Here is a 55,210-nt window from a genome sequence, read left to right as displayed (position 1 = left end):
TCGCGGCGGGCTTCTACAAAAACAGCTACAGCCGCGAATCGTTCTACGCCACAGCCACCTACATCCCGCTGCACATCACCCTGCCAGCAGGCTTCAGCGTGGCCGCTGGCGGGCTTGTGGGCGCCATCAGCGGCTACACCCGCGCCGAAGCGCCCGACCGCCCGCTGATGGCCGCCGCGCTGCTGGAAATCCGCAGCGAGCAGGGCTATGGCGTGAACCTCATAGGCGTGCCAAACGCAGCGCAGTCGGCTGGGTTCATCGGCCTGCAACTCGTGGTGCCGCTTGCCTGACCCCATGCCCCGGCTGCGCCGGGGCATGCCTTCAAACGGTTTGGAGCCGTGCGCATGGGGTCGGTGTGGCGAAGGTGCTGCAGCCCGCTGTGACGCCTGCCGTGGCCTTGCTGCTGCGGTCGGAGGTCTCCATCGCAACCATGGTGATGCCTGCGGCCCGCGCTGCTGCGGCTGCGCCCTGAGCCCCTGCGGGTCTCAGCCCTTTGGGGCCGCATCGCTATCACAACAGCATCGGCGTCAGGCGCCGCCGACAACACCACGACCAAGGCCAAGGCAATGCCCAGCTTGCGCTCGGCATCCCAGGCGACGCCAGGCTGCGCCCGGCTAAGGCACAAGGCCAGCCAGTGCCCGGCAAGCCGGGCAGGGATACGGCGCAATGAACCCGCGCCGCCAGGGCTCTGCATCGCAGACTTGCGCGGGCCGGTTTGCCGTGGTCGATCCCCTGCGTTGACGAGCCCGGCCTGAAGCCGCCCGCGACTTTCTGCGCCTTTCGTGGGCGCTGCGCTTTGCAAGCGTCACGCCAGCCCCTGCGGGGCGCTGCGCGGCCTACGGCCTGTCATGCCCCTTGCAACCCCTCATCGCCTGCGGCGACCGGCTTGAAAGCTCGGCCAATGAGGGCGGCTCCATCCGGGCAGAACATCAACGAAGGAGATCAATCGTGACCACGGCAAACCTCTACACCCCCGCGCAAGCCAGCCATTCCGAGCCCCTTCACGCCGAGGGGCTCACCACCCAGGCAGGTGGCAAGGCCAAACCAACCCAAAACCTGCCGTTTTTCGTCATCAATCAGGCCCTCGAATTCATGCAAAAACAGGCTGCAGCGAAGGGGGTGACCGTGACCAAGACCGAGATTCTGTTCACCATCACCCAAGACCCGAAAGGCAACGCAGCCAAGCGTTTTGAAGCGCTTTGCGACCTCGGCTTCAAGACCGTTTTGAACTGATTTCAACCACCACCCGGAGCAAACCATGAGCACCGAAACCACGCACGCCACCAGCCCCGCCGCCCTGGCCGACCTGTTCGGCAAGCCGATCTACTCCTACACCCGCGCCCAGGCCATCGAGGACGGCATGCTGATCGATGTCAGCACCACCGCGCGAGAGGCTGGCATCGTGTGGCCTGTGGCCCTCACCAGCGCCACATGGAGCGACGCCTGCGCCTGGACGGATGCCGACGACAAGCGCAAGGGTGGCGGGGCGTGCTGGCAGTCCGAATCCGGCAGGCTTTGGGATGTCGTGTGGATGGCATCGCGCGCGATCCGTGCAGGACTGCGCCACGGGCACGATGGCCGCGACCCGATCCTGTTTCAAGTCCTGCGCATTCCCCGCGAAGGCCGGGGCGTGCGGCCACGCCTGACGACATTGAAGCTGCAGGTCGGCCCCGGCGACGCAGGCGAGCCGGTCATCACCGTGATGCTGCCGGGTGAGGACTGACCCCCAAAAGCCAAGCGATTTCGCTTGGCGCTGAATGCAATAAGCGCAGCTCGGGGCGCTTTGTGGCCCGGGATTTGAACCAGGAGTTTTGACATGAACAAGATCGACAACACCATGAGCAACGCCGCCGTGTTTTGGAACAAAAAGGCGCGGTGTCTCGTGCTGTATGAGAACCCCGGATGCGCTGTTGCGGCCCAATTCTCCTCTGGCTGGGCGCGCCGGGTCGATGGGTTTCGACTCCAGCGCGGAGCTTTGAGTCTGGAAGACCTGCTGGATGATGTCTGGCACTTCGAAACCCATGGCGGCGATGGCCCGAACCTCGAAAACATTCAATCCGTCCTGGTCTTTGAAACGACCAGCCACATGAGCCCGAAGCTCGAATTCACCCGGAGCGAAATCAAAAAGGCCGCGGCCTGAAAGCCTCGCGGCCGCACCAGCCCGGCCGCCGCGCCGGGCATCACCACCCAGCAGGAGCAAGCCATGACCTACAAAACCATTACCCCCGCCCAATTTCTCGCCGAGGCCCGCGCGTGGGACATCAAGCGCCGCGCCATGCGCCGGGCCGCGTTTTTCGCCTCGATCTTCAACACGTTCATGGCCGCGTTCGCCCTGGCATTCATCGCCCTGACCTGCACGACCATCGCCGCCCCATTTGTGCTCGCCGCCGCCGCCTTTCTCGGCATCCATCTGCGCTGAGCCTCGCGCGTTTCGCATGCCGCTGAATCACCATGCCGGCGCGTGCCGGCACACCGCAATGCAACCATCAGGAGCATCACCATGCAACACATCAAACCCCTCACCATCACTGCCCTGGCCGCTGCGCTGGCCCTGGGCGGCTGCGCCGGCGTGCCCCCGGGCATGGGCGGACAGTATCAATCTTCGGCCTACAACTACAGCGCCAGCCAGGCCCAACAAGTCCAGCAGGTGCAGCTCGGCACCGTGCTCGCCGTCCAGCAAGTCACGATTCACGCCGGCCAGGCGGAAACCGGCGGCGGCGAGGCCCTTGGCGCGGTCGCAGGCGGGTTCGTGGGCAGCCGCATCGGGCAAGGCACCGGCTCTGCGGTCGGAGCCGTCGTAGGCGCCCTTGCAGGCGCTGCAGGTGGCGACCTGGCCGCGAGCAAGGCCTACGCCCAGCCAGGCCTGCAAATCACCGTGCGGCTGGATAACGGCCAGACGATCGCCGTCACGCAAGCCGCCGATGTGCCCATCCGAGTCGGCCAGCGTGTTGAACTGTTGGGAAGCCAATACGGCTGGGGCCAGCCCGCCCGTGTCGTGCCCATCGGCTGATCGCGGATCGCGGATCGCGTTTCGCATGCCGCTGAATCCATGTGCCGGCCCGTGCAGGCACAACCCCAACCATCAAAGGAGCATCACCATGCAAACCAAACCCATCCTCACCATCACCACCCTGGCCGTCGCCATGGCCCTGGCCGCCGCCTTCGGCGGCTATTACCTGGGCCGCACCAAAGCGCAGGAACAGGTGTCTGACCAGGCGTACAAGCTCGCCGCGGAAGCCGATCCTTTTTGGCAATTTGGTGGCCGCCCAGCCTCGACTGATGACTCTCAAACTCTGAAACTCAGGGCTGGCGTCGGGGACATTCGCGCGGCGCTCATCCTCTCGGATCGCGACCTGATTCAGGCCGCAAAGGCATCAAAAGCGGGCCACCATGGTCATGAGGCCAACCTTTTGCTTGAGGCTTTTCAAACCCAGGCCGAGGCTTACTCAAGCGTGTATCAGGGCATCCTTCACCTTTCCTTTCAACACCCCAAGCCCTGGCCAATCTTCTGACCCATCCGCCCCAATCAATCAGCCCGCCGCGCGCGGGCTTTTTTTATTCCCTGGCCGCCCGAGCCTATGAAAAATTTCATAGGAAAAATTTCATAGGAAAAATTTCATAGGAAAAATTTCATAGGATTTTCCAAGGGTTGACCCTGACAAAGTGTCATCCTCTGGCCGCAGGCCAGGCAGGGCGAAGCCCGGGGGCGGGTTACCTGGGCCGCACGGCGGCCCCTGCCGGCCCGGTTTTCCTGGCTTTCCAGCCACTTCATCGACTGCGCCGACAGGCCATCCTTCAGCAGTTCATCGCGCCAGGCGGCGACGTCAACTGATCGAACGGAGCCAAGGAAGATGGCCTTGCAAAGGCCATCTTCACCGGTAAGCGCGGCGCGGTGGCGGCCGCCGACCCCCCTCCAATCAAGAGAGGCCGGCATCGTCAAGTAAGCCTTACGGCCGCGGCGGCATCCTGGATGAGTTTGTTGATGGCGATGGTCTCCTGCCTGTAGCCGCGGGCGGCCATAATCTCACGCAGCGCCGTCACGGCTTCTGGCGTGAGCCGCAACATGAGCCGCTTTCCGCCGGAATCGGCGAGCGCCTGGAGCGAGCGCCGCGATCGGTCGCCGGACGTAGGGGCATGCCCCTCGCTGTAGACACGGGGGCGGCCACGGGGGCGCTTGTGCTTCACGGTGGACACATCGGGTGCGGGTTCCGGCGCCGCAAGATTGTCGCCGCTGGCTTCGCCATCGGCATCGGCCTTCTTCGCGGGCGCGGCTTGTAGGCGCCGCTGCGGGGCGGCAACTGCCGCCTTCTCGGACATCTTCGTCGCGGCCGGAGCTTGCCCGGACCCGCGCGACGCCAGGACGGCCGAGACGACATCCCCCTGGATGCTGCCGCTGCCGGCAACGACAAGCCCCACCCCTCCGTCCTCGCCGAGCACGGCCGCGATCGTCGCCATTTTGCGGTCCAGGGTGTCGATCATCATTTCGTCGAGGTTGGTGTCGAAATCATCCATCCTGGCGATGAGGTGCAGGACCTGGCAGTTGGCGCGCTGCCCGACCCGATGGATGCGGTCCTCCGCCTGGAGCAGTGCGGCGGGCACCCAGTCCAGTTCGACGAAGACCACCGTGCTTGCACGGGTCAGCGTGATCGATTCGCCGGCGGCGTTAATGCCGCCGATCAGCACGTCTAGATTCCCGTCCTGAAACGCGCCAACTAGGCGCGCCCGCTCGGCTTGCGCGGTTCGTCCGTCGAGCACCGCGGTCTTCAGGCCATTGCGATCCAACCGTTGCAGAAGGGCGTCGCTGGCCGCGTGATGGGCGCAGAACACCACGCAGCACCCTTGGTTCTCCACCACGTCCAGAACCAGGTCCTCGACCTCGCCGCCCGCGACCTTCGCTCGGCCAAGCGCGGTGCGGGCCATTTCTAACCCGCCCTGCATCGCCTTGCGCGCCTCGGATTGAGAGTCTCCGCGACCAAGAGCTTTCTCGTAGCACTCAAACGCGTGATTCAGGGCGCGCCGGTAGTCTTCCATCGCATCCTGGTCCAGGCTTGCCAAGTCGATGCGCTGCCGGGTTTTGTCGGGCAGTTCGGGCAGGACTTCGGCCTTGGTCCGCCGGATCATGAAGTGCGCGAGCGCGTCTTTCACGTCATTGATCGTGTAGTGCTTCTCCAAGCTCTCCCGCACCGTGCGGTCGATGATGCTGAGCAGCACCTTCGCTTCGTGCTCGTTGTTACGCAGCGGCGTTCCGGTGAGCATCAACAGTCCAGGCGCCGCGTCCGCGATCCGCTGCGCGGCGGCGGTGCGCTTCGCGTCCCGGTTCTTGACGCGGTGCGCCTCGTCCAGGATGACCAGCGGTGCGCCGTCGGCCGTGACGATCTGCGCGATCAGATCGCCGCGCAGTCGCCGCATCATCTTCTCCCAGGCCGCGGCGCGCTTGGGCGGGAGGCCCACCGGCATCTGCGGCGCGTACGCGCCGATGCGCAGCTTGATCGGGTACTCTTTGTCCTTGGATCTTTTGCTTTTGGTGGCGGCGGTCCCGAGCCCGAGCGCTTCCTTTGCGCGATCGGGGAGCGCCTGCGCGAACGCCTCCGCTTCGGCCCGGTCCCGTAGCGTCCAAGTTTCCGTCCGGGCCACGAGTTGGTCGTAGGTGAGGATGTGCCACCTCGCGTCAGGGTCGAGGGAGTCGACCTGATCGCGCACATGCTGGATCGTCCCGCCCGACCCCCACCCCCGGATTTCCCGGTCCCACACGTAGCGGGCGTTCGCCGGACACACGACAAACACCCGGCGCGCGTGAGTGCCCTCCGCCGCCGCGATGGCCTGGGCGGTCTTGCCCACGCCCATCTCGTCCCCGACCAGCGCACGCATGCCACGCTCGGCGCAAAAGCGCGCCCCCGTTCTTTGATATGCATGCAATAAATGCCCGTTGGGCGCCGGCGCCGTCCACCCCGGCACCGTGTCCGGGTCGAAGGGGACCGCTGTCGCGACTTTTCCTTCAGGGTCGTCGCCCTGCCACACGATCCCGGCCTTCGACAGCCTATCCCGCCACGTTCCCCACGTCTTGCGGGTCGCGTGCACCACGCCGTCCCATGGAACCGGCGTCAGAGTGCCGTTGGGGTATGTGCCGATCCACTTTTTCTCCTGTGGCGGCGCCACCCACAGGTGGCGCGGGTCATCGAGGTTCAGCCGGATCGCCACCGCCCACCCATGGACTTCGACCGGGGCCGGCGCCGCACCAGAGACCGTTGCGGCCGCCGCGCCGCCGTCCGCCGCGCCCTGATTCAAGATCATCGCCTCGCGGCGACGCTCCAAGGCCCCCGCCTGTCCGATCATAACCAGGCGGGGGCCACGCGAGAGATGAAATACCCTCACCCCATTGCTGCACACCAGCGCGGAGACTGCGGCCATCGGCACGGGCAAGGAGATTTCGCATGCCGCCAACCCGTGGCCGAGAGGCTGCAGCGCGCTGACCGTTACACCGTCCAGAACCAACGCCTTCCAATCCACATCGCGGACTTCCCAGTCGGGATGTTTTGCGCGTGCATACTCGAAAAATTCATTGGCCTTGTCTGGTGCTGCAAACGTCCAGGCGCGGGCGCCGACACCCGCGGCAGGATTCCAATAGGCGCCAAGCTTTTTCGCCCGCCGGACCAAGGCATCGTCCGACCCGAGGGCCCATCGGAGCCCCGTCAGGAGCCCTGCATCGTCCCGAATCAAGGTGAAGGTGAGGGCGGACTTGTGTTGGTTGGCCGTAGCTGAGGCCGGAAAGTAGCGGTTGTCTGCGATCTCGATCGCAGTGCTGCTGGTGGCGGGCGCGGTTTTGGGCGGCATGGCAGGCACCTTTATTGTGTATGCTCTCAGTTTATCATATTTTTCGCGTATGTCCACGCCAATCAATATTTCGCCCATTCGTCGGAGTCAGGTCTTGAGTCTTGATTAACTGTAATCGTTCGATTACAATCGCATCATGTTGATGGTCAAGCCGCTTCCACAATTCACCGCTTGGCTCGATGGCTTGACCGATGCCACGGTGCGCGGCGTCGTGGTGGCGCGCATCAAGCGGTTGGAACTCGGGCTGCTGGGCGATGTGGAACCGGTCGGCGAGGGTGTCCACGAGCTGCGCATCCACGTTGGCGCGGGCTGGCGGGTGTACTTCACCCAGCGCGGCGGCCAGGTTATCGTCTTGCTGGCTGGGGGCTCCAAACGCACGCAGCAGAGCGACATCAAGCGTGCCAAGAAGTTGGCCGCGCAATTGGAGGATTGATCATGCCAGAACGCATCAAAGTCGCCGACCTGCCGACATTCGACGCGGCGCCGTATCTCGACAGCGAGGAAGCTGTCGCCGCCTTCCTGACCGATATTCTTGACGCCAACGACCCGGCGCTGCTCGCGGCCGCGCTGGGGGACATCGCCCGTGCTCGCGGCATGAGCGATATCGCCAAGGAAACGGGCATCGCACGCGAGGCGCTGTACAAAGCGCTGCGCCCCGGCGCGCATCCGCGTTTCGATACCATCAACCGCGTATGCGCGGCCCTAGGGGTGCGCCTGGTGGCGCAGCCCGTACATGTTGGTGGCTGATAATTGGCCAAAGATGACGAGCCCGGTTTGGAGCCGCCCGCGACTTTCGTCACGCCAGCCCCCGCGGGGCGCGCTACGCGCGGGCTTCGCCCTGTCATGCCAGCCGCTCCAACTTTCGCGCGCCGGACTTGCGCGCAAAAAATCGCTGGAATGATAACGTCACTTATCATTCCTTGAATGTCGCGCAACGCGCAGCATCACCTCAACTTTGCCACCGCGCCCAAGTACCCGCCATGGTGCCGCAGCGCATAGTCGTTGCGGGTGAAACCGCCGAGCTGGACGGCCAGCACCGTAAGCACATCGCCAATCACTGAAATCACGGTCGTTGATGTCGTGGGAGCCAGGCCCAACGGGCAGACTTCGGCGGGGTCTCCCGTCCACAGCACCAGGTCTGAGCACGCGGCAAGTTCCGAGCCGCGCTTGCCCGTGATCGTGACGATCCGCACTTCCGGGTGCAGTCGCCGCGCCAGATGCACCAATTCGACGACCTCCCTTGTCTTGCCCGAGTTCGAGATGAGCAGCAGGCAATCATGGACACCAAGCACCCCCAGATCGCCATGCTGGGCCTCAAGCGGGTGCAGGAAGATCGAGGGCACACCAACCGAGCACAGCGTCGTCGCGATCTTCGCGCCGATGCCGCCAGCCTTGCCAACGCCGGAGACGACCACCTTGCCCCCGGCACGGGCCGAGGCGAGGAAGCACTGAACTGAATCCCCAAAGGGGTTGTCTGCAGGGATGGAGCGGATGGCGCGGGCTTCAGCTTCCAAGATGTCTTTGATGTTCACCATCACGCCCGCATCTTCACCACATCCGCCCCGGCCTTGAGTTTGTCCAGGTAGACCTGTTCAAGCCCCCCAGGCCTGCATCAGGTCCGTAAGCGCATCGTGCACTAGGCGAAATTTGACGCCATGGTACTTGGCGGACGACCATGGTCTAAGGCTCTTTGTCTAGCGCGTCATGGTGTTTGATGGCGCGGAAATAAGCTGTTCCACTTTCAAACGTGAAGCTCGCTTTATAGGCATCATCAGCCGTTACGTGGACCGTCCAAATTGGAACCCGCTGCTTAGCATTCAATCGCGATTCGCCGCTCTTGCTGGTCAGTTGGTGCAGGTGCAATTTCGCAGGCGGCGCATCAAGGTCAAGAAGGAACAAGCTCCGCAGCGTCTGGATGATCTCTCGCCTACGCTGTAGGTCACGCACTCGATCTAGAGTTCGAAGGAATACAGAATTGCTGGCATCAATGCCGATAATCAGACGCGGCATCTCAGGATGTGGATGCGATCCGAGCCAAGAGCGCGTCAAGCTCTTCAGGGGAGTTGGCGGCCATGTCTTGCACCTTCAGAGCATGGTCTGCATCATGCTCCAAAATGTCTTCCTGAATCGCGCACAGCGTGTCGTAAAGCTCGGCGCAAATCTGAACCAGATCTAGTGCTGCACGCTCGGAATTACGCAGGCGTTGGTGAATTCGACTAGAAGTTGCTATGCGCAGAGCGCTGGCGCGCATCCTTAATGCAGAAGCCTTCAGCTTCTCGAACTGGTCCACGAGCGCAAGATCAGGGTCAAACACCCATGCCTCGTCGGAAGCGCGGCCCAGGATAGCGCGGTATTCGAGAACGTCAAGATGGATGCGAGCGGTTTCGCGACTGGCTTTCGCTAGATGCCTAACGAGCAGGGGCGGCACCAAAAACAAAAGGAACAATCGCCGGGGGGAAAGGATGCGCGAGGTGCGGCGACTGAAGTCACCGATCACTGCGTTCGCTGTCGCGTTATAGCTCATCATGGTGCGTTGGAGTGTATTCTCATGCAATAGATTTTGCCCATTTTTCGTCCTTATCCGTCGCATTTAGGGTTTTTCCGTGACGCAAGGTCTGAAGTTCACCCCAGCTTCGCAGCCAGCTTCTCGGCCTCGACGTGGGTGTACCGCTTGAGCATGGCAAGCGACTTGTGCCCTGTCATGCTGGCCACCTCCATGACGCCCAGGCCCTTCTCGAACAAGCGTGAGGTGGCCTCGTGGCGCAAGTCATGGAATCGCAGATCGGCCAGGAAGGCGGGATCGGGTTTGGTGTTGGAGGCGGCGCAGTCGGCAAGGTAGAGCTTGAGAGCCCGCGCCTTGCAGCTTGTCCACACACTTTCCATGCTCGGTGGTGTTTTCCAGGTGAACACCTTGCCATCGATGCGGCGGGGCAGGGCCTGCAGGGCCGCAATGGCTTCGCTGGACAGGGCCACAACGCGGAACGGATCGCCATTCTTGGTTTCCCGCCCACCGATGCCGCGGATGCGACAGGTACGCCTGGAGAAGTCAACATCAGCCCAGCGCAACGCCAGGATTTCACTGGCGCGGGCCGCAGTCTCCACGGCGAAGATGAGCACTTGCCGCAGGCCCACGGCATAGCGCGTGCGCTTGGCATCGGCAGCACGCAGCAGGTACTCGTACTCTGCCTCCATCAGGCGCCGCTCCCGGCTTGGTGGCAGCTTGGGTTTGTTGATGGCGTGAACAGGGTTGCCGGCAGGCAGGGCAATCGACAGTTCCTTTTCCGCGAAGGAATAGATCGCCGACAGCATGTTGAGGTGATGAATGACGCTCTGACTGCCCAGGCCGGACCTGAGCAGGTCATCCCGCCATGCCGCCACATCGACGCCGCGCACGGCGCCGACGAAGTGCGCGCCGAACCGAGCCTCAACGCCGCGCACGTATTGAGAGGCACTGTTCGACTTCAACCGTGGAACCACCGCCGTTCTGTAGCTGCGGACAACATCGGCAATCGTGATCTTTCCGGCATCGTCGCGCAAGACAGCGAGATTGCCCCGTTGGACTTCACGCTCGATCTCCCGCGCCCAGGCTTCGGCGTCGGCTTTGAGGTCAAAGGTGCGCGAGATTGACGGCATGCCTCGACGCCGAACCTGCGCCCGCCATCCCGTTTTCCGTTGTTCGATTGCCGCCATTGCATTCCCCCTGGATTCCCCTTAATTGAGCAATAAATACTAGCAGAGCAAGCATTCATGCGGGTCACAGCCTAGTTGTAATTGCGCGTCATCAGCGGAATGGTGAACTGGCCGACGGTGAGCACATTGGCCACACCCGAGCCGGAGATGGTGCCCATCAGCCCGGATGAAATCACCGCCACCTTGGCCGGGCCGCCGCGCGCGCGGCCCACCAGGCCCAGCGCCAGGGCGTTGAACAGCCGGATCATGCCGGCATGCTCCAGGAACGCGCCGAACAGAATGAACAGGAAGATGTAGGTCGCAGAGACCAGGGTCGGAATGCCGTAGATGCCCTCGGTGCCAAGATAGAGCTGGCCGATGATCTGATCGAGCCCATAGCCGCGATGGCTGACCACATCCGGCAGGTATTGGCCGAACAAGCCGTAGAGCAGAAACAGGCCGCAGACCAGCGGCAGCGCCAGGCCCAGGCTGCGCCGCGCGGCTTCGAACAACAGCGCCACGGTGGCCGCGCCCACCAGCAAGTCCAGCGTGGTGGGATCGCCCGAGCGCTGAATGAGCTCGGCCTCGAAGGCCCAGTGGTACAGGCCGAGGGTGAAGGCGAGGGCTCCGAGCACCCAATCGAACCCGGGAATTTGCTGCATCCAGCGCTTGCGCTTCCAGGCCGGGACGACCCAGAAAATCATCAGCAGCAAAAAGCCCACATGCAAGGAGCGCATGACCAGGCTGGAGAGGGGCGAGAACGCCGCCACCACCAGTTGGTAGGCCGAGAAGGCGAGGGCTGCGGTCATCACCACACGCTGCGCCAGCCCATGCAGCTTGCGCTGGTGTCCGGCGTCGGAAGGCTCGGGGACGGCGTGGTGGCCGTGCCCGAGATGCGGGTGGGCGTCTGCCTGGGGATGGTTCATCACGCTGCGCGCCTTACTTCGACACGCCCACTTCGCGGTAATACTTCTCCGCGCCTGGATGCAGCGGGACCGGCGAGCCCTTGGCGGCCATTTGCAGGTTGATGGCTTTGGCGGCTGCGTGGGCCGCGACCAGCTCCGGCAGATGGGTGAACATGGCCTTGGTCATCTGATAGACCATCTCGTCGCTCAGGCCTTCGCGTGTGACCAGGAAGTTGCGGATGGCGGCGGTGGGCACTTCGGTGGCCTGGCCCTCGTAGGTGTTGGCCGGAATCATGCCCGCCTGATAGGCCGCATCGCCCACCTTGGCCACGACCTCGGCCAGGATGGCGACGACGACGATTTTTTGCGTCGCCGCCAGATCGCGCAGCGACGACACGCCCAAACCCGCCGACTGGAAGGTGGCGTCGAGCTGGCGGTTTTTCATCAGCTCCACCGACTCGCCGAAGGGCAGGTATTCCACCTTGGCGAAATCCGCATAGCTCAGGCCAGCCGCCTTGAGAATGGCTCGGGCGTTGAGTTCGGTGCCGCTTTTCGGCGCGCCCACGGCAATGCGCTTGCCTTTCAGGTCCGCCAGGGTCTTGATGCCCGAATCGGCGCTGGCCACGATTTGCACATAGTTGGGATAGATGGCGGCCATGGTGCGCAATTTTTTCAATGGCGCCTTGAAGCCGGCTTCGGCGTCACCCTTCCACGCGTCCGACAGCGAGTCGCCGAGCGAAAAACCGACCTCGGCGCGACCGGCTTCGAGAAGGTTGAGGTTCTCCACCGAGCCCTTGGTGGCCTGCACCGCGGTCTTGGCGCTGGGGATGGCCTTGGTGTAGACCTGCGATAGCGCAACACCCAGGGGGTAGTACACCCCGCTGGTGCCGCCGGTGGCGATGGTGATGAACTCGGCCGCGTGAACCTGAACTGCCGTTGCAGCAGCCAGCGCAAAGCCCGCGATGAGCGATGCCGCGGTGCGGGCCAATGAAGGGGTTTTGAGCATGTCGAGTCTCCGTTGCTTGCATAAGTTACAAACGGAAATGATGCTACGAGAACCGACTGCAGGCGCATCCGGGAAAACACGAATGCGTGCCGGGGAATCGTCGCCTGCGTGGCCGAACGGGGACGAACGCTGTCAAACCAGGGTACGGCGCCGCGCCAGCGGTGGGTTGGTGGCGAGGTATTCGCGAATGCCTTCGAAAATGGAGCGGGCGACTTGCTTGCGGTAAGCCGGCGTTTGCAGGCGCGCTTCTTCTTCGGGGTTGCTGATGAAGGCGGTTTCCACCAGCATCGACGGCACGGTTGGCGACTTGAGCACGACGAAACTCGCTTGCTGCACCTGGCGCGAATGCAGGTGCACGAGGCTGCCCATTTTCTTCAGCGTCGGGCCGGCCATCTTCATGCTGGCGTTGATCTGCGCCGTGGTCGACATGTCGAGCAGCACCTTGGCCACCTGGTAGTCGCGCGAGTTGATGTCGATGCCGCCGATGGCGTCGGAAGCGTTCTCGCGCTGCGCCATCATGCGTGCCTCCACGCTCGATGCGCCGCCGTCCGACAGGCAGTAGACCGAGGCCCCGCGCGCCTCCGGGGTGAACCAGCCGTCGGCGTGGATGGAGGTGAACAGGTCGGCGTTGGCGCGCTGCGCCTTTTCCACGCGCATCCACAGCGGCACGAAGAAGTCGCTGTCGCGGGTCATCATCACTCGCATATTGGGCGTGTTCATCGCCAGGTCGCGCAAGTGGCGGCCGATGAGCAGCACCACGTCCTTTTCATGCACGCCGGACGGCCCGGTGGCGCCGGGATCCTCGCCGCCATGGCCGGGGTCGATCGCCAGCAGCACGCTGCGCTCGGGGCGCCGGTCGCGCCGCATCGGCTGCTCCGAGGTTCGGGTTCGCGAGTTGTTGTCGGCGACCAGGGCATCGGGCTGGCGCATGCCGGATTCGTTGCGCCTGCCAGCGTTGCCGCGCGCCAAGGTTTCGGGCTGGCGTGCGGGGCCGGTGCCGTCGAGTTCGGCGCGATGCTGGCTGATCCAGTCGCCCAGGCTGTCGGGCTTGGCTTGCGCGACGCGGGCTGACCGCGAGGCGGATGGCGACGTCAGCGCAGCGCCCGCAGCGTCTGCCGGCGCGGGACTGCCGTCCAGCGCCGCCTCGCGGTCCATGAAGGCCAGCAGGCGGTCGCCCTGGGCCGGGTAAAGGTCGAACACCATGCGGTTTTCGTAAGCGGCCACCGGCAGCAGGTTGAACACCTGGGGCTTCACCGCCTGCTTCAGGTCGAACACCATGCGCACCACGCCAGGCGCGTATTGCGCCACCCGCACGTCCTTGATGAAGGGGTCGTCAGGCTTGATCTTGCCGACCAGCTCTTTGAGCTGGGGGCTCAGTTCCAGGCCTTTCACGTCCACCACCAGGCGCGGCGGTTTGGGCACCAGGAAATGGGTTGCGGTCAGCGGCTGGTCCGATTCCAGCGTCACCCGGGTGTAGTCCGCTGCAGGCCACACGCGCACCGAAAGGATGGTGGCGCCACGCGCCAGCATGGGCGTGGTGAGCAGCAGCGCGAGGGTGGAGGTCTGAATGAGGAACTGGCGGCGATCGGCACTCATGGCGGGCACTCCCTGGCGAGGCGCACCAGACCGTGTCCTGGTGCGTGGTCAGGCGCCCGCTTGCGCAGACGCCAGCTGTTGAAGCAAGGCAGCCCCCAATGCGCTGCCACTCTGCAAGACAATCGCCCGGCCTTCAGCGGCCGGTTTGAACGCAAGATCCACGTCGGCCTGCGGGAGCAGGGCCGGCGCGTGCTCGGGCCACTCGACCAGACACAGGCTTTGCCCGTCGAGCATCTCGCGCAAGCCGGCATCATCCCATTCGTCAGGCGATGAAAACCGATAGAGATCAATATGATAGGCGTACGTTTGCAGAGTTCCCTTTAGTTCTAGGGATTTTCGGTCGATTGCATAGGATTCGACCAGGGCGTAACTGGGACTTTTGATCCGACCTGTGACCTTCAAGCCACGCAAAATGGCGCGAACCAGCGTGGTTTTGCCCGCGCCGAGGTCTCCGCGCAGGGTGATCAGCGCGCCGGGGAGATCGTGTTGCAGCAGGGCGCGCGCCAAGGCGGTCCCCAGCGCCACGGTGGCGGCCTCATCGGCGCAGTGCAGGCGCAGTGACATCGGCATGGAGCCGGCAGGTGATCGGGGTGCAGACGCGGGGGAGATGCGCTCGGGCATTTAGCATCGCGGCATGGACGACCGCAGGGAGCAGATGGAAGTGAATCCAGCACCCGATGAAGCGGCGCTGGCGGCCTTGGCCGTGGACATCCGGACGGAGGCGAAGCGACTGGGATTCTCGCAAATCGCCATCAGCGACGTGCATCTCGGCGCAGCCGAAGCCGAGTTGCAGCGTTGGCTGGACGCCGGTTTCCACGGCGAAATGGGCTATATGGCGCGCCACGGCAGCAAGCGTGCGCGCCCCGCCGAACTGGTGCCCGGCACGCTGCGCGTCATCACTGCGCGCATGGACTACCTGCCCGCCCATTTATCCACCTCGTTGGCGACCGAACCGCCCACCGCGTCGCCCCCTGAAACACCCACCGCCGCGGCCGACTGGCGCGACGCCGAGTGGGCGCGCATTGCCGACCCGCAAGCCGCCGTGGTCTCGGTCTACGCCCGCGGCCGCGACTATCACAAGGTGCTGCGCGCGCGGTTGCAGAAGCTGGCGGATTTCATCGCCGCCCGCACCGACCCCGGCGTGGTGCGCGTGTTCACCGACTCCGCTCCGGTGCTGGAGGTGGCGCTGGCGGCACGCGCCGGCCTGGGCTGGCGCGGCAAACACACGCTCTTGCTCAACCGCGAGGCCGGGTCGACGTTCTTCCTGGGCGAGTTGTTCATCGGCCTGCCGCTGCCGGTGGACGCGCCGCAGCAGGAGCATTGCGGCAGTTGCAGCCGCTGCATCGACATCTGCCCCACCCGCGCCATCGTCGCGCCCTACACGCTGGACGCGCGGCGCTGCATTTCCTACCTCACCATCGAGCTGGCCGGCCCCATTCCCGAGGACTTGCGGCCCTTGATGGGCAACCGCGTCTACGGTTGCGACGACTGCCAACTCATCTGCCCCTGGAACAAATACGCACAGACCTCGCCGCTGCCCGACTTCGCCCCTCGCCACGGACTCGACAGCGCCAGCCTGCTGCAGCTATGGGCCTGGAGCGAGGCCGACATTCTGCAGCGCACCGAAGGCAGCGCCATGCGTCGCATCGGCTTCGAGCGCTTGCGCCGCAATGTGGCCGTGGCGTTGGGCAATGCGCGCCGCAGCCTGCCTGCCGCGCATGCCTTGCAGCGGGACATCGAAACCGCGCTGCGTGCTGCCTTGCCCGCCGCAACACCTCTGGTGGCCGAGCACATCGTCTGGGCCCTGGCGCAGCAGGCGGGATCGTCCCGGGTCGAAGCTTCAGCCAAAGTGCATCAGGCTGAGGAACACGGGCAGTGACACGGCGCCGAGCAGGGTGGACAGGCTGACCAGCCCCGCCACATAAGGTCCGTCGCCGCCCATGCGTGCCGCCAGCACATAGGCGCTGGACGCGGTGGGCATGGCGGCGAACATCACCACCACCATGGCTTCCAGCGGCGTCAGCCGCAACCACAGCGCCAGGCCCCAGGCGATGAGCGGAATGAGCGCATGGCGCACGGCCATCAGCCACACCGTGAGGCGCCATTCGCGGTGAATGCCGCGCAACTGCAAGCCCGCGCCCACCGTCATCAAACCCATCGCAATGGAAGCGTTGCCGATGCGGTCGAGCACCGGCAGCACCAGCTCCGGCGGCCTCAGCCCCAGGCTGTGCGCCACCAGCCCAGCCGCCGTGGCGACGATCAAGGGATTGCGCAGCAGCTCGCGCAACAAGCCCCGCTGCGCGTGCCGGGCCAGCGCCCACACCGCCGCCGCATTGCACAGCGGCACGCCGAAGGCGATGAGCACCGCCACCAGCGACACCGCCTGCGCGCCGCCCAGCCGGTCGGCCACGGCCAGCGCGATGTAGGAGTTGAAGCGGAAGGCGCATTGCACGCCGCTGGCGGTGCAGCGCTTGTCGGCCCGCAGCCAGAACGCCGCGTAAGCCAGGGCAATGCCGCAGAGCAGCGCGCCGATGCCGGCCAGCAGCACCGACGAAGCACCAGCCAGGGTGTAATACCCGCGGCTGCTGGTGGAGAACAGCAGCACCGGAAACAGCACGTAATAGACAAGTCGCTCGACCCCGCCCCAGACATCGCGTTTGAGCGAAGTCCATTGCGACAAGGCAAAGCCCAGCGCGATGAGCGCGAAGTCCGGGAACAGCAACATGGCGTTGTGCGACATGAGGCGCAGCATACCGAGCAGGTTTCTCATTCACCTTACGCACAGCACTGCTGGCCCCTCCGCATGGGTAGGGAGGGGTGGGGAGGGGTGGGGACTGTCACGGATTGGGGCGACATCCATAGCCCTGACGCGACTAGCATCGAACCATGTCTGCCTCGAACCTCGTGCCGCAACGCTTCGCCCAGCCAGCACTTCAGCCCAGTTGGGACGCCGTGCTCGACCTGCCTTTTGGCAAGCTCGGCCTGCGCTGCAGCGAGACGGAAGTGCGCGCCCTCGAATACCTGCCCGCGGCCACGCCGCCCCGAGCCGCGCGGACCCCGCTGGCGCGCGAGGTGCAGGCGCAGTTGCAAGCCTATTGCCGCGATCCGGGCCATCGCTTCGACTTGCCTTTGGCGGCCGCCGGAACCGCCTTCCAGCGCCGCGTCTGGGCCTTGCTGCGCGAGATTCCACGCGGCGCCACGCGCACCTATGGCGAGGCTGCGCGCCAACTCGGCAGCGCGGCGCGGGCCGTGGGCCAGGCTTGCGGCGCCAACCCCTATGCGCCGGTCATTCCCTGCCACCGCATCGTCGCCGCTGCTGGCTTGGGGGGCTTCGCCCATTCGACCGATGCCGCAGGCGAGTTGCTGCGCATCAAGCGCTGGTTGCTGCTGCACGAGAGGGAGTCAGCCACCGAAGGGGCGCAAGCCGCGCTTGGGTTGTCTCAGTCACAGCCTGCGGAGGCTGTCGCGACGGGCGGCGTGGCGCAAAGTCTGCATCCTGGAGCGGGCAATGCCTGAAGCCGAAGCCGCCGCAGCCAGAAGCGCAGGCGCAGCGCGGCCGGCGGGTCAGGTGCCCAGCCAAGCGGCCGGCGCCGCCACACCCACGACCACCATGCGCCGACGCGGCCGCCAGACCGCGCACCCGGACTGGCCGCAGGCGCCCGCCGCATGTGTCGACGGTATTCAGCGCTTTTGCGACGCCCTCTGGCTGGAACAGGGCCTGTCCGCCAACACCCTGGCGGCCTACCGCAGCGACCTCACCCTGTTCGCCCGCTGGCTGGCGCATGCCGGCAGCCCGGGCTTGCCCGCCGCCACCGAGGCCGACGTGCTGGCCTATCTCGCCGCGCGCTTCGCCGGCAGCAAGGCCACGGCGTCCAACCGCCGCCTGGCCGCCTTGCGACGCTACTTTCACTGGGCTCTGCGCGAGCGCCTGCGCGCCGACGACCCCACGCTCAAGCTCGAACGCGCGCGCGAACAGGCACGGCGCCCCAAGACCTTGAGCGAAGCCCAGGTCGAGGCCTTGTTGCTGGGGCCGGATGTGGACACGCCGCTGGGCCTGCGCGACCGCACCATGCTGGAGTTGCTCTACGCCAGCGGTCTGCGCGTGAGCGAACTGGTCGCGCTCAAGGCCGTGCACCTGAGCCTGGCCGATGCCGTGGTGCGCGTGGTGGCCGGCAAGGGCGGCAAGGACAGGCTGGTGCCGTTCGGCGAACAAGCCGCATCCTGGCTGGAACGCTATGCGCGCGAGGCCCGGCCCGCCTTGCTGGGCGAGGGCGACAGCGATTTTCTGTTCATCACCCGCCGCAGTGGCCGCGCCGGCAAGCGCGCCGCCAGCGGCATGACGCGGCAGATGTTCTGGACCCTGCTCAAGCGCCACGCGCTGCGCGCCGGCATCGACGCGCCGCTCTCGCCCCACACTCTGCGCCACGCCTTCGCCACCCATCTGCTCAACCACGGCGCCGATCTGCGCGTGGTGCAATTGCTGCTCGGCCACGCCGACATTTCCACCACGCAGATCTACACCCATGTCGCGCGCGAGCGGCTGAAGCAACTGCACGCGCATCACCATCCCCGGGGCTAATGCATGGCGCAAAACGACTTCGGGTCGGCCTTCATCCTGCTGCTGCTGATCCTCGACCCCTTCGGCAACCTGCCGTTTTTCATCGCCATCATGCGGCAGTTGCCGAAGCAGCGCCGCTTGCCGGTGGCGCTGCGCGAAATCGGCATCGCCTACCTCGTGCTGCTGGGTTTCATGTGGGGCGGGCAGGGTTTTTTGCGCATCATGGGCCTGAGCCAGCCGGCGCTGGAGGTGGCCGGCGGGGTGATCCTGCTGCTGGTGGCCATCAAGATGATTTTTTCCACCACGTCCGAAATCTTCGGTGGAACCGACGGCAAGGAACCGATGGTTTTCCCGCTGGCCGTGCCCTTGCTGGCCGGCCCTTCGGCGCTGGCCACGGTGCTGCTGCTGACCTCGCGCCAGCCGGGGCAAATGTGGACCTGGGTGGCCGCGCTCAGCGGCGCCATCGTCATCACCGGCGGCCTGCTGCTCATGGCCGAGACCTTGCTGAAATGGGTGGGCGACTCGGTCATGCGCGCCGGCGAAAAACTCATGGGCCTGATCCTCACCGCCATCGCCGTCAATATGCTGCTGGGCGGGCTGCGGACCTATTTTCTGCGCTGAAGGAGCAACCCGGGATGCGCGCGGTGGCGGCCGCATCACCCTTCGAGGTGGCTACGATGGCAAGCGGCGACTCGACTTCGATCCGCCTGAAGCGACCTGAGGCACATTGCCGCCGAAAAACCACGATACAGAGAGCCAAGCATCATGGAAAGTCTGCCCATTACCCAGAATGACCGCGAAAACCTGGCCCAGTTCCTGGGCAACCTGGTCGATACCAGCATCCTGCTGCGTCGCGAAATCCACGATTTTCTGGACTACTGTGATCTGATGGCGCCGAAGAAGTGACCTTGCCCGCGAAAAACGTATCCCTTGCTGAGTGATTCAATCCAAGCAAGGAGAATATAGAAATGACGAAGACGATAAGGCGGGCGCGGTACACGCTGGAGTTCAAGCAGGAGGCGGTGCGCCTGGTCGAAGGCGGCCAGAGCATCGCGGCGGCGGCGCGCACGCTGGGCGTGGTGGACCAGACGCTGTTCAACTGGGTCAAGGCCCACCGGCAGGGCAAGCTTACCGGTGCCGACAGCAAGGTCGTGAGCGCCGAGCAGATGGAGATCAGCCGGCTGCGGGCCGAGCTGGCGCGCGTGAAGATGGAGCGCGACATCCTGGGAAAAGCGACGGCGTACTTCGCCAAGGCAGCGAAGTGAAGTACGCCTTCATCCAACGTCACCGCCGTGTGTGGCCGATCTCGGTGCAGTGCCGGGTGCTTGGTGTCAGCGTGGCCGGCTACCACGAGCACTTCGCTCGCCGTGCCAACGCTGCCCAGCGTCGCCACCTGAGCGACGATGCGCTGCTGGTGCACATCTTGGCCATTCATGCCGAGACGCGCGGCGGCTACGGCTGGCCACGCACGTGGAAGGAACTGCTGGCCAGGGGCATCCGGGTGGGCAAGCAGCGGGTTCAGAAACTCATGCAACGGCATGGCATACGCGCCAAGGGCAAGCGCCGCTTCAAGGTCACGACAGACAGCAACCATGACCTGCCGATCGCACCCAACCTGCTCGACCGACAATTCAACGTGGCCGAGCCCGACAAGGTCTGGGCGGGCGACATCACGTACATCGCCACCGACGAAGGGTGGCTGTTCCTGGCCGTGGTCATCGACTTGTTCAGTCGTCAAGTCATCGGCTGGAGCCTGCGCCAGGACATGACGCGCGACATCGTCATCGACGCCTTGCGCATGGCGTGGTTCAAGCGCCATCCGAGCAAGCAGGCCGGGCTGATCTTCCATAGCGACCGCGGCAGCCAATACGCTGCCAAGGACTACCGTGATGCGCTGACCGAATACGGCATCACCGCGTCGATGAGCCGTCGCGGCAACTGTTGGGACAACGCCTGCAGCGAGACGCTGTTCGGCTCGTTGAAGGTAGAGCGGCTACACGGGCAACGCTTCAAGACCCGGCGCCAGGCCATGGACGAAGTCGTCGCCTGGATGCTCTGGTACAACCGCACCCGACTGCACTCGACGCTGGCCTATGTCAGCCCGATGCGGTTCGAAGAAAACTGGCTCGCCAACCAACCCCGGCACGCCAGTGCATGAGTCGGCTATGGGATACGGATTCCAGGGGCAAGGTCAGTCTCGGTGGCTTCGGCTGTCTCGGTGGCTTGGGGTGCATCCAGGCTCAGGCCGAAGGCCAGGACCACGTGGTGGTCGTAGCGGCTGGGCAGCCACATCGCCAGCCCCAGCGCTGTGCCCAGCACCCAGATCAGCGCAAGACACCCGTCTGCCGGCCGGTGGGCCAGGATCCAGCCCACACTCCACGCCAGACCCCAAGCCAGTCCCGGCAGCAGCGCCACCGTTGCCCAGGCCCAGCGCCGGGCGCGCTGCCAGTGCCGCAGGGTCTCGCCTCCCAGGGCTTGGGGCTGCAGCCGCGCCAGCGTGGCGTCCAGGGGTAGCGCCTGCAGGTCCTGGCCGCTGACCCGGAAGATGGACTTGAGCCAGGCATCGCCTCGGCCGAGGTGCAGGATGCCGCGGCCGTAGAGCGCGGCCAGGGCGAAGGCCAGCAGCAGGAATGTCTGGCTCATTGCCGCTGAACGGCAAGCCAGGGCGGCACTGCCCAGGGCGGCGGCCAGGATCAGCCAGGGGGCGAACAGGGTGGCAAGCCCCAGCGCGGCGGCCAGACGCAGGCCGGCCATGCGACGTGCGCCCTGGGGGGATTGGCCACGGCGTGCGAAGCGGCGTTGCAGCCCCAGGCGGATGCGGTGGCCGGCCGGCGAATCGGTCCAGAACAGCACGAGCAGGATGTCGCGCAGGGCGGCCAGGCGGCTGCATCGCGGCGATGGGGGTGGGGAGGGGGCTGGGGATGAGGCTTGGGGGGTGGGGTGAGGGGTGGGGCGGGTTGGCATCGTGGGCTCTCCGGGATGGGGATGCCAACCATCTCAGCACAGGACAGAGCGGATGCAAGTCGACGCACGCCGACGTCAGCGGGGGCGGGAAACGGAGTGAGCTTGCCCCCGGAAACCGGATCCCTTGCTGAATGGTTGAGTACAGGCAAGGAGAACGGAAGTGATGAAGGCAACGAGGGCGCGCTACACGCTGGAGTTCAAGCTGGAGGCAGTGCGGTTGGTCAAGGGCGGACAAAGCCTGTCAGCGACGGCAAAGATTCTTGGCATTGCCGAGCAGACGCTGCACAACTGGGTCAAAGCCGATCGTGACGGTCGACTCATCGGAGCTGGCAGCAAGCCCGTGAGCCCGGAGCAGATGGAGATTGCGCGGCTGCGTGCGGAGCTGGCGCGGGTGAAGATGGAGCGCGACATCCTGGGAAAAGCGACGGCGTACTTCGCGAAGGAGCGGGGGTGAAGTACGCCGGGATCGAACGACACCGCCACTGCTGGTCGGTGTCGCTGGCCTGCGAGGTTCTGTGTGTGAGCCCCAGCGGCTACCACGAGCACCGCGTGCGTTCGACACGCCCGCGGCGCGGCATCAGCAATGATGCGCTGCTGGTTCACATACGGGCCATTCACGCCGAGTCCCGCGGCGAGTATGGCTGGCCCAGGATCTGGAAGGAATTGCTGGCACGCGGCATTCGCGTGGGCAAGGAGCGTGTGCGCAAGCTCATGAGCCTGCACGGCATCCGGGCCCGAGGCAAGCGCAAGTTCAAGGCGACGACCGACAGCCATCACAAGTTGCCGGTGGCGCCCAACCTGCTGGATCGATAGTTCCAGCCGCAGGCGCCCAACGCGGTGTGGACCAGCGACATCACGTACGTGGCCACCGACGAAGGCTGGCTGTATCTGGCGGTGGTCCTCGATCTGTTCAGCCGTCAGGTGGTCGGCTGGTCGATGAAGCCGCACATGAAGCGCGACCTGGTGATCGATGCATTGCACATGGCCTGGTTCCGGCGCCGTCCGCAGGCTGGGCTGATCTTCCATTCGGATCGCGGCAACCAGTACTGCAGCGCCGACTTCCAGAAGGCCCTGGGCAGCTATGACATGCTCAGCTCGATGAGCCGCAAAGGCAATTGCTGGGACAATGCTCCGACGGAAAGTCTGTGGGGGTCGCTCAAGGTCGGAAGGCTGCACGGCCAGCGCTTCAAGACCCGACGCGACGCCATGGACGAAATCGTCGACTGGCTGAACTTCTACAACCACCGGCGACTTCACTCATCCCTGGGCTACGTCAGCCCGATGCAGTTCGAAAGGGCTTGGCTTGCCGCCCAGGATAGGCAAGCCGCATAACGGTCTCAGCTATGGGATCCGGAAATCGCGGGCAAGGTCAGCAGACTTGTGCCGCATCACCCCGTGCCACTGGATCCACATCGAAACCCTGCGCCTATTGACAAGAGCGACCATATCAGTGTCCTGAGTTAGAAATTGGTCATCACCGGCAGCGGTGTCTGGACTGGTCAACGGCGGCCGAAATGGGTGGTCAGTGAAGCCGGAATCCGCACCCGCATCGGGTCGGGACGTATTCCTGCCTATGCGAACCGTTTGGCGATGTCCTCTGCAGATTCTCGGTAATAGCGGTTGACCAGAATGCGAATATCCTTATGCCCACTGATGCGAGACAACACCTGCACGGGTACTTTGCGCGACATGTGTGTCAGGGCCGTTGCACGGCTGTCGTGGAAGTCCAGATGCTTGAGCATCAGCCGATCGCGCACTTTTCGGAATAATGCATCACGGTCTGCGTCATCAATGGTGAAGATTCGTTCTTGCACTGCGAAGGGCTTCAGGAGCCGTACGGCAGGCGAGAGCAGGGGTACGCGTCGCGGCTTGCCGGTGTATCGCTGCGTCTTATGCTCGACAACTGCGACGCGCCTCCCAACGTCCAGCGTGCGCGCGCCGAGTTGCAACACTTCACCGCTACGCATTCCAGTACGCAAGGCGACATGAAAGGCGAAGATTGCTTCTTGCGTTGCATTCTGAGGTTTGCGCCCAGGACGGTAGCCAACATTGTCGAACATCGCGCGAATGTTCCGCCAGCCCCATACCGATTNTAAGAAACTCACCTCAAGTGGTTGATGGGCAAGGTATTGTTCAGGCAGTCTGGGGCATGGCGACGAGTTGCATGCCGAGCTTGCTGGCGCGCTGGGACAGTTGGCGCAGTACGCGCTCGCGGTATCTCTCTTCGTAATAGGCCTGGCCTTGGTCGGTGTATTCCTCGCCCTTGGTCAGCATCGTGTAGATGAGCCGCGCGAGCTTGTGGGCGGCGGCCGCGACGGCCTTGGGTTTGTCCATGCGCGCGCACATGCGCCTGAAGTACGCCCCTAGCGCCGACTGGCTGGTGCGCAGTGCGGCCGCCGCGAGTCGCAGCGCCTGCGCTGCGCGGTTGGCGCAGCGTTTGGTCTTGCCGCTCATCACCTTGCCGCCCGTGATCTTGGTGCCTGGACACAGGCCCATCCAGCTCGCAAAGTGCTTGTCACTGGGGAAGCGCGACATGTCCGCGCCGGTCTCGCTGATCACGGCCAACGCTGTGGTCACGTCGATGCCATCAATGCGCGTCAGGTCCACGCCGCACATCTTGAAGAGCTGCGTGCGCAGATCGAACTTCGGCGCGTTGCGGGCGCGGCCGCGCTTCTTGCCCTTGGCGGGTTCGCCGTCGTGAACCTGCAGGGTTTGCATCTGCTGCTCGATCTGCGTGTCGCATTCGGCAAGCTGCGTGCCGATGAAGTCGAAGGCGTCCAGCGCCTGCTTCAACGCGAACAAGTGCTCCGCCCGCCAGTTGCTGCCCTGCAGGCTCTTGGCGATCTCCTCGACACTGGCCTTCACGCGCACGTTCTTCATCGCACCCAGCACCTGGCCGTCGCGCTCGCCGGCGACGATGGCGCGCAGGATCTTCTGGCCCGTCTCGCCCACCACATCGGCAATCACGTTGGCGAGTTGCACGTTCATCTGCGTCAGCGCCTTTTGCATGTGCTGGACGTCGCGGCCCTGGCTCCTGAGCAGCATGGCGCGCTGGCGCCACAGCGAGCGCAGCACACAGACCTGCTCGGTCGGGCGGAACGCGCCGCTGAGCAGGCCATAGGTCATGAGCTGCTGAAGCCACTGGCAGTCGAGCACGTCAGACTTGCGACCCGACACATTCTTGACGTGCCGCGCGTTCACCAGCAGCACCGTGAAGCCTCGCGACTCCAGCAGCTCGAACAGCGGGATCCAGTACACGCCGGTGGATTCCATCGCCACCGTGTCGACGCGGCACGCCATCAGCCAGTCCGCGATGGCGTTGAGGTCGACCGTGAAGCTGGGGAACTCACGCACCGGCTCGTCGTCGCGGTCCGGCGGTACGGCCACGAAGTGGGCTGCGCTGCCGATGTCGATGCCTGCGGCATTGGGGTGGGTGATCGTCAAGGCCGCTGCACGAGCCTTGACGGGCTTGGGGATGACGCTGCGATTGCGTTGAATCATGGCTTGCTCCATCATCGGTTGCGGAATGTGGTGCCGCCTCGGGTACGTCGTCTTGCTCACTCTCTTAAACGGGATATCGCCACGCCAGCTATGAACTGCCGCGACGATTCACCAATGTCGATGACGTCACCCAGGACCACGCTAACCCGCGGGCATTGCGCACCATTGCTACATCGGTCTTCCGCGGCACCGCATTCCACCTTGCCACAACCGGAGCACGCTGTGTTTCTTCGGCGCGATTTGCGGCAACGGGCCGATTACTTCGCTAACCATTCCATCGAGCGGACGCCCTCCGGGCAGACTTCGCTCGCCTACGGCCGCCGCTCATGTCAAACTACAAGGGCTTCCCCATCTGTCAAGCGATAAGTGGCCATCGACCCGCGTAGCGGGTCTGAATTTCTTCTCTTTCAAAGCCGACCAGCCAGGCAAAGATCGGGTGGTGGGGAGGACAACAAGGTGCGGACTGGCCAAACTACAAACGGTCATTCATGTGGCATGTCATCTGCCACGGACCCTGATGAGAACCGCACGCGGGCGACCCATTCGTTAGGCGACAAGACACATGCCTCATAGCGTCACCTTAATCACCACCATCGCCGCCAGTCTGGGCCTTGCCCTGATCATGGGTCTGATCGCCCACCGACTGAAGCTGCCGGCGCTGGTTGGCTACTTGGTCGCCGGTGTCATGCTCGGTCCCGCTACGCCGGGTTTTGTGGCTGACGCCGGGTTGTCGAGCCAATTGGCCGAGATCGGCGTCATCCTGCTGATGTTTGGTGTCGGGCTGCACTTCTCCCTTGCGGATTTGTTGGCTGTTCGTCGTATCGCCTTGCCCGGCGCCATCGTTCAGATTGCGGTAGCGACTGCTCTCGGTATGGGCGTCGCCACCCTCTGGGGTTGGAGCCTGGGTGCGAGCCTCGTGTTCGGCCTGGCCCTTTCCGTGGCGAGCACCGTCGTGCTCATCCAGGCGCTGGAGCAGCGTGGCCTGCTCCAGTCCGTCAACGGTCGGATCGCGGTCGGCTGGCTGATCGTCGAGGATTTGGCGATGGTTCTGGTTCTTGTGTTGCTGCCCCCGCTGGCCGGATGGCTCGGCGGCGGCAGCGGTGATCTGGTCGCACAAGGAATCGACCGGGGCCTGCTGGAGACGCTGATGATCGCCCTCGGGAAGATTTCGATCTTCGTCGCCCTCATGCTGGTGGTCGGACGCCGGGTCTTCCCGTGGCTGCTCGGCTATGTTGCCGGCACCGGCTCGCGCGAGCTGTTCACCTTGAGCGTGATTGCGGCGGCGGTGGGCATCGCCTACGGCTCCGCGCAACTGTTCGGCGTCTCCTTCGCGCTCGGCGCCTTTTTTGCCGGCATGGTCATGCGCGAGTCGCATCTCAGTCATCGGGCCGCGGAAGAGTCCCTGCCGCTCAGGGACGCATTCTCGGTTCTGTTCTTCGTGTCGGTGGGCATGCTGTTCGATCCGAATGTCCTGATCCAACAGCCGCTGCAGGTGCTCGCCGTCGTCGCGATCATCGTTGTGGGCAAATCGCTGGCCGCCTTTTTGCTCGTCCTGGCCTTTCGCTATCCGCTCAACACGGCGCTCACGGTATCGGCAAGCCTCGCGCAGATCGGCGAGTTCTCCTTCATCCTGGCGGGACTTGGGGTTTCCCTCGGACTCCTGCCGCGCGAGGGCATGAGTCTGATTCTGGCCGGGGCGCTCATCTCGATCTCGTTCAACCATCTGGTGTTCCAGGCCGTCGAACCCATGCAGGCCTGGATTCGGTCACGCTCGAAGCTCGCGCGCGCGCTGGAACGTCCCGATGATCCCCTGGCGGAGCTGCCGATGACGGTCGAGTCGCGCGCCGTTACGGGCCATGTGGTGCTCGTCGGCTATGGCCGCGTCGGCCGGCGTATCGGCGAAGCGCTGGCCGCACACGGGCTGGCGTACGTCGTGGCGGAGCAGAATCGTGAGCTGGTCGAGCAGTTGCGCGAACGCGGAATCCATGCCGTCGCAGGCGATGCCTCGGACCCGGCGGTCCTGGTTCAAGCGCATATTGCGCGGGCGCGGATGTTGGTGATCGCGACCCCCGATACGCTGCGGGCGCGGCGCATGATCGAGATCGCGCGCGGGCTCAATCCCCAGGTCGAGACTCTGGTGCGCACCCACAGCGAGGAAGAGGCGGCGCTGCTGCGCAGCGAGCATGCGGGAGCGGTATTCATGGGCGAGCACGAGCTTGCGCTCAGCATGACGCGCCATGTGCTGAAAAAAGTCGCAGCCGGGTAGAGGACGCACGTTGGCCGTACCCGCCATTGTCCAAGCAAGTCGCCTATTGATTCGGCCCCATGAAGATTGAACTTTTTCAGGTGTTCCAGCAGCCCCCGGCGGTTGGGCAGGCCGGTGAGGGCATCATGGTCGGCCAGGAAGTCCTTTTCGATGGCGATGCCCCGGAGCTTGTCGATGAGTTGGCCAATTTGACGAAAGATGCCGTTGAGGTCGGAAAACCACAAATCGATGGGTTGAAATCGGAGTAATCTCAAATCCGATTTCAGCCTGGGCGTGCGTCCATCCGGTGCTCATCAACTGGAACATCGAGTTGAAGGTGGACTGGGCCATGACGCGCGACGTGCGGAGGGAGTTTCCTTGAATGGCGCGGGTGAAGGCATGCGAAACGATGAAATAGGCGCTGCCGAAAAACAGGGCCGAAACCAAGACGGAGCCTGTCATGATGAAGATTCTGATGGTTTTCATGCGGGCCTCGACGCAACATCACAATGGCTACAAAACCTCAGCGGGTGCGCTTCAAACCGCTGAGGGCACTCCATGCTTGAAGCATAGATGCTCTATCTGCGCTGACCCTCGCCGCGGTCGCATGCATTGGGCTGCGCCGTGAACTCCTTCACATAAAGCCCGGCCACAATCCGCTGTTATCGAAAAGCCGCAACCCCACCCATCGGCCCGACCATGAATCAAGGGTTTGCGGTTCTAAGTTGTCGAAACCGCGGCACCAGTCCTGACGGCGATGCTGGCCGCGCGGCAGAAAGTCAAGCAGGGACAAGTGTGGCGTGCTCATGCAGCAGGTCATCCGGCAGCGACCAATGCGCAGGGCTGCGAGTATGACAGTCATCAAACCGACACATGCCGGGCTCACCATCTGCAGGAAACCACTTCGCAGCCCCACCATGGCTTCCGTTCTTTCTCTTTCCATCGTGCCGTCGCCTGCCGGCTTGCCGCAGATCAGCCCCGATCCCGTGCTCGACCATGTGCTGCGTACAGGCCAACTGCATGCCGTGTTTCAGCCACTGATGGATCTCCGCAATCGCACGTTCCACGGTTTCGAAGCTCTGGTGCGAGGGCCGGCGGATTCGCATCTGGAGCGCCCCGACCAGTTGTTCGAGGCGGCACGCCAATGCGGACGTCTGGCTGAACTCGACCGTCTTTGCGCGCAGATTGGCATCGAGACCTTCGCGTCCCAAGGGCTGCACGGCCATCTGTTTCTCAACGTCACCGAGGCGCTGTTTGATTCGGGCTGGTTCGCCGAAAAAACCACATTGCAATGGCTTCAAGCCCTGGGGCTTGCGCCCTCGCGGCTGGTGCTGGAGTTGCTCGAGTCCGACGCGCTGGCGCAGGACAGCCATGCCATCGAGCAGGCGCAATTCCTACGCGAACTCGGCTACGGCCTGGCGCTGGATGACCTGGGTCAGGGTTTTGGACGATTTGCCTTATGGAAACGTCTGCGTCCGCGCTATCTGAAGATTGACCGCAGCTTCACCGCCAATCTCGGCGACGACCCCTTCAAGGCAGCCTTCGTGCAGTCCATGCTGCTGCTGGCCGAGGCCAGCCAGTCCATCGTCGTCGCAGAGGGGGTGGAGAGCGAACGCGATCTGCTCACCTTACGTGAACTCGGTGTGCCAATGGCCCAGGGTTATTTCATCGCCCGCCCACACGCCTACCCACCCAGCGAGCCCGCCACCATGACTCGGCGGGTGCTCGACAGCCCGCAGCCAACTCTGCATGCCTTGGCCAGCCGGGGCAGTATTGAGCAATCGGTGCTTGGCCTGGCGCGCAGGGTCGAGCCGGTGCGGCCCGAGACCAAGCTCGAGGTCATCCTGCAGATTCTGGAACAGGACAGAGATTTGATGTCGGTCCCTGTGGTCGACGTTGACTGGACCCCGCTTGGGATCATCAATCGCTATGTCTTGGCCGACCGGCTGTTCCGCCCGCATGTGCGCGACCTCTTCGGCAACAAGCCATGCAGTCTGGTCATGAGCAGCGACGTGCTGCGCCTGGATGCCAAGAGCAGCTTGCAGCAGGCCAGCAGCCTGATCGCCGAGTCGAGCTACCGCCATGCCACTGAGGGAGTTCTCGTCACCGACCAGGGACAGTACCGCGGCATCCTGCTCGTGGGCGATCTCCTGCGCCTAGTGACCGAGTTCCAGGTGCAGGCTGCGCGCTATGCCAACCCGCTGACCCTGTTGCCGGGCAATGTGCCGATCAACGACTGCATCGACCGCTGGTTGCGTGAAGGCCAGCGTTTTGCTGCGGCCTATTGCGACATCGACAACTTCAAACCGTTCAACGACAAGTTCGGCTATCGCATGGGCGACGAAATCATCCTGCTGGTGGCCGAACTTCTCAAAACCCATCTGCCGCAGGCCGTGAGCTTCGTCGGCCATGTCGGCGGCGACGATTTCATCGCCCTGTCGCAATCGCCCGCATGGGAGGCCGAGTTGCAGCAGGTCTTGCGTGGCTTCGAGGCTGCCATGGCGGGGTATTTCGAGGCAGGCGTGCTGCATGATGGCGGCTTCTGGGCCGACAACCGGCGTGGCGACGCCGTATTCTTTCCCATCCCCACGCTGTCCATTGGCGCCGTGTGCGTGGATGCGCGCGCTTTCGAGTCGCACCGCGAACTCTCCAATGTGCTGGCCGACATCAAGAAGGCGGCCAAGCGCCTTCCTGGCAATCAATTGTTCGTCGATCGCAGGCACCATGCCTGAAGCAGGGTCCCGCGTTGGGATCCATCGCTTTGTCACGGGAGAGTCATGGTCTCATGTCGACTGATGTATCGCGCCTGCACACCCGATACTTACCATGATTCAAGTCAATCCGGCGAGGCCCGCGGAGCCTTCCAGATGCATGATGCACAAATCAGCCGTTTGACCACGGCAAAGACATGTTCCACCCGAGCGCGGATGCGTGACTTGTTGCGGTTCGTGGCGATGGCATCGCGCATCACCTGCCCGATGAATCGCACGGCGCCGCGCGTTGTTTCCAGCAAGCCGCGTTTCTCAACACGGCGCGCAACAGCGAGTATCTGCGCGGGGGTGATCTCTGCAATGGGCAAGCGGCCAATGTAGGGTAGGGCGTGCTCCTTGGCACGCCCGCGAATATGCATCCACCAATCGGGAGCGTGGCTTGGTGCCTTGCGAGCCGGTCAGCCTTGCTACTGGGCTGCTCCCAGCAATCAGTCTTGCTGTTCCTGGTGTGCAGCGATAAGCTGAGGACATTTTCCAAAAGGGATGCTCCGCATGACACCGACCTACGCCGAACTGCAAGCCCAGATTGCCGCGCTCACCGCCCGGGCCGACGCTGCCCGCCGCGCGGAACTGGCCAGCGTGATCGCCGAGATCCAGCAAAAGATGGCCGACTATGGCATCACCCTGGAAGACCTGGGCGGCAAGCGCGCCAGCTTTCGCAAGGGCCGCACGGTCGCGCCGAAGTACCGCCACCCGACGACCGGCCAGACCTGGACGGGACGAGGCAAGCATCCGCGCTGGCTGGCTGCGGAGATCGCCGCGGGCCAGGACATCACCGCGTTCGCCATCGCCTGAGCGAGGCCGCTCAGCGCTTTGTCTCGTTTCCTGGCTCCGCCGACGGCCGTTTCCCCTCTGGGGAATCCTGGCGATGGCGATCAAACCTCTCACACCGCATTGCGGGGTGCCGATTGCTGCCGGCTTTTCAGGCCAACCCGATCGCCGCCACCTGTTACGCACTCGCGTGTCACCTGCGCAACGCCGCAACAAATCGATACCCTTGATTGGGGCGCTGCTGCGTAAAAAGGATGTACCAATCTCGATGAGGAGACGGGGATGCCCGCCATCTACGAAAAAACACCCGCTGGTCGCCAGACCCTGAGCACACGCCAACCGGCGCTCAGTCGCGCCAGTCGGACCTTGCTCTTGCTCATCGACGGCCGCAAGAGCGACGAGGAACTGCTCGCTCTTCTGGCCAGTGCCGAGTTGAGCCTGGAATCGTTGTCTTCTCTGGAAGCGCTGGGCTTGATTNGCTTCAGCCTGGGCGTGCGTCCATCCGGTGCTCATCAACTGGAACATCGAGTTGAAGGTGGACTGGGCCATGACGCGCGACGTGCGGAGGGAGTTTCCTTGAATGGCGCGGGTGAAGGCATGCGAAACGATGAAATAGGCGCTGCCGAAAAACAGGGCCGAAACCAAGACGGAGCCTGTCATGATGAAGATTCTGATGGTTTTCATGCGGGCCTCGACGCAACATCACAATGGCTACAAAACCTCAGCGGGTGCGCTTCAAACCGCTGAGGGCACTCCATGCTTGAAGCATAGATGCTCTATCTGCGCTGACCCTCGCCGCGGTCGCATGCATTGGGCTGCGCCGTGAACTCCTTCACATAAAGCCCGGCCACAATCCGCTGTTATCGAAAAGCCGCAACCCCACCCATCGGCCCGACCATGAATCAAGGGTTTGCGGTTCTAAGTTGTCGAAACCGCGGCACCAGTCCTGACGGCGATGCTGGCCGCGCGGCAGAAAGTCAAGCAGGGACAAGTGTGGCGTGCTCATGCAGCAGGTCATCCGGCAGCGACCAATGCGCAGGGCTGCGAGTATGACAGTCATCAAACCGACACATGCCGGGCTCACCATCTGCAGGAAACCACTTCGCAGCCCCACCATGGCTTCCGTTCTTTCTCTTTCCATCGTGCCGTCGCCTGCCGGCTTGCCGCAGATCAGCCCCGATCCCGTGCTCGACCATGTGCTGCGTACAGGCCAACTGCATGCCGTGTTTCAGCCACTGATGGATCTCCGCAATCGCACGTTCCACGGTTTCGAAGCTCTGGTGCGAGGGCCGGCGGATTCGCATCTGGAGCGCCCCGACCAGTTGTTCGAGGCGGCACGCCAATGCGGACGTCTGGCTGAACTCGACCGTCTTTGCGCGCAGATTGGCATCGAGACCTTCGCGTCCCAAGGGCTGCACGGCCATCTGTTTCTCAACGTCACCGAGGCGCTGTTTGATTCGGGCTGGTTCGCCGAAAAAACCACATTGCAATGGCTTCAAGCCCTGGGGCTTGCGCCCTCGCGGCTGGTGCTGGAGTTGCTCGAGTCCGACGCGCTGGCGCAGGACAGCCATGCCATCGAGCAGGCGCAATTCCTACGCGAACTCGGCTACGGCCTGGCGCTGGATGACCTGGGTCAGGGTTTTGGACGATTTGCCTTATGGAAACGTCTGCGTCCGCGCTATCTGAAGATTGACCGCAGCTTCACCGCCAATCTCGGCGACGACCCCTTCAAGGCAGCCTTCGTGCAGTCCATGCTGCTGCTGGCCGAGGCCAGCCAGTCCATCGTCGTCGCAGAGGGGGTGGAGAGCGAACGCGATCTGCTCACCTTACGTGAACTCGGTGTGCCAATGGCCCAGGGTTATTTCATCGCCCGCCCACACGCCTACCCACCCAGCGAGCCCGCCACCATGACTCGGCGGGTGCTCGACAGCCCGCAGCCAACTCTGCATGCCTTGGCCAGCCGGGGCAGTATTGAGCAATCGGTGCTTGGCCTGGCGCGCAGGGTCGAGCCGGTGCGGCCCGAGACCAAGCTCGAGGTCATCCTGCAGATTCTGGAACAGGACAGAGATTTGATGTCGGTCCCTGTGGTCGACGTTGACTGGACCCCGCTTGGGATCATCAATCGCTATGTCTTGGCCGACCGGCTGTTCCGCCCGCATGTGCGCGACCTCTTCGGCAACAAGCCATGCAGTCTGGTCATGAGCAGCGACGTGCTGCGCCTGGATGCCAAGAGCAGCTTGCAGCAGGCCAGCAGCCTGATCGCCGAGTCGAGCTACCGCCATGCCACTGAGGGAGTTCTCGTCACCGACCAGGGACAGTACCGCGGCATCCTGCTCGTGGGCGATCTCCTGCGCCTAGTGACCGAGTTCCAGGTGCAGGCTGCGCGCTATGCCAACCCGCTGACCCTGTTGCCGGGCAATGTGCCGATCAACGACTGCATCGACCGCTGGTTGCGTGAAGGCCAGCGTTTTGCTGCGGCCTATTGCGACATCGACAACTTCAAACCGTTCAACGACAAGTTCGGCTATCGCATGGGCGACGAAATCATCCTGCTGGTGGCCGAACTTCTCAAAACCCATCTGCCGCAGGCCGTGAGCTTCGTCGGCCATGTCGGCGGCGACGATTTCATCGCCCTGTCGCAATCGCCCGCATGGGAGGCCGAGTTGCAGCAGGTCTTGCGTGGCTTCGAGGCTGCCATGGCGGGGTATTTCGAGGCAGGCGTGCTGCATGATGGCGGCTTCTGGGCCGACAACCGGCGTGGCGACGCCGTATTCTTTCCCATCCCCACGCTGTCCATTGGCGCCGTGTGCGTGGATGCGCGCGCTTTCGAGTCGCACCGCGAACTCTCCAATGTGCTGGCCGACATCAAGAAGGCGGCCAAGCGCCTTCCTGGCAATCAATTGTTCGTCGATCGCAGGCACCATGCCTGAAGCAGGGTCCCGCGTTGGGATCCATCGCTTTGTCACGGGAGAGTCATGGTCTCATGTCGACTGATGTATCGCGCCTGCACACCCGATACTTACCATGATTCAAGTCAATCCGGCGAGGCCCGCGGAGCCTTCCAGATGCATGATGCACAAATCAGCCGTTTGACCACGGCAAAGACATGTTCCACCCGAGCGCGGATGCGTGACTTGTTGCGGTTCGTGGCGATGGCATCGCGCATCACCTGCCCGATGAATCGCACGGCGCCGCGCGTTGTTTCCAGCAAGCCGCGTTTCTCAACACGGCGCGCAACAGCGAGTATCTGCGCGGGGGTGATCTCTGCAATGGGCAAGCGGCCAATGTAGGGTAGGGCGTGCTCCTTGGCACGCCCGCGAATATGCATCCACCAATCGGGAGCGTGGCTTGGTGCCTTGCGAGCCGGTCAGCCTTGCTACTGGGCTGCTCCCAGCAATCAGTCTTGCTGTTCCTGGTGTGCAGCGATAAGCTGAGGACATTTTCCAAAAGGGATGCTCCGCATGACACCGACCTACGCCGAACTGCAAGCCCAGATTGCCGCGCTCACCGCCCGGGCCGACGCTGCCCGCCGCGCGGAACTGGCCAGCGTGATCGCCGAGATCCAGCAAAAGATGGCCGACTATGGCATCACCCTGGAAGACCTGGGCGGCAAGCGCGCCAGCTTTCGCAAGGGCCGCACGGTCGCGCCGAAGTACCGCCACCCGACGACCGGCCAGACCTGGACGGGACGAGGCAAGCATCCGCGCTGGCTGGCTGCGGAGATCGCCGCGGGCCAGGACATCACCGCGTTCGCCATCGCCTGAGCGAGGCCGCTCAGCGCTTTGTCTCGTTTCCTGGCTCCGCCGACGGCCGTTTCCCCTCTGGGGAATCCTGGCGATGGCGATCAAACCTCTCACACCGCATTGCGGGGTGCCGATTGCTGCCGGCTTTTCAGGCCAACCCGATCGCCGCCACCTGTTACGCACTCGCGTGTCACCTGCGCAACGCCGCAACAAATCGATACCCTTGATTGGGGCGCTGCTGCGTAAAAAGGATGTACCAATCTCGATGAGGAGACGGGGATGCCCGCCATCTACGAAAAAACACCCGCTGGTCGCCAGACCCTGAGCACACGCCAACCGGCGCTCAGTCGCGCCAGTCGGACCTTGCTCTTGCTCATCGACGGCCGCAAGAGCGACGAGGAACTGCTCGCTCTTCTGGCCAGTGCCGAGTTGAGCCTGGAATCGTTGTCTTCTCTGGAAGCGCTGGGCTTGATTGCGGTGCGCCCGCAACCAGCCGCCGACATGCCGATTGCAGAAGAGGCGCAAAGCGCGCCATCGAGCCAGCCGGTCGTCAAAGCACCGCCTGCCAACACCTCGACCTGGGCACGGTTGACCCAGGGACTGCGCAGCGCGTTGCAGGCGCGCGAAGAGTCCCCGCGCGAACGCGCCGCCGGCCTGGCCGAGGTGATCAAGTGCGCCGCTGTGGGCGATGCCGTGTTCTTTGCGTGGCTGGAAGTGAACGTTGATGCGATTCTCTCCCACGACGCCAAGGCGGTGGGGCAGATGATGCAACAGGCGCAGGCCTTGCGCGAGACCATCGACATTGCGGATCGGGTGCAGCGTCGCGTACCGCCGCACCTGGATTTCGGGTGGGCCCTGGGCAAGGTGGTCGAGTCGATTTTGGGCTATGGACGCTACCTGCATGGTGAGGCGCTGGCCCTGGGCATGGTGCTGGCCACGGACATCGGGGCGATTCAGGGCGTGCAGTCCGAGGTCAGTGCCAAGCGGCTGCTGGACTTGCTTGGCCGCTGTGGCTTGCCCATGCGTGTGCCGCGCGTGGCAGCAGCGCGGTGGCTGGAATCGCTTCCGGTGGATCAGGCTGGCGCTGCCGGGCAGGTGCATTGCGTGCTGATCGAGGACATCGGCAAGCCTGTGTCCGCAGCCGTGTCGCGCTCGGTGGTGGTGGAAGCTTTGGAGCGTGCGGGAGCGCTGGCGGGATAAGCCTGGTCTGACCGAGCAGTCCGACGGCGCGGACAGACCCGTTCGCACCACCTCGATGCGGACCGATCGCTGCTCGCTTGTCACCACCACCGTAGCGCCGTCATGCGCCAAGTGGATGCCCCGCGCCGGCTTCACAGTCCATCCCTGCGGCAACGCCAAGTTCGCCTGCACCTGGGCGTAGCCAGCCAGACCGATCGCCACATGCCGATCGGTCACCGACAGATGCGTGACGTCCACGTTCACGTCCACCAGCCTTGGGATCGCGTCGGCTGCTTGTCCGCCCGTCGCCATGTCAGCGCGGTTCGCGGCGAGGTGGAGATAGCGGAATTCGGCATGCTCGTTCCAACCCGCAACCCCCAAGCTCTGGCGAAGACGGGGCCTGGATGCTTGCGTCGGCTGCCGCCACGCGTGACGATGTAGGGGTGGAAGTCAATCTCCACCGGTTTCAGCCGTCTTGGGTGATCGGTCATCTCGAACGTCTCAATGACGTTCTCGAACCCAAAATAAGGGCCTTTCCAGTTGTTCGTGTAATCCTCTTCGTCGGAACACGCCGCATAGACCTGGAACCACTTGCCCTTGGGCACCCCAAGGGGCCACACCGCGGTGAGCGACGGGTTCTGAGGCCGCATCGTGACCCCGCCGCCGTTGACGTTGAGCAGGCCTGATTCATCGCACAGCGCCACGGCATGGTTCGGCGGGTTGCAGTCCCCGGGCCAGAGCAAGGCCTTGCAGGGCTTGCCGGGTGGTGCGAGTTTTTGTTCGATGTAGTCGCGCGCACCGACCACTTCTTGGTGGGTGCTGAACGCGTAACCCGGAAACGGCAGGAAATTCCCGTAGGGGTAGTCTTTCGAGATCTGTCCCCGACAGTGGCATTTCGCCGCCTCGACCCAGTTGAAGGGATGCGCCCAGGTGTGGCTGCCCACCTCGATGTTGGGAAGCGCAAACATCTTGCGTGCCCATGCCTGGCCTTCGGTGGCTGTGGCGGGATATTCGCCGTGGTGATCGACCTCGTCGACGATGATGCTTCCCAGGATCGGGATGTCATACCGGGTCAGAAACTCCTCCACGAGAACTTGCCCTGCCAGCGCAGAGCCTGGTCCTTGGCAGGCATTGACCCAGCCATCGCCGTCGAAATGGGACATCAACACTCGCCGTCCGGTGCGCGTTGTGAAGTCGGGCATCGGAGCATCACCCAGGCGCAACGCGGCTTGCACGAAGGCCATGGGATTGGGCGGCGTCAGCTATCTTGGCCGGTCGACGACAACGATCCTGGCCGGTCGGAGGCGGGGGATGATTGCGTTGTGATGGATGGTCAGCGAGCTTTTCGCGCAGCAGGGGCAGCCCCTGCTGCGCGGGCCGCCGCCCTGCATCAAGGGCTAGCGTCGGCGAACCTAGGGTAAACCTGAATGCGGCCGTATGCGACACGGTACCAGAATACGAGAATACCGAAGACGAAATGCAGAATGCAAGATGTCGCGACTGCAAACGAAAGGAATGCCTTCATGACGAACAAGATTCGCGTGTTGCTTGCCAAAGTCGGCCTCGATGGCCATGACCGAGGCGTCAAGATCGTCGCACGCTGTCTGCGCGATGCTGGCATGGACGTTGTTTACACCGGTTTGCACCGGTCGCCTGAAGAAGTTGTGGCCGCCGCAGTGCAGGAAGACGTCGATGTGCTGGGTGTCAGTCTGTTATCTGGCGCCCACATGACGATCTTCCCCAAGATCATCAGTGGGCTCAAGGCACGCGGGGTCGACGACATGATCCTCGTTGGCGGCGGCGTCATGCCCGATGAAGATGTTTTGGCGCTGAAGCAAATGGGCGTGCACGAAGTTCTTCTGCAGGACACTCCGCCCAACACGATCATCCAGACGATCGAACGCCTCGTCGCAGAGCGCGGCGAGCGATGAGCCACTGCGTTACCGCTCGAGGGCACTAGCGATGCAAGCGATGGAGTCATGGAGCTGGCCTCCGCGTTACGACAACACGTACCGCCCCACGGACGGCAGCCGTTACTGGTTTCCCGTCAGAGAGACCATGGATGCCGGCGAGCGCGATGAAGCCATCGTGCAACGCCTCAGAGAAGTCTGCGACTACGCCTACAGCAGTTGCGCGTTCTACCGCGTCAAGTGGGATGATGCGGGCTTTCATCCGAGCCAAGTCCGATCCCTGGAAGATTTCGAGCGCCGCTGCCCGGTGGTCACGAAGGCGGACCTGCGCGCTGCGCAACACCGCGCTCCGCCCTTTGGCGACTATCTTTGCATCCCCGAGAGCGAGATCTTCCATATCCACGGCACGTCAGGCACAACAGGGCACCCGACTGCATTTGCCATCGGCCGTGACGACTGGCAGAGCATAGCCAATGCGCACGCACGCGTCATGTGGGGAATGGGAATCCGGCCGGGCGACATTGTCTTTGTCGCCGCCATCTTGAGCCTTTACATGGGTAGCTGGGGCGCGCTCGCCGGCGCAGAGCGACTGGGCGCCAAAGCATTCCCCTTTGGTGCCGGAGCGCCAGGAATGTCCTCGCGAGCGGTGCAGTGGCTAAACATGATGAGGCCCCAGGCCTTCTACGGCACGCCTTCGTATGCGCTGTACTTGGCCGAGACGGCAACGAAAGAGTGCCTGAGCGCCGCAGACTTCGGCGTCGAGCGGATGTTCTTTTCCGGTGAGCCGGGTGCTTCCGTGCCGGGCGTACGCAATCGCATCAAGGAGGCGTATAAGGCTGAGGTCTTCGACTGCGGATCGATGGCCGAGATGTCGCCCTTCATGAACGTGGCGGCGTCGGCTGAGTCGTCGATGGGCATGCTCTGCTGGCAGGATGTCTGCTACACGGAGGTGTGCGACCCGGCTACCTTCGAGCGCGTTCCCTATGGGCAGCGTGGCACGCCGGTCTACACGCATCTGGAGCGCACTTCGCAGCCCATGATCCGGTTGCTCTCCGGAGACCTCGCGCTCTGGACCAACGAGAAGACACCCTGCGGGCGCACGTATCCCAGACTGCCTCAGGGCATCTTCGGCCGCATTGATGACATGTTCACCATACGTGGTGAAAACGTCTATCCGAGCGAGATCGATGCGGCGTTGAGCAAGCTGGACGACTACGGCGGCGAACACCGCATCGTGATCAGTCGCGACGGTCACATGGATGAGCTGCTGCTTCGAGTGGAAGCCACGCCGGACCTGACCGCCAAGGGCGCTCAGGCATTGGAGGCGTTCAGGAGCCAGGTGGCTGCCTCGGTGCACACCATGCTCGGGCTGCGCACGATGATCGAAGTCGTAGAACCCGGAACTTATCCGCGCACCGACTTCAAGGCACGCCGGGTCATCGACGACCGCGAGGTCTTCAGGCAGATGGCCCAACGCCTGACCTCAAGCACCGCATGATGGCCACGCCTGTACGCTCCGACGCGCTTGTCGAGCGCGCACTTGCAGGCGACAACGCGGCCATGGCGCGCCTGATGAGCCGCGCCGAGGCCGCCTCGCCGGAGTGTCGTCCTGCGTTCGCGCGCCTGTACGCCAAGGCGGGCAGGTCGCGTGTCATCGGCATCACAGGCGTGCCGGGCAGTGGAAAGTCCACCTTGGTTTCGATGCTCACGCTGAAACTGCGTGCGCTGGGCAAGCGTGTCGGAATCATCGCCGTCGACCCTTCCAGCCCCTACTCCGGCGGTTCCATCATGGGAGACCGTATTCGCATGTCGGAACTCGTCAACGACGAGGGCGTATTCATCCGAAGCATGGCTACACGCGGTGCCCACGGCGGCATGGCGCGCGCCTCGCTGGAAGCGGTCGACGTTCTCGACGCCGCCGGATTCGACTATGTCATCATTGAAACCGTCGGTGTCGGTCAGGCTGAAGTCGAGATTGCGAGGGCCGCTCACACCGTCGTTGTCGTATCGGCACCTGGCCTGGGCGACGACATTCAGGCCATCAAGGCAGGCATCCTGGAGATTGCGGACGTCCACGTTGTCAGCAAGTGCGACCGTTCGGACGCCAATCGTACGATCAGTGATCTCAAGGCAATGCTCACCATGGGTCTGTCGTTGGATGGCAGTAGCTTGTGGCAGCCTCCCGTGGTTCCCACCAGCTCTGCCAAGGGCGAGGGATTCGAGCAGTTGATCGAATGTCTTGATCGCCATTCGCAGCACATACGCAACTCCAGCGCAGGGCAGCAGCGCCTGCGCAAAATCGCAGAGTTTCGAATGCTCAAGACCGCGGAAGACCTGCTGGCCCAGCGATTTCTGGATGCGCGTCAGAGCACCTTGACCGCCATCTCCGCACGACTCTCAGATCGCCAGATCTCCCCATACCAAGCCGCAGAGCAACTGCTTGCCGGCTTCAACCTTCAAGGACAAGCATGAACGCCAAGCCTGCGACCGAAGCCAAACAATCGCTGCAAGCACAAGTCAAGGAATGGGAGGCTACAGAGGTTGCCGCGTTCCTTGCCAAGCAAACGGAGAAGAAGGAGCAGTTTTTCACCTACGGGGGCTTTCCGCTGAAGCGCACATACACAGCGCTTGACATCGAGGACCACCCGGTTGAGGACATCGGCCTGCCAGGCCGATACCCGTTCACGCGTGGACCGTACCCGACGATGTATCGCAGCCGCACGTGGACGATGCGCCAGATCGCTGGTTTCGGGACCGGGGAAGACACCAACAAGCGGTTCAAATACTTGATAGCGCAGGGTCAAACCGGCCTATCCACGGACTTTGACATGCCGACCTTGATGGGCTACGACTCTGACCACCCGATGTCAGAAGGTGAGGTGGGGCGCGAAGGCGTGGCGATCGACACACTCGCCGACATGCAAGCGCTGCTGGACGGCATCGACCTTGAGAAGATTTCGGTGTCGCTCACCATCAACCCGTCGGCCTGGATCCTTCTGGCGATGTATGTGGCACTTGCGCAGCAGCGCGGCTACGACATGAACAAGCTGTCGGGCACGATCCAGGCGGACATCCTCAAGGAATACATGGCGCAGAAGGAGTATGTTTTTCCGATCGCGCCATCGGTGCGCATCGTGCGCGATTGCATCACGTATTGCGCGAAGAACATGAAACGTTACAACCCGATCAACGTATCGGGCTATCACATCTCCGAAGCCGGCTCGTCGCCCTTGCACGAAGTGGCGTTCACGATGTGCAACCTGGTCACCTATGTCGAAGCGGTGCTGGAGACAGGCATGCGGGTGGACGAGTTCGCGCCTCGCCTGGCGTTCTTCTTCGTGTGCCAAACAGATTTCTTCGAAGAGATCGCCAAGTTTCGCGCTGCACGTCGTGTCTACGCAAAGATCATGCGTGATCGCTTCGGCGCCACGAATCCGGAATCGATGCGACTGCGGTTCCACTGTCAAACGGCAGCCGCCACGCTGACCAAGCCGCAATACAAGATCAACATCGTTCGCACTGCGATTCAGGCCCTGTCGGCGGTGTTGGGTGGTGCACAAAGTCTGCACACCAACGGAATGGATGAGGCTTTCTCGATTCCGACCGAGGAGGCGATGAAGATCGCGCTGCGAACGCAACAGATCATCGCTGAAGAGGCGCACGTCACGGAGGTCGTGGATCCGGTCGGCGGTTCGTACTACGTCGAGCACCTCACCAACGAGTACGAGCGCAGGGTCTTCGAGATCATGGAGGAGGTCGAGAACAACGGCGGCACCATCAAGCTGATCGAGGAAGGATGGTTCCAGCGCCACATCGCGGACTTCTCCTACGAGCAGGCGCTGAACAAGCAAAGCGGGGATAAACCAGTGATTGGCGTGAACCGATTCCAGGAACCCGGCGAGGTGGCTGACCTGGAAACTCATCCACATGATCCGACTGCCGAGCGGAGGCAGATCGAGCGACTCCGGCGCATCCGGCGCGAGCGCGACGGCGTGAAGGTCAACACGTTGCTCGATGAGCTGGTGGCGGTGGCCAAGGATGAAAAGCAAAACATCATGCCGGTCACGATCGAACTCGTGCGCGCTGGTGCAAGCATGGGTGACATCATCGAGCGCCTCAAGTCCATCTGGGGAACCTATCGCGAAGTGCCGGTGTTCTGACCATGCATGAGGAAGATGTTGTCCGACTGCTTCTCACGCGTCAGGAAATCCGACGCCTGAAGAAGGAGATCGCGACCACAGGGAGCGCTCAAGCCGCCGAGCAATTGCTTGTCGACAGTACGCGCAAAGGGCACGACAAACTGGCGCTGCATCGCTACGCTCTCCTGCGTCGGCTTGATCCGACGCGATGTGCAGCCTTTGAAGGCTACTGCAGCGCCGTGGCGGCGAGTTTGAGTCCAGAAGACATTCAGCGCGCCTTCGAGCACATGGATCGCGTCTGGAATACCCGGGCTCTGTCTTTTCGGCAGCCTTGATCGCCCACAGGGCGCTGGGGAACCCTATGAATATTGATCGATCGTCTGTGGTTGGGGTAGGAACCATGAGAAAAGAACCTTCAACGCCAAGCGGCCAAAGCGACGATCAACAGTGGAGAACTCCGACATGAGCTATCGCTTGAGTCAGATCACAACCAAGACCGGTGACACGGGTGAAACCTCACTTGCTGGCGGCACTCGCGTAGGGAAGAACAGCCCATACGTCTGTGCTTTGGGTGCCGTCGACGAAGTGAACTCCATGCTTGGTTTGCTGATGAGCAAGGTCGTCGATCCAGATATCCAGCGCGTGATCGCAACGGTTCAGAATGACTTGTTCGATCTGGGTGCAGAATTTTGTCAGCCCGGAAAACTTGTTCTTTCGAGTGAGCGCGTCGACTATGTGGGTCAAGAGATCGAGCGATTCAACGCTGGCCTTCCACCTCTGACGGAATTCATTCTTCCTGGCGGATCCGAGCCGGCGGCAATCTGTCACATTGCGCGAACGACGTGTCGTTCGGCCGAACGCGCGATCGTTTCCCTCGAACAGATTGATCCCATCGCATCGTCGGCGCGAGTGCCGTACCTGAACCGCCTTTCCGATCTCCTCTTTGTACTGGCTCAGGTATTGAACAGGCACGCCGGCGTGGCCGAGGTCTATTGGCCATCCACTGCTGGTCGTACAACAAGGGTCGGAAGTACTTGAGGCTGAGGCGTGTGGACACAGGTCGGTGGACTGGAAGCGCGGGGTGCGGTTGGCGATGCGAACCATGAGCGCGCTTGAGGCCTCCCCCTTCGTGCTTGAGTACATGGGGGTTCGACCCGCCTTCAACGGGCCCGTGCGCTCCAGCGGATTTGGGAGTGCCGTACTTGGACGGGTAACGTTGGGCAACGACGCCATACTCGGGCCGTTTGCCGTCCTGCGTGGTGATGGCCATGTGGTCGAAGTCGGGGACAACTTGTATCTCGGCCTGCATAGCACGGTGCACATCGCGCACGAGCTCTATAGTGCGAAGCTCGGAGCGCGTGTCACCATCGGATCTAACTCAGTCGTCCACGCGTGCACCGTGGGCGATGACTGCGTCATCGAGGAAAACGTCGCAGTACTGGATGGCGCGATTGTCGGAAAGGGCTGCGTCGTGGCTGCCGGGTCAGTGGTCTATCCCCGAAGCGTGTTGCCCCCCGGGCAGTGGTGTGAGGGGTCGCCTGCGGTACCAATGCGACCTCTAGATTCAGTCGAATTGCGCGAGCTGCATAAACGCGTACGAGCTGACGGGCTGATTGGTTCGTCAAAGGCGATTGAGCGGGTTGCGAACTCGGTCGCAATCAGCGGCGGCGATCACGGCTACGTGGCGGCGACTGTTACGGGCTCAGGCACCCTTCGCATGGGGGAAGGCAGCAGCCTCTGGTTTGGCTGCGTCTTGGAGTCCGGCGCGCTCGGTGTCACCATCGCCTCGGGCGCGAACGTTCAGGACAATACTGTTCTGCGTTCCGAGGAGCACCTGGTAAGGGTCGGCGAAGGGTCAACGATTGGGCACAACGTGCTGTTGCATGACTGCACCGTTGGTGCGCGCGTCCTGGTCGGCATGGGGAGTACCTTGGCACCTGGCACTGTCGTCATGGACGACACGTTCGTTGCCGCAGGGTCATGTACCGCTCCAGGACAAGTACTCAAGAGCGGGTGGTTGTGGGGCGGCCGTCCGGCGCGCGCCATGTCCCGCATGAGCGGCCGCATGCATCAAGTCATTCAGGTATCGGCCGAGATCTATCGCGAGTACGCGACTGAGTTTGCGGCCAACCAGGAGGCTGTTCTGCGCGGTGCGGATCGCTGAACCGTCGTCAGGTGGATCGTCCACCGAGCGCGTCGCCTTGAAGTGCATGGTCACGCGCGAGTGGACCCGGACGATTCTATAGGTCCCTGTATAGTTCCCAGGGTTGGCGAGCTTGAACACTTTATTGCCATCAAAGCACACCATGGAAGTTGTTCGTAGGTCCGATATGCCCATTGCACCGATCACGTTTCAAGCGCAACACCGTAGCATTCAGATCAGCATTCCGCAGACGTCGCCGTCCCTGTATGAGCAGGTCTATTCATCGATTCTGGAGGCAATATGCGGAGGGATCCTTCGTCCAGGCGACCGTCTCAATCAGGACGAGCTTGCCGCCAGACTGAACGTGTCACGTCAACCCGTGACGCAGGCGCTGACGGTACTCAGATCGCAGGATTTCGTGCAGGACTCCGGCCGTCGAGGCTTGCTAGTGGCACCGATACGTCGAGCTTTTTTCGAGTCGCTCTATGAGCTGCGCGAGTCTCTTGACCCCATGGCGGCAAAGCTGGCCGCTCGACACAGCGACAAGCTGTCGCGGGAGCGTGTAGACGCGTTGATGGAGCGCGGGCATGCCGCTCTGCGAGATGGACGTATCGCGGAACTCACAAGTGCCGACATGTCATTTCACATATGGATATATGAGTCGGCCGGCAATCCGCTGCTTCTGGAGACACTGCGCCTCTATTGGAATCACCTGCGGCGGGCAATGGTTACCGTGCTTGAGCCGTCGACCGTTCGTGATCGGGTGTGGGACGAGCACGCGCGAATCCTCGATGCAGTCCTGAGCGGCGACCAGCAGGAAGCTGAAAGGCTCTCGCTGCTCCATATTCAGCAGGCAGCTCAGCGGGTTGTCGGCAACCTGCCATCGACCTGACTGCTCCAGGACGCTGCGGACACCTAGATAGTGTCGTCACGAGATGTGGCATGATGGCGTTGTTCTCAACAACCGCGCTCTTGAGATGGCAGAGACTCTTCATCGACACGACATTTCAGACAGGCACTGGGCCTTGCTCGAACCCTCTTTGCCGGGACGAGCGGGTGTTTGGGGTGGGGTTGCGCTGGACAACCGCCAATTCATCAATGCCGTGTTCTGGATTCTTCGCACCGGCGCGCCGTGGCGAGACCTACCGGCCTCGTATGGCGGGTGGAAAAACACCCATCGACGTTTTTGTCGCTGGCGTGACGGGGGCGTATGGGAGTCGCTCTTGGAGCAACTCATGGTTGAGCCCGACTACGAATGGCTCATGCTGGATGCCAGCCATTGCAAGGTTCACCCGCACGCAGCGGGAGCGCGTGGAAGCAATCAGGGCATGAGCCGTACAAAAGGGGGCTCAACACCAAGATACATCTGGCCGTGGATGCGCATGGTCTGCCGCTCAGAGCGGCTATTACAGAAGGTACCCGAGCAGATTGCGCAGAGGCTGAGCAGTTGATGGACGGGTTCAAGATGGACTGCCTGCTTGCTGACAAAGGCTACGACAGCGATGCCATCGTGGCGAAAGCCCAAGCGCAAGGTGCCCAGGCCGTGATTCCGCCGCGCAAGAATCGCAAGCAACCCAGAACGTACGACAAAGCGCTCGACAAGCTACGCCATCTGGTCGAGAACGCCTTCCTGCATCTCGAGCGGTGGAGGGGAATCGCGACGCGCTACGCGAAAAACGTCGCCTCATTCGTTGCCGCCGTGCAAATTCGCTGTCTCGCCCTCTGGCTGCATATCTCGTGACGACATTATCTAGACATGATGGTCGCTCTATAGGCGAAGGAAGGCCCGTCTCCGGTATCGTGGATTGCGCACTCTGAGAGTGTGCCGAGCCACATGCGGCGGGTTTCCCCAGCCGCAAACCGTATGGAGACGAGCCATGGACGAGAGTATCAAGTTCTTCGTTGGTCTGGATGCGCACAAGGACAGCATCGCGGTTGCTGTGTGCGAAGCCGGGCGAGAGCCGAGCCGTTTCGTGGGCACCCTCGGGCCCGACGTGCAGGGGGTTCTCAAGACGCTGCGCAAGTACGGTCCGGCGCGGCAGGTGAGCGTGGTCTACGAGGCCGGGCCCACCGGCTACGGGCTGCATCGAGAGCTGACTCGGCGCGGCTATCGCTGCGAGATCATTGCACCCTCGTTGATACCGCGGCGAGCAGGCGAACGAATCAAGACTGATCGGCGCGATTGCGCCCGGCTGGCCGAGCTGTCGCGCGCCGGCGAGCTCAAGGCCATCTGGGTGCCCGACGAGGCCCACGAAGCGATGCGCAATCTCTGGCGGGCACGCGAGGACGCGGTCAACCTGCGCCTGAAGGTGCGTCAACAGCTCAAAGCGTTCCTGCTGCGCCAGGACCGCCGCTATGCCGGCAAGACGTCCTGGACCAAGATGCATCAGCGCTGGATCGCCGATCAGCACTTTGCTCACCCTGCAGATCAGATCGCGCTGACGGAATACCAACTGGCCGTGCAAGCGACCGAGGAGCGAGTGCAGCGGTTGACGGCTGCGCTGCAGCAGATAGTCCAAGGCTGGCGCTTCGAGCCGGTCGTGGCGGCGCTGCGGGCGCTGCGCGGCATCGACACCGTCAGCGCCATCGGCCTGGTGTGCGAGGTCGGAGACATCAGCCGCTTCGGCACGGCGCGCCAGCTCATGGGCTACCTTGGACTCGTGCCTTCGGAGCATTCCAGCGGCAACAGTGTGCGGCGCGGCTCGATCACCAAGACCGGCAATGCTCACGCGCGGCGCTTTGAACCGCCCCGGGTTCCGTGGAGGCCAGTTGGTCTAAGTCAGGCCGCCACCGTGGTGGCCTGACTGGCTTGCTGCCGCCAGTAGTTTGCCTCAGCTTCTGCCGGCGGGATATAGCCCAGGGGTTCCATCAGTCTGTGGTTGTTGAACCAAGCTACCCATTCCAGGGTCGCCAGCTCCACCGATTCTTTGGTCTTCCAGGGGGCACGGCGATGGATCAGCTCGGTCTTATACAGCCCGTTGATCGTCTCGGCCAGGGCGTTGTCATAGGAGTCGCCCTTGCTGCCTACAGAAGGCTCAATCCCAGCTTCAGCCAGCCGCTCGGTGTAGCGAATGCTGACATATTGCGAACCTCTGTCTGAGTGATGGATCAAGGCATCGTCCCGCTCGGGTTGGCGGGCATAGAGCGCCTGCTCCAGCGCGTCGAGCACAAAGTCCGTGCGCATGGAACTGCTCACCCGCCAGCCGACGATGCGCCGGGCGAAGACGTCGATGACGAACGCCACGTACAGCCAGCCCTGCCAGGTGGACACGTAGGTGAAGTCGGACACCCAAAGGGCATTGGGCCGCGCAGCCTTGAAGACCCTGTGGACGTGGTCCAGCGGACACAGCGCCTTGGCGTCAGGGATCGTGGTGCGCACGACCTTGCCGCGCCTGGTGCCCTGCAATCCGAGCCTGCGCATCAGCCGCTCCACCGTGCAGCGCGCCACCACCACACCCTCGCGGTGCATTTGCTTCCAGACCTTGTCAACGCCATAGACCTGCATGTTCGCTTGCCAGACCTGTTGGATGTGGGGGATCAGCCGCTGATCGCGCTGGGTGCGTGCCGGCAGCAACTCAGGATGGCGCTGCCGGGCCGCATGCAGGCGGTAACCGCTTGGGGCGATCTGCAAGACCTTGCAGATCGGCTCGACCCCGAAGCGGTCACGATATTGATCAACAAATGCCTTCAGCTCTTGAGTCGGCGGTCGAGCTCCGCCTGGGCGAAAAACGCGCTGGCCAGCTTGAGGATCTCGTTGGCCCGGCGCAATTCCTTGACCTCGCGCTCCAGATCCTTGACCCGCTGCGCTTCTGCCGAGGTCACGCCTGGGCGCGTGCCTGCATCGACCTCGTCGCGTCTGACCCACTCCAGCAGGGTGTGCGCCGAGCAGCCGATCTTGGGGGCAATCGACTCCACAGCGGCCCACAGCGAGGGGTACTCACCGCGGTGCTCCTGCACCATCCGCACGGCGCGCTCGCGGACTTCAGGGGAAAACTTGTTTGACTTGTTCATGGCTCCATTCTCTTCAAGGTTGGAGCCTCCTCAAAAACCGGGGCGGTTCACGCGCCCAAGCGCCCCATGCTTGGCGTGGTCGCGGGTTTACTGCTTGCAGCCACGGTGGTTTTGCTCCAAGAGGGGCGCGCATCGCTGGCTTGCGGATTGGTGCTGGCCGTTTTCGTGCTGACCGACCGCGACGTGCTGAAGCAGGTGGACTGGCTGCTGCTGGCAACGTTCGCGGCCATGTTCCTGGGGCTGGGGCATTTGGCGCAATGGCCTCCGGTGCAAGCACTGGTGCAGACGCTGGACTGGAAACAGGCCTGGGTGATGTTTCTGGGCGGCACGCTGCTGTCGCAGTTCATCAGCAACGTCCCCACCGCCGTGCTGCTGTCGCACTACACCACGGACTACACCGCGCTGGCCGTGGCGGTGAATGTCGGCGGCTTTGGCCTGGGCATCGGTTCGCTGGCCAACCTGATTGCACTGCGCCTGGAAGGCAGCCGTGGCGCTCTCGGAGCATTCCACCGTATCAGCGTCCCATTCCTGCTGGNTCTTGTGGCACCACATCGGGCTGCGCGCCAGCCTGCGCCTGCAGCGCTTCGAGCTGTGCCTCGAGGCTGGCCTCGTCGGCGGCGAGTGTCTCCTCGAAGAGTTGGCGCTGCTCGGCGTTCATGGCTTCAGTCTTGGCCGCGAACTTCCACGCCTTCAGGCGCGCCAGCTCGAACGTGATGCGCTCGATCTTGGCGTCACGGAACTTGATGTCCTGCGCTTGGGCTGCAATGTGCCGGCTTTGCTCGTCGATGTGCTGGAGCATTTGCTCCGCGATTTCGGTCAGCGCGACGGGGCTCAGACCATACAGGTCCTGGGCTTTGAGTTCGTGCACATTGAGCATGCGCGTCTTGTGCAAAGCCAGCATTGGCGCGGCTATTCGGACATGTCCGAATAGCCGCCGCGCTGCTTCTCAATGTCCAATCCCATCCGTGCGATCAGCCGCCATCACATGCGTGTGATCACCCGCATTTGCTCCAGCCGCTGCCAGGGCAATCCGAGCACCAAGGCGTCAAATTGCAGCTGCGTCAAGGTCATCGGCGCGGCCGCGGTGGGAACCTCGCGCGGCCACACGAAACGGCCGTCGTTCAAGCGCCGCGCCGCACACCACACGCCGAAGCCGTCATGCACGAGCAGCTTGATGCGGGTGGCGCGTGCGTTGGCGAACAGGTAGCCGTGATGGGCCTGGGCCGAGCCGAACACTTGCACCACGCGGGCGAGCAAACGCTCGGTGCCGGCGCGCATGTCCAGCGGCTCAACGGCCAGCCACAGTTGATCGATGCGGATCATCGTAGCCAACCGCGAAGCCACGCCGCGCACTGATCGGCAGCCGCCAGGGGCCAGCTCACGGCAACGCTCGTGGCACCCCGGCGCAGTTCGATGCGGATGTCTGCCAGCGCTGTTGGGACGGCCTCACGACTTGGCAAAGCCAGCGCGATGAACTCGCCTGCGCCGTGGCCTGCGCTGCTGGGTGATGCCGGCGGCCGGGCCGCTGGCGCTACGCCACGGCGCCACTTGCGCACGAGGTTGGCGTTGAGGTCGTAGGCGCGCGCAATGGCCGCCACCGAGGCGCCGGGCTCGCCGCACGCGGCAAGCACCCTGGCCTTGAGTTCAGCGGCGTGGCGCCGCCGCGGCGCACTCTTGATTTGCATGGCGTCCACCTCAGACATACGTGGACACCATGTTGGCCGCTATCCATCCGCTGTTCAAGGTGGAACGGCTAGCCGCTTACGGTGATGCGGCACGATCACGATAGGAAAAACCCTCACCAACACTATCCACAGAACCCTTCGGGGCAACCTGCGCCACTAGAGCGAGGCAGCTTCCATGACGGATCGATGCACGGTGGTAATCAACCCACGAATATCAGTCTGATCCATCGTCGCAGCAGCAGACTTGTGCCGCATCACCCCGTGCCACTGGATCCACATCGAAGCCCTGCGCCTATTGACAAGAGCGACCATATCAGTGTCCTGTCCCGCTGATATGTGAGCAAAGTCGATGCAGCTTTTCGAGGATCGAGTCGGCAGTGGCGGTCCAGCGGAATGGCTGGGAGTTGGTGTTGTGGTGCGAGACGAACTGGTCAATGCGCTGCACGAGTTGTTTGATGCTGGAGAACGAGATCGGCATCCTGAGTCCGCCAGTTTGGGTGGCCATCAGGGCGAGGAGGGCGGCCGCCTCGTCATCGAGTCGGGGCGCCCGGGGAATACGGCTTCGACCCGTTGCTGGCCGCATCACACCCGAAAACCTGCACGGCGAGGCGAATTTCGGCCCCGCCGTCGGCGAGGAAGCCTTCCGATGGTGTGCCAGTGGTGCGCCAATCCCTGCGGAACTGGCGCACTCCGAGTGGGGCGCCGTTCAACCCCTGCGTTTGTTCAAAATCAGGGCTTTCTTGCGACGAGCAGTAACGATCCCCCCATCGGCAGGGAAACTCCCATCCTGATCGGCCAACGTTCAATTTCGAGCAAAACTCGCAAGATTCGATTGGTGAATCTCCCGATTCGGAACCCTTCATCAACCGGGTTCTTTGATTTTTTCGAATTTCTCTGCAGCAACCGTGAAATCACCATGAGGGGGAGGAGCAAAAAAACAAATGAGGTGACGCGTTGCACGCGAAAGCCCGCCGCCTCAACTTTGCGCACCAATTCGGCGCGCGAGTAACGTCGTTTGTGGCCAGCATATTCATCTGTGCTGCTCCATAACCATTGATGCTGTGGCACAGTCAAGAAGATCCCACCGCCCGGTTTACATGCACAATACATCTGCTGAAGGACTCTCTCGTCGAGATCGATATGCTCCAGAACGTCAAACGCTCCGATAATGTCAAATTCCTCCTCAAATGGTATGGATCTGGCGTCCATTTGAATCAAATTTGCCCCGATGGAGAGTGTCGATGCATGGTGCAGTCCCTCGAGCGAGGCCTCGCTGCCGCATAGTGTCAGGCCCGGAAAATTTTTCTGGATATCCGATAACATAAACCCGTTTCCACAGCCAATTTCCAACATGCTTGTTGAATATGGAAGCTCCGATTTGAGAAAATCCACGATTATTTTTCTGCGCACGACAAACCAAAAGTGATGAGTTTCTATCGCAGCGCATTCTGAAAATAAAGCAACATGATAACCGTCATTCATCTCCACCATATTGGGTGCCAGAATCACGAATCCGTCTTTTTGTGGCGGCATATACCCACACACGAGACACTTCCAGCCGGCGCCCTCACACTGTTTGCTGCTGCATTTCACACAAGTTTTCATGACGAATCTCCCAAGCAACTGAACGCAATGCCGCGGACGCGGCACGACCCCGCCCGAAGAGGCGGCGTAGCGAGTGGTTCAGCTGTGGGAGATCGGGGGTCTTAGCGAGACCCTGCCGTGCGCAATCGCAAGCTGCCACGGCGCAATGGAGCCAGCAATTTGCTTGCCCGGATCGAGGAGGCAACGCCCGTGCCGTGAAAATGCCATAGTTCCGTCGCAGGACAAGGCACAAACATCGTTGTTGCAGGCGCACTTGCATGCGTTGGAGTCGTTCGGGCTGCCGGGACCGGCGGGCTCGCCTGAAGCGTCATGGCCCCTGCCGTGGGCGGCTTCCGAGCTCTGCACAGTGGCGTCGTGCCCGGCGCCAGGCAGGTTTTCCGCTTCGTGTGGAGTCGTGCGCTTGCAATGCGCGCCGTTCATGAGCGAAGCCCAGCCGGCAGTGGGAACGGCCACGCACAGCAACAGGATCAGGATTGGAATGACGCGCAGCTTATCCATGGGCACTCAGCGGGCGACTTGACCGGCAGCAACCCACGCCGCAAAGTGTCCGTGGAGGTGACAGCCATACTTAAAAGCATGCCGACTTTGGTGAACGTCCGGATCAGCGAAGCGGTCTTTCCGGGCGCGACACTGACGCCGGTGGGATGCTCCATTTTCATGTTCGGCAGCCTCGCCAAGCACAGATTCGTGGTCGAGCTTGCCCATGTTGGCGACCTCGAATTCGGCGGTTTCGCCAGCCTTCACCGTCAAGTCCGTGGTGGCGACCTTGATGATGCGGGTCACTTGGGATGAGTCGTCAGGATGCCCAAGCCAGTCGTTCTCGCCGTGGAACTCCCCGTGCATGCCCTTCATGCCTGCGAATGTTCGTGCCCACTGCCGGCAGCGAGCGCCAGCGCGGGAAAAGCGAGCAGAGTGCCCGTCGGATCCGGCATGCCGGACTGACGGGCATCTCGACAGCCGGTCTGGGCGCCGCGACGAAGTCGCGTGGCGTTGCCGTTTGGCAAAGCCCGGACGCGTGGCATCCTCAACCGCCGGTGTATAGCTCTCGAGCCATCTGCCGTTCTTCAGCCGTCATATTCAGATCCGGCCGGGGAGTGCTGTGGTCGAAGCGATCGGCGTGCAGCAGCTTTCCATTTTGCAGTTTGTAGGCGTGGGGCACGGTTGCCCAGCCGATCCCGCCGCCGACCTGGCGCCAATGACCATCTGCCGAGACGGGGTTGCGGCGAAAGGCATCGAGTTCGCGCCGCACCTGCTCGCGCGTTTGGGTGCCTGGGGCATCGTGGAAGACGATGCCGATCTCGCCGGGGGCGGAGTGAACGGGCTGTGCGGCATACGCGGCCAGGGGCGCGACCAGGGCGCCGGCCAGCAACAGACTCGGAACAAATTTGCAGGTTTTCATGACTGACTCCTTTCGAGAGGGGAAATGGCCCGGTCGGGCCCTGCTGAAATCGGTTTCAGCATGGGTTCCACTCTAGTATGCCGACCATGACCGAGGGCCTACCGGAGCATGACAAATCGGTCATATCCCGTAATCTTGTAATCTTGAAAGGCGGACAAGTCTTCAGGCAGATTGGGGTTGGCATCGCTCATCGCTCCAAACTGCCCAGGAGATTTAGCGCGATTCTGCGCAAGTGCGAGCACGATTGGGAATGGCTGGACAAGGCAGCCAAGATTCGGATGTTGAAGGAGCCGATCCGGCGCATTCGCTTCTTGACGCGGGACGCGGCGCAGCGACTCCTGGCCGAGTTGCCAGCGTGTCTTGCGGACATGTTGCTTTAGCGGCTTGTCCACATGTCCGCAGGCTGGTGTTGCGTCGATCCAATCGGGGGTTGCATGAGCTTGGGCGTCGAGAATTTGCTCACCAGTGCACTGGGACTGGTGCCACCATGGCAAGTGGCGAAAGTCGAACTCGGCGTCCTGCGCTGGCTGCAGACGGTGGCGTTGCCGCGGTTGGCGCCCCGGGAGAGGTCACGCCGCAGCAACTGCTGCGTGCGCTGGACGCGCTGGTCGGGCATCAGGATGAGGTGCAGGCACAGCTTGCCGGGTTGCTGCGCCCGCTGATCGACCAGGAGTTGTCGGTCGTGTTCGACGACAGGCCCGCCATGGGCGTGGAGGGGCCGGGCGAACTGGAGAGCGATGTGCGCCAGGTTGGCCTGTCCAAGGACGGGGGCATCCGCCGCCAGTTCCTGCTTGGCGTGGTGCTGGTGACCGATCGCGGGCGGCTGCGTTGGGAGACCATCGGGAAGGGTTGCCATCGCCGCGCGTCGGCCCAAGCGCTCAACCCCTGGAGTTCATCCTGGGCCGTGCCGGGGCGGCGCGATGCCGAGCGCGCCGCGATCCTCGAGCCGATCCCCTCCCAGCGCGCTGGATCAACGGCGGCGCATCCAGTACCACCAGGTCCGCCGCGACGGTCAACATCGCGACGGCGCCTCCTCGCTCCGTGACGCCGACCACGCCCTCCTCAAGGCACGCAAGCTCCAGAAACCGACGACAGACGCCAAGATCGGCCTCCTGTCGGGGCACGTTTCGAACCTTGCATTGAACAGCCTCCGGGATTCCCGGGGCGGTTCAGCCACCCAAATTCCCCCGCTCTGACCGCGGTGTGACGGTGCGCCGAGCGCGCCGATTTCGGACCGCGTCAAGGCTAGGCAGGACGTCACTTTCCATCCCCTCATCGTTGATGGAACTCTGGAGTGAACGTCTTGAAGCCACACCTGCACACCACCATCTGAGCCCTGCTGGAACGCGGGGCCACGCAGCGCGAGATCCATCGCCTCACCGTGATCGACCGCAAGACCATTCGCGTGGGGCTTTACGTGTTCGGCGTTGCACATGAATGTGTGGCCATCAAAGCGTCACGCCGCTGTTCGCCCTGGTGTGTTGGAGTCATGTTTCTATATTGGCATATACGGTATAAACTGTTTACTTCATTGACATGTTTCAGGAGTTCGCCATGCAAGTCGCCAATACCGGCTCTTCCGTCAAAACCAGTAAAGCTGGACAAACACCGGCGCGCGCAGCAACGCCCGTCCTGCGCAAAACCGGCAAGCTCGCGCCAGCCGTCAAGGCTACGCCGACAACGCGGGTGCAAGCCAAAGTCAAGGCGCCTGGGCGCAAGACCGCCCCCGCCAAGGCAGTCAAGCCAACGCCCGCGTCCGCGGCCAAGCCCCCCAAGCTCAAACTCGTGCGCGACAGTTTCACTATTCCGCGCAACGAGTATGCCGTGCTCGACGCGCTGAAAGATCGGCTGGTGGATTTGAAGCGCCCAGCCAAGAAAAGCGAAGTGCTGCGCGCTGGCATTGGCTTGCTGGCAACGCTGTCGGATGTTGCTTTGCTCGCAGCCCTGGAAGCCGTCCCAGCGATCAAGACTGGCAGGCCGAAGAAGGCGAAGTAAGGGCTTTCCTCAGGCGAAGCATGAAGGAGAAGGAGAGTGACGGAAAGGGTTGAGCCCTCACGCCGCCTGCCAGAACGCCGCGGCAACGATGGCCACCAGCGACTTCCAGCCGCTGGCGATCGACATCCATTGCATCACGGCCCAGTCCAGCGCCACGGCGAGTGCGACCGAGGCGACATGGCGCGCATCGGCAAGACGGTTTCATGACGGACTCTGAACCGATTGCCTTGGTGACGATCACGCTGCGTTAAATCCCATCGAGGCAAACTGCAATGACGTGGGACTGTCACTCTTCGGTTCGTTTTGACCACTTTGAACGAGACTGGTCAGTTCAAGCTGTGCCGGACCATATTCCTGCTCCGCCGCAAGCTGTAGCCAGCGCGCAGCTTGCGCGAAATCCTGGGGAAGACCCAATCCCTCACGGCACATCACGCCCAGGCGGTACTGGGCGGCGATATGCCCCTGATCGGCGGCCTGACGAAACCAGAAGGCCGCGAGAGTGTCGTTTTGCGGAACTCCAAGCCCCTCCTGATAGAGGTCGCCCAAGTGGTATTGCGCCGTGCTCTCACCAAGTTCGACCGCCT

At 63.1% G+C, this 55,210-nt stretch carries 56 protein-coding genes, 7 pseudogenes and 1 other annotated feature (2 of these 64 only partly in view); of the genes and pseudogenes, 36 read left to right on the top strand and 27 right to left on the bottom strand.

The window, feature by feature from the left end:
• The 7 genes from THIX_RS14695 to THIX_RS14665 form a co-directional block, all read left to right on the top strand.
• Positions 1–290, top strand: partial view of a hypothetical protein gene (locus THIX_RS14695; RefSeq protein WP_112486782.1) — the 3' portion only. 226 nt of this gene lie to the left of the window's left edge; the window shows 290 of its 516 coding nt (coding positions 227–516); its start codon lies off the left edge, out of view; its stop codon occupies positions 288–290.
• A gap of 658 nt (positions 291–948) precedes the next feature.
• The gene (locus THIX_RS14690; RefSeq protein ID WP_112486781.1) at positions 949–1,233 is read left to right on the top strand and encodes a hypothetical protein; all 285 of its coding nucleotides are present in this window, start codon (positions 949–951) and stop codon (positions 1,231–1,233) included.
• Positions 1,234–1,258: 25 nt separating this feature from the next.
• Positions 1,259–1,723, top strand: coding sequence for a DUF6573 family protein (locus THIX_RS14685; RefSeq protein ID WP_112486780.1), 465 nt, complete (start codon positions 1,259–1,261; stop codon positions 1,721–1,723).
• Positions 1,724–1,816: 93 nt separating this feature from the next.
• Positions 1,817–2,140 (top strand): hypothetical protein, encoded by a 324-nt coding sequence (locus tag THIX_RS14680; protein ID WP_112486779.1) that lies wholly within the window; start codon positions 1,817–1,819, stop codon positions 2,138–2,140.
• A 63-nt stretch (positions 2,141–2,203) separates the two neighbouring features.
• Positions 2,204–2,419: a hypothetical protein gene (locus THIX_RS14675; RefSeq protein ID WP_112486778.1), complete on the top strand. Its 216-nt coding sequence runs from the start codon at positions 2,204–2,206 to the stop codon at positions 2,417–2,419.
• Between the two features lie 81 nt (positions 2,420–2,500).
• Positions 2,501–3,010: a glycine zipper 2TM domain-containing protein gene (locus THIX_RS14670; protein ID WP_112486777.1), complete on the top strand. Its 510-nt coding sequence runs from the start codon at positions 2,501–2,503 to the stop codon at positions 3,008–3,010.
• A gap of 88 nt (positions 3,011–3,098) precedes the next feature.
• Positions 3,099–3,512: a hypothetical protein gene (locus THIX_RS14665; RefSeq protein ID WP_112486776.1), complete on the top strand. Its 414-nt coding sequence runs from the start codon at positions 3,099–3,101 to the stop codon at positions 3,510–3,512.
• Between the two features lie 424 nt (positions 3,513–3,936).
• On the opposite strand, the gene THIX_RS14655 is transcribed toward THIX_RS14665, so the two are convergent.
• Complete coding sequence (locus tag THIX_RS14655; RefSeq protein ID WP_158540905.1) at positions 3,937–6,831, bottom strand: DEAD/DEAH box helicase; 2,895 nt, start codon at positions 6,829–6,831, stop codon at positions 3,937–3,939.
• Positions 6,832–6,967: 136 nt separating this feature from the next.
• Here THIX_RS14655 and THIX_RS14650 point away from each other — a divergent pair, with 136 nt between their 5' ends.
• Both THIX_RS14650 and THIX_RS14645 read left to right on the top strand, forming a co-directional pair.
• Entirely contained in the window at positions 6,968–7,264 is a 297-nt protein-coding gene (locus tag THIX_RS14650) for a type II toxin-antitoxin system RelE/ParE family toxin (protein ID WP_112486773.1), read from the top strand.
• 2 nt (positions 7,265–7,266) lie between these two features.
• Positions 7,267–7,578, top strand: a complete 312-nt coding sequence (locus tag THIX_RS14645; RefSeq protein WP_199195308.1) for an addiction module antidote protein — start codon at positions 7,267–7,269, stop codon at positions 7,576–7,578.
• A 197-nt stretch (positions 7,579–7,775) separates the two neighbouring features.
• Here the strand turns inward: THIX_RS14645 and THIX_RS14640 are convergent, their stop codons facing one another.
• From THIX_RS14640 to tsaE, 8 genes are all read right to left on the bottom strand, one after another.
• Entirely contained in the window at positions 7,776–8,366 is a 591-nt protein-coding gene (locus tag THIX_RS14640) for an SIS domain-containing protein (protein WP_112486771.1), read from the bottom strand.
• Positions 8,367–8,511: 145 nt separating this feature from the next.
• Positions 8,512–8,841 (bottom strand): hypothetical protein, encoded by a 330-nt coding sequence (locus THIX_RS14635; RefSeq protein ID WP_112486770.1) that lies wholly within the window; start codon positions 8,839–8,841, stop codon positions 8,512–8,514.
• A 1-nt stretch (position 8,842) separates the two neighbouring features.
• A complete protein-coding gene (locus THIX_RS14630) occupies positions 8,843–9,355 on the bottom strand; it encodes a hypothetical protein (protein ID WP_233224575.1) in 513 nt (170 codons plus the stop codon).
• 98 nt (positions 9,356–9,453) lie between these two features.
• Positions 9,454–10,464 carry a site-specific integrase gene (locus tag THIX_RS14625; RefSeq protein WP_233224574.1) on the bottom strand — a complete coding sequence of 337 codons (1,011 nt, stop codon included), beginning with the start codon at positions 10,462–10,464 and terminating at the stop codon, positions 9,454–9,456.
• A 128-nt stretch (positions 10,465–10,592) separates the two neighbouring features.
• Positions 10,593–11,426: a TRAP transporter large permease subunit gene (locus THIX_RS14620; protein ID WP_233224573.1), complete on the bottom strand. Its 834-nt coding sequence runs from the start codon at positions 11,424–11,426 to the stop codon at positions 10,593–10,595.
• Positions 11,427–11,439: 13 nt separating this feature from the next.
• Positions 11,440–12,411, bottom strand: coding sequence for a TAXI family TRAP transporter solute-binding subunit (locus tag THIX_RS14615; protein ID WP_112486767.1), 972 nt, complete (start codon positions 12,409–12,411; stop codon positions 11,440–11,442).
• Between the two features lie 132 nt (positions 12,412–12,543).
• On the bottom strand, positions 12,544–14,007 hold the full coding sequence (locus tag THIX_RS14610) for an N-acetylmuramoyl-L-alanine amidase (protein ID WP_112486766.1): 1,464 nt from the start codon (positions 14,005–14,007) through the stop codon (positions 12,544–12,546).
• A gap of 48 nt (positions 14,008–14,055) precedes the next feature.
• Positions 14,056–14,628 (bottom strand): tRNA (adenosine(37)-N6)-threonylcarbamoyltransferase complex ATPase subunit type 1 TsaE, encoded by a 573-nt coding sequence (tsaE, locus tag THIX_RS14605; RefSeq protein ID WP_112486765.1) that lies wholly within the window; start codon positions 14,626–14,628, stop codon positions 14,056–14,058.
• Between the two features lie 13 nt (positions 14,629–14,641).
• On the opposite strand from tsaE, the gene queG reads away from it, so the two are divergent.
• Positions 14,642–15,886, top strand: coding sequence for a tRNA epoxyqueuosine(34) reductase QueG (gene queG, locus THIX_RS14600; protein WP_112486764.1), 1,245 nt, complete (start codon positions 14,642–14,644; stop codon positions 15,884–15,886).
• Here queG and THIX_RS14595 read toward each other — a convergent pair.
• Positions 15,848–16,759, bottom strand: coding sequence for an AEC family transporter (locus THIX_RS14595; RefSeq protein WP_233224572.1), 912 nt, complete (start codon positions 16,757–16,759; stop codon positions 15,848–15,850). The two genes, queG and THIX_RS14595, sit on opposite strands and share 39 nt — an antisense overlap.
• A gap of 134 nt (positions 16,760–16,893) precedes the next feature.
• Here THIX_RS14595 and THIX_RS14590 point away from each other — a divergent pair, with 134 nt between their 5' ends.
• The 5 genes from THIX_RS14590 (at position 16,894) to THIX_RS14570 (ending at position 20,723) form a co-directional block, all read left to right on the top strand.
• Positions 16,894–17,523 (top strand): methylated-DNA--[protein]-cysteine S-methyltransferase, encoded by a 630-nt coding sequence (locus tag THIX_RS14590; protein ID WP_112486763.1) that lies wholly within the window; start codon positions 16,894–16,896, stop codon positions 17,521–17,523.
• Entirely contained in the window at positions 17,504–18,586 is a 1,083-nt protein-coding gene (gene xerD, locus THIX_RS14585; protein WP_371413007.1) for a site-specific tyrosine recombinase XerD, read from the top strand. Before THIX_RS14590 ends, xerD begins: the two co-directional genes overlap by 20 nt.
• Before the next feature lie 3 nt (positions 18,587–18,589).
• Positions 18,590–19,186: a MarC family protein gene (locus THIX_RS14580; RefSeq protein ID WP_112486762.1), complete on the top strand. Its 597-nt coding sequence runs from the start codon at positions 18,590–18,592 to the stop codon at positions 19,184–19,186.
• Between the two features lie 144 nt (positions 19,187–19,330).
• A complete protein-coding gene (locus tag THIX_RS14575; RefSeq protein ID WP_233224570.1) occupies positions 19,331–19,471 on the top strand; it encodes a hypothetical protein in 141 nt (46 codons plus the stop codon).
• Positions 19,472–19,533: 62 nt separating this feature from the next.
• A protein-coding gene (locus THIX_RS14570) for an IS3 family transposase (protein ID WP_112486216.1) occupies positions 19,534–20,723 on the top strand; the annotation gives its coding sequence in 2 pieces (ribosomal slippage) (positions 19,534–19,792 and positions 19,792–20,723; 1,191 coding nt in all).
• A gap of 5 nt (positions 20,724–20,728) precedes the next feature.
• On the opposite strand, the gene THIX_RS14565 is transcribed toward THIX_RS14570, so the two are convergent.
• A complete protein-coding gene (locus THIX_RS14565) occupies positions 20,729–21,529 on the bottom strand; it encodes a hypothetical protein (RefSeq protein ID WP_146748505.1) in 801 nt (266 codons plus the stop codon).
• A 163-nt stretch (positions 21,530–21,692) separates the two neighbouring features.
• On the opposite strand from THIX_RS14565, the pseudogene THIX_RS14560 reads away from it, so the two are divergent.
• Positions 21,693–22,861: pseudogene (locus tag THIX_RS14560) on the top strand (IS3 family transposase).
• Between the two features lie 239 nt (positions 22,862–23,100).
• On the opposite strand, the gene THIX_RS14555 reads toward THIX_RS14560, so the two are convergent.
• Complete coding sequence (locus THIX_RS14555) at positions 23,101–23,589, bottom strand: tyrosine-type recombinase/integrase (RefSeq protein WP_112486761.1); 489 nt, start codon at positions 23,587–23,589, stop codon at positions 23,101–23,103.
• A gap of 73 nt (positions 23,590–23,662) precedes the next feature.
• A complete protein-coding gene (locus THIX_RS14550) occupies positions 23,663–25,042 on the bottom strand; it encodes an IS110 family transposase (protein ID WP_371412996.1) in 1,380 nt (459 codons plus the stop codon).
• Between the two features lie 550 nt (positions 25,043–25,592).
• Between THIX_RS14550 and ybaL the strand changes: the two genes are divergently transcribed.
• The 3 genes from ybaL (at position 25,593) to THIX_RS14535 (ending at position 30,007) form a co-directional block, all read left to right on the top strand.
• A complete protein-coding gene (gene ybaL / locus THIX_RS14545) occupies positions 25,593–27,296 on the top strand; it encodes a YbaL family putative K(+) efflux transporter (RefSeq protein WP_112486760.1) in 1,704 nt (567 codons plus the stop codon).
• A gap of 59 nt (positions 27,297–27,355) precedes the next feature.
• On the top strand, positions 27,356–27,544 hold the full coding sequence (locus THIX_RS14540; RefSeq protein ID WP_112486759.1) for a hypothetical protein: 189 nt from the start codon (positions 27,356–27,358) through the stop codon (positions 27,542–27,544).
• Between the two features lie 648 nt (positions 27,545–28,192).
• On the top strand, positions 28,193–30,007 hold the full coding sequence (locus THIX_RS14535; protein ID WP_112486757.1) for a bifunctional diguanylate cyclase/phosphodiesterase: 1,815 nt from the start codon (positions 28,193–28,195) through the stop codon (positions 30,005–30,007).
• 152 nt (positions 30,008–30,159) lie between these two features.
• On the opposite strand, the pseudogene THIX_RS24920 reads toward THIX_RS14535, so the two are convergent.
• Positions 30,160–30,420 (bottom strand): annotated as a pseudogene (locus THIX_RS24920) (hypothetical protein); the annotation flags it as partial.
• Positions 30,421–30,538: 118 nt separating this feature from the next.
• Here THIX_RS24920 and THIX_RS14525 point away from each other — a divergent pair.
• Together THIX_RS14525 and THIX_RS14515 are read left to right on the top strand one after the other, a co-directional pair.
• The gene (locus tag THIX_RS14525) at positions 30,539–30,841 is read left to right on the top strand and encodes an H-NS family nucleoid-associated regulatory protein (RefSeq protein WP_199195286.1); all 303 of its coding nucleotides are present in this window, start codon (positions 30,539–30,541) and stop codon (positions 30,839–30,841) included.
• A gap of 1,091 nt (positions 30,842–31,932) precedes the next feature.
• The gene (locus THIX_RS14515; RefSeq protein ID WP_112486757.1) at positions 31,933–33,747 is read left to right on the top strand and encodes a bifunctional diguanylate cyclase/phosphodiesterase; all 1,815 of its coding nucleotides are present in this window, start codon (positions 31,933–31,935) and stop codon (positions 33,745–33,747) included.
• 152 nt (positions 33,748–33,899) lie between these two features.
• On the opposite strand, the pseudogene THIX_RS24915 reads toward THIX_RS14515, so the two are convergent.
• A pseudogene (locus tag THIX_RS24915) lies at positions 33,900–34,160 on the bottom strand (hypothetical protein); the annotation flags it as partial.
• A gap of 118 nt (positions 34,161–34,278) precedes the next feature.
• Here THIX_RS24915 and THIX_RS14505 point away from each other — a divergent pair.
• Both THIX_RS14505 and THIX_RS14500 read left to right on the top strand, forming a co-directional pair.
• Positions 34,279–34,581, top strand: a complete 303-nt coding sequence (locus THIX_RS14505; protein WP_199195286.1) for an H-NS family nucleoid-associated regulatory protein — start codon at positions 34,279–34,281, stop codon at positions 34,579–34,581.
• Between the two features lie 258 nt (positions 34,582–34,839).
• Positions 34,840–35,760 carry a hypothetical protein gene (locus THIX_RS14500; RefSeq protein ID WP_112486755.1) on the top strand — a complete coding sequence of 307 codons (921 nt, stop codon included), beginning with the start codon at positions 34,840–34,842 and terminating at the stop codon, positions 35,758–35,760.
• Between the two features lie 239 nt (positions 35,761–35,999).
• Here the strand turns inward: THIX_RS14500 and THIX_RS14495 are convergent, their stop codons facing one another.
• Positions 36,000–36,983, bottom strand: coding sequence for a hypothetical protein (locus THIX_RS14495; RefSeq protein ID WP_112486754.1), 984 nt, complete (start codon positions 36,981–36,983; stop codon positions 36,000–36,002).
• Positions 36,984–37,262: 279 nt separating this feature from the next.
• On the opposite strand from THIX_RS14495, the gene THIX_RS14490 reads away from it, so the two are divergent.
• The 10 genes and pseudogenes from THIX_RS14490 to THIX_RS14445 all read left to right on the top strand — a co-directional run.
• Positions 37,263–37,670 (top strand): cobalamin B12-binding domain-containing protein, encoded by a 408-nt coding sequence (locus THIX_RS14490; protein ID WP_112488398.1) that lies wholly within the window; start codon positions 37,263–37,265, stop codon positions 37,668–37,670.
• Between the two features lie 127 nt (positions 37,671–37,797).
• The gene (locus tag THIX_RS14485) at positions 37,798–39,147 is read left to right on the top strand and encodes a phenylacetate--CoA ligase family protein (RefSeq protein WP_233224569.1); all 1,350 of its coding nucleotides are present in this window, start codon (positions 37,798–37,800) and stop codon (positions 39,145–39,147) included.
• Complete coding sequence (gene meaB / locus THIX_RS14480) at positions 39,144–40,121, top strand: methylmalonyl Co-A mutase-associated GTPase MeaB (RefSeq protein ID WP_233224568.1); 978 nt, start codon at positions 39,144–39,146, stop codon at positions 40,119–40,121. The genes THIX_RS14485 and meaB overlap by 4 nt, the downstream gene beginning before the upstream one ends.
• Entirely contained in the window at positions 40,118–41,809 is a 1,692-nt protein-coding gene (locus tag THIX_RS14475) for a methylmalonyl-CoA mutase family protein (protein WP_112486752.1), read from the top strand. The genes meaB and THIX_RS14475 overlap by 4 nt, the downstream gene beginning before the upstream one ends.
• Before the next feature lie 2 nt (positions 41,810–41,811).
• A complete protein-coding gene (locus THIX_RS14470; protein ID WP_112486751.1) occupies positions 41,812–42,123 on the top strand; it encodes a hypothetical protein in 312 nt (103 codons plus the stop codon).
• Between the two features lie 127 nt (positions 42,124–42,250).
• On the top strand, positions 42,251–42,826 hold the full coding sequence (locus tag THIX_RS14465) for a cob(I)yrinic acid a,c-diamide adenosyltransferase (RefSeq protein ID WP_112488396.1): 576 nt from the start codon (positions 42,251–42,253) through the stop codon (positions 42,824–42,826).
• Between the two features lie 64 nt (positions 42,827–42,890).
• Entirely contained in the window at positions 42,891–43,952 is a 1,062-nt protein-coding gene (locus tag THIX_RS14460; protein WP_158540903.1) for a gamma carbonic anhydrase family protein, read from the top strand.
• 112 nt (positions 43,953–44,064) lie between these two features.
• Positions 44,065–44,823: a GntR family transcriptional regulator gene (locus tag THIX_RS14455; RefSeq protein ID WP_158540902.1), complete on the top strand. Its 759-nt coding sequence runs from the start codon at positions 44,065–44,067 to the stop codon at positions 44,821–44,823.
• An 85-nt stretch (positions 44,824–44,908) separates the two neighbouring features.
• Positions 44,909–45,672 (top strand): IS5 family transposase gene (locus tag THIX_RS14450; RefSeq protein ID WP_112488395.1). Its coding sequence is split into 2 segments (ribosomal slippage): positions 44,909–45,281 and positions 45,281–45,672, totalling 765 coding nucleotides; the frame shifts between segments, so codons are not numbered across the junction.
• Positions 45,673–45,808: 136 nt separating this feature from the next.
• Positions 45,809–46,669 (top strand): annotated as a pseudogene (locus tag THIX_RS14445) (IS110-like element ISCARN28 family transposase); the annotation flags it as partial.
• Between the two features lie 41 nt (positions 46,670–46,710).
• Here the strand turns inward: THIX_RS14445 and THIX_RS14440 are convergent.
• A protein-coding gene (locus THIX_RS14440; RefSeq protein WP_371412925.1) for an IS3 family transposase occupies positions 46,711–47,942 on the bottom strand; the annotation gives its coding sequence in 2 pieces (ribosomal slippage) (positions 46,711–47,651 and positions 47,651–47,942; 1,233 coding nt in all).
• Positions 47,548–47,664, bottom strand: a sequence feature (AL1L pseudoknot). (Overlaps the previous gene by 117 nt.)
• A 66-nt stretch (positions 47,943–48,008) precedes the next feature.
• Here THIX_RS14440 and THIX_RS24910 point away from each other — a divergent pair.
• Positions 48,009–48,308: pseudogene (locus tag THIX_RS24910) on the top strand (SLC13 family permease); the annotation flags it as partial.
• Between the two features lie 148 nt (positions 48,309–48,456).
• Here the strand turns inward: THIX_RS24910 and THIX_RS14430 are convergent.
• From THIX_RS14430 to THIX_RS23080, 9 genes and pseudogenes are all read right to left on the bottom strand, one after another.
• Positions 48,457–48,843, bottom strand: a complete 387-nt coding sequence (locus THIX_RS14430) for a hypothetical protein (protein ID WP_112486746.1) — start codon at positions 48,841–48,843, stop codon at positions 48,457–48,459.
• 80 nt (positions 48,844–48,923) lie between these two features.
• Positions 48,924–49,265, bottom strand: coding sequence for an IS66 family insertion sequence element accessory protein TnpB (tnpB, locus tag THIX_RS14425; RefSeq protein ID WP_112485933.1), 342 nt, complete (start codon positions 49,263–49,265; stop codon positions 48,924–48,926).
• Entirely contained in the window at positions 49,262–49,627 is a 366-nt protein-coding gene (locus THIX_RS14420) for a transposase (protein WP_233224471.1), read from the bottom strand. Before THIX_RS14420 ends, tnpB begins: the two co-directional genes overlap by 4 nt.
• Before the next feature lie 313 nt (positions 49,628–49,940).
• A pseudogene (locus THIX_RS14415) lies at positions 49,941–50,096 on the bottom strand (IS630 family transposase); the annotation flags it as partial.
• Positions 50,097–50,356: 260 nt separating this feature from the next.
• The gene (locus THIX_RS14410) at positions 50,357–51,232 is read right to left on the bottom strand and encodes a bifunctional 2-polyprenyl-6-hydroxyphenol methylase/3-demethylubiquinol 3-O-methyltransferase UbiG (RefSeq protein WP_112486745.1); all 876 of its coding nucleotides are present in this window, start codon (positions 51,230–51,232) and stop codon (positions 50,357–50,359) included.
• Between the two features lie 78 nt (positions 51,233–51,310).
• Positions 51,311–51,730: a hypothetical protein gene (locus THIX_RS23090; protein ID WP_146748566.1), complete on the bottom strand. Its 420-nt coding sequence runs from the start codon at positions 51,728–51,730 to the stop codon at positions 51,311–51,313.
• Between the two features lie 6 nt (positions 51,731–51,736).
• Complete coding sequence (locus THIX_RS23085) at positions 51,737–52,084, bottom strand: hypothetical protein (RefSeq protein WP_146748565.1); 348 nt, start codon at positions 52,082–52,084, stop codon at positions 51,737–51,739.
• A gap of 172 nt (positions 52,085–52,256) precedes the next feature.
• Entirely contained in the window at positions 52,257–52,631 is a 375-nt protein-coding gene (locus tag THIX_RS14400) for a DUF4148 domain-containing protein (RefSeq protein ID WP_112486743.1), read from the bottom strand.
• A 98-nt stretch (positions 52,632–52,729) separates the two neighbouring features.
• Positions 52,730–53,023 carry a hypothetical protein gene (locus tag THIX_RS23080; RefSeq protein ID WP_146748564.1) on the bottom strand — a complete coding sequence of 98 codons (294 nt, stop codon included), beginning with the start codon at positions 53,021–53,023 and terminating at the stop codon, positions 52,730–52,732.
• Between the two features lie 114 nt (positions 53,024–53,137).
• On the opposite strand from THIX_RS23080, the pseudogene THIX_RS14390 reads away from it, so the two are divergent.
• Together THIX_RS14390 and THIX_RS14385 are read left to right on the top strand one after the other, a co-directional pair.
• Positions 53,138–53,604: pseudogene (locus THIX_RS14390) on the top strand (IS1634 family transposase); the annotation flags it as partial.
• A 581-nt stretch (positions 53,605–54,185) separates the two neighbouring features.
• Positions 54,186–54,626: a hypothetical protein gene (locus THIX_RS14385; protein WP_233224567.1), complete on the top strand. Its 441-nt coding sequence runs from the start codon at positions 54,186–54,188 to the stop codon at positions 54,624–54,626.
• A gap of 237 nt (positions 54,627–54,863) precedes the next feature.
• Here the strand turns inward: THIX_RS14385 and THIX_RS14380 are convergent, their stop codons facing one another.
• A protein-coding gene (locus THIX_RS14380; protein WP_158540901.1) for a tetratricopeptide repeat protein crosses the window boundary here: on the bottom strand, positions 54,864–55,210 show its end. It continues 388 nt past the right edge of the window; only the last 347 of its 735 coding nucleotides appear in the window; its start codon lies beyond the right edge, outside the window; its stop codon occupies positions 54,864–54,866.

The sequence above is a fragment of the Thiomonas sp. X19 genome, assembly GCF_900089495.1.
Lineage (GTDB): Bacteria > Pseudomonadota > Gammaproteobacteria > Burkholderiales > Burkholderiaceae_C > Thiomonas_A.
Note: the sequence above shows the minus strand (reverse complement) of the source record. Positions and strands in the feature narration are given on the sequence as shown.

What these genes read in the sequence shown, in the direction of transcription:
- THIX_RS14685 (WP_112486780.1), top strand. Translation starts at nt 1,259, where the DNA reads ATGAGCACCGAAACCACGCACGCCACCAGCCCCGCCGCCCTGGCCGAC.
- THIX_RS14680 (WP_112486779.1), top strand. Translation starts at nt 1,817, where the DNA reads ATGAACAAGATCGACAACACCATGAGCAACGCCGCCGTGTTTTGGAAC.
- THIX_RS14675 (WP_112486778.1), top strand. Translation starts at nt 2,204, where the DNA reads ATGACCTACAAAACCATTACCCCCGCCCAATTTCTCGCCGAGGCCCGC.
- THIX_RS14670 (WP_112486777.1), top strand. Translation starts at nt 2,501, where the DNA reads ATGCAACACATCAAACCCCTCACCATCACTGCCCTGGCCGCTGCGCTG.
- THIX_RS14665 (WP_112486776.1), top strand. Translation starts at nt 3,099, where the DNA reads ATGCAAACCAAACCCATCCTCACCATCACCACCCTGGCCGTCGCCATG.
- THIX_RS14655 (WP_158540905.1), bottom strand. Translation starts at nt 6,831, where the DNA reads ATGCCGCCCAAAACCGCGCCCGCCACCAGCAGCACTGCGATCGAGATC.
- THIX_RS14650 (WP_112486773.1), top strand. Translation starts at nt 6,968, where the DNA reads ATGTTGATGGTCAAGCCGCTTCCACAATTCACCGCTTGGCTCGATGGC.
- THIX_RS14645 (WP_199195308.1), top strand. Translation starts at nt 7,267, where the DNA reads ATGCCAGAACGCATCAAAGTCGCCGACCTGCCGACATTCGACGCGGCG.
- THIX_RS14640 (WP_112486771.1), bottom strand. Translation starts at nt 8,366, where the DNA reads ATGGTGAACATCAAAGACATCTTGGAAGCTGAAGCCCGCGCCATCCGC.
- THIX_RS14635 (WP_112486770.1), bottom strand. Translation starts at nt 8,841, where the DNA reads ATGCCGCGTCTGATTATCGGCATTGATGCCAGCAATTCTGTATTCCTT.
- THIX_RS14630 (WP_233224575.1), bottom strand. Translation starts at nt 9,355, where the DNA reads ATGAGCTATAACGCGACAGCGAACGCAGTGATCGGTGACTTCAGTCGC.
- THIX_RS14625 (WP_233224574.1), bottom strand. Translation starts at nt 10,464, where the DNA reads ATGCCGTCAATCTCGCGCACCTTTGACCTCAAAGCCGACGCCGAAGCC.
- THIX_RS14620 (WP_233224573.1), bottom strand. Translation starts at nt 11,426, where the DNA reads ATGAACCATCCCCAGGCAGACGCCCACCCGCATCTCGGGCACGGCCAC.
- THIX_RS14615 (WP_112486767.1), bottom strand. Translation starts at nt 12,411, where the DNA reads ATGCTCAAAACCCCTTCATTGGCCCGCACCGCGGCATCGCTCATCGCG.
- THIX_RS14610 (WP_112486766.1), bottom strand. Translation starts at nt 14,007, where the DNA reads ATGAGTGCCGATCGCCGCCAGTTCCTCATTCAGACCTCCACCCTCGCG.
- tsaE (WP_112486765.1), bottom strand. Translation starts at nt 14,628, where the DNA reads ATGCCCGAGCGCATCTCCCCCGCGTCTGCACCCCGATCACCTGCCGGC.
- queG (WP_112486764.1), top strand. Translation starts at nt 14,642, where the DNA reads ATGGACGACCGCAGGGAGCAGATGGAAGTGAATCCAGCACCCGATGAA.
- THIX_RS14595 (WP_233224572.1), bottom strand. Translation starts at nt 16,759, where the DNA reads ATGCTGCGCCTCATGTCGCACAACGCCATGTTGCTGTTCCCGGACTTC.
- THIX_RS14590 (WP_112486763.1), top strand. Translation starts at nt 16,894, where the DNA reads ATGTCTGCCTCGAACCTCGTGCCGCAACGCTTCGCCCAGCCAGCACTT.
- THIX_RS14580 (WP_112486762.1), top strand. Translation starts at nt 18,590, where the DNA reads ATGGCGCAAAACGACTTCGGGTCGGCCTTCATCCTGCTGCTGCTGATC.
- THIX_RS14575 (WP_233224570.1), top strand. Translation starts at nt 19,331, where the DNA reads ATGGAAAGTCTGCCCATTACCCAGAATGACCGCGAAAACCTGGCCCAG.
- THIX_RS14565 (WP_146748505.1), bottom strand. Translation starts at nt 21,529, where the DNA reads ATGCCAACCCGCCCCACCCCTCACCCCACCCCCCAAGCCTCATCCCCA.
- THIX_RS14555 (WP_112486761.1), bottom strand. Translation starts at nt 23,589, where the DNA reads ATGTTCGACAATGTTGGCTACCGTCCTGGGCGCAAACCTCAGAATGCA.
- THIX_RS14550 (WP_371412996.1), bottom strand. Translation starts at nt 25,042, where the DNA reads ATGGAGCAAGCCATGATTCAACGCAATCGCAGCGTCATCCCCAAGCCC.
- ybaL (WP_112486760.1), top strand. Translation starts at nt 25,593, where the DNA reads ATGCCTCATAGCGTCACCTTAATCACCACCATCGCCGCCAGTCTGGGC.
- THIX_RS14540 (WP_112486759.1), top strand. Translation starts at nt 27,356, where the DNA reads ATGAAGATTGAACTTTTTCAGGTGTTCCAGCAGCCCCCGGCGGTTGGG.
- THIX_RS14535 (WP_112486757.1), top strand. Translation starts at nt 28,193, where the DNA reads ATGGCTTCCGTTCTTTCTCTTTCCATCGTGCCGTCGCCTGCCGGCTTG.
- THIX_RS14525 (WP_199195286.1), top strand. Translation starts at nt 30,539, where the DNA reads ATGACACCGACCTACGCCGAACTGCAAGCCCAGATTGCCGCGCTCACC.
- THIX_RS14515 (WP_112486757.1), top strand. Translation starts at nt 31,933, where the DNA reads ATGGCTTCCGTTCTTTCTCTTTCCATCGTGCCGTCGCCTGCCGGCTTG.
- THIX_RS14505 (WP_199195286.1), top strand. Translation starts at nt 34,279, where the DNA reads ATGACACCGACCTACGCCGAACTGCAAGCCCAGATTGCCGCGCTCACC.
- THIX_RS14500 (WP_112486755.1), top strand. Translation starts at nt 34,840, where the DNA reads ATGCCCGCCATCTACGAAAAAACACCCGCTGGTCGCCAGACCCTGAGC.
- THIX_RS14495 (WP_112486754.1), bottom strand. Translation starts at nt 36,983, where the DNA reads ATGGCCTTCGTGCAAGCCGCGTTGCGCCTGGGTGATGCTCCGATGCCC.
- THIX_RS14490 (WP_112488398.1), top strand. Translation starts at nt 37,263, where the DNA reads ATGACGAACAAGATTCGCGTGTTGCTTGCCAAAGTCGGCCTCGATGGC.
- THIX_RS14485 (WP_233224569.1), top strand. Translation starts at nt 37,798, where the DNA reads ATGGATGCCGGCGAGCGCGATGAAGCCATCGTGCAACGCCTCAGAGAA.
- meaB (WP_233224568.1), top strand. Translation starts at nt 39,144, where the DNA reads ATGATGGCCACGCCTGTACGCTCCGACGCGCTTGTCGAGCGCGCACTT.
- THIX_RS14475 (WP_112486752.1), top strand. Translation starts at nt 40,118, where the DNA reads ATGAACGCCAAGCCTGCGACCGAAGCCAAACAATCGCTGCAAGCACAA.
- THIX_RS14470 (WP_112486751.1), top strand. Translation starts at nt 41,812, where the DNA reads ATGCATGAGGAAGATGTTGTCCGACTGCTTCTCACGCGTCAGGAAATC.
- THIX_RS14465 (WP_112488396.1), top strand. Translation starts at nt 42,251, where the DNA reads ATGAGCTATCGCTTGAGTCAGATCACAACCAAGACCGGTGACACGGGT.
- THIX_RS14460 (WP_158540903.1), top strand. Translation starts at nt 42,891, where the DNA reads ATGAGCGCGCTTGAGGCCTCCCCCTTCGTGCTTGAGTACATGGGGGTT.
- tnpB (WP_112485933.1), bottom strand. Translation starts at nt 49,265, where the DNA reads ATGATCCGCATCGATCAACTGTGGCTGGCCGTTGAGCCGCTGGACATG.
- THIX_RS14420 (WP_233224471.1), bottom strand. Translation starts at nt 49,627, where the DNA reads ATGCAAATCAAGAGTGCGCCGCGGCGGCGCCACGCCGCTGAACTCAAG.
- THIX_RS14410 (WP_112486745.1), bottom strand. Translation starts at nt 51,232, where the DNA reads ATGAAAACTTGTGTGAAATGCAGCAGCAAACAGTGTGAGGGCGCCGGC.
- THIX_RS23090 (WP_146748566.1), bottom strand. Translation starts at nt 51,730, where the DNA reads ATGGATAAGCTGCGCGTCATTCCAATCCTGATCCTGTTGCTGTGCGTG.
- THIX_RS23085 (WP_146748565.1), bottom strand. Translation starts at nt 52,084, where the DNA reads ATGAAGGGCATGCACGGGGAGTTCCACGGCGAGAACGACTGGCTTGGG.
- THIX_RS14400 (WP_112486743.1), bottom strand. Translation starts at nt 52,631, where the DNA reads ATGAAAACCTGCAAATTTGTTCCGAGTCTGTTGCTGGCCGGCGCCCTG.
- THIX_RS14385 (WP_233224567.1), top strand. Translation starts at nt 54,186, where the DNA reads ATGCAAGTCGCCAATACCGGCTCTTCCGTCAAAACCAGTAAAGCTGGA.